Annotated in this window: 47 protein-coding genes; 15 read left to right on the top strand and 32 right to left on the bottom strand. The window is 71.4% G+C overall.

Annotated features, from left to right (window positions below):
* Positions 1–187 precede the first annotated feature (187 nt).
* The 3 genes from ACFV2J_RS33730 to ACFV2J_RS33720 all read right to left on the bottom strand — a co-directional run bounded on the left by ACFV2J_RS33730 (position 188) and on the right by ACFV2J_RS33720 (position 3,941).
* Complete coding sequence (locus tag ACFV2J_RS33730; protein WP_385092127.1) at positions 188–988, bottom strand: prepilin peptidase; 801 nt, start codon at positions 986–988, stop codon at positions 188–190.
* 142 nt (positions 989–1,130) lie between these two features.
* Positions 1,131–2,927: a protein kinase gene (locus ACFV2J_RS33725; protein ID WP_385092145.1), complete on the bottom strand. Its 1,797-nt coding sequence runs from the start codon at positions 2,925–2,927 to the stop codon at positions 1,131–1,133.
* Positions 2,928–3,092: 165 nt separating this feature from the next.
* Positions 3,093–3,941 (bottom strand): menaquinone biosynthetic enzyme MqnA/MqnD family protein, encoded by an 849-nt coding sequence (locus ACFV2J_RS33720; protein ID WP_385092130.1) that lies wholly within the window; start codon positions 3,939–3,941, stop codon positions 3,093–3,095.
* A 344-nt stretch (positions 3,942–4,285) separates the two neighbouring features.
* Between ACFV2J_RS33720 and ACFV2J_RS33715 the strand changes: the two genes are divergently transcribed.
* Positions 4,286–4,489: a cold-shock protein gene (locus ACFV2J_RS33715; protein WP_010986243.1), complete on the top strand. Its 204-nt coding sequence runs from the start codon at positions 4,286–4,288 to the stop codon at positions 4,487–4,489.
* A gap of 152 nt (positions 4,490–4,641) precedes the next feature.
* Here ACFV2J_RS33715 and ACFV2J_RS33710 read toward each other — a convergent pair whose 3' ends face one another.
* Positions 4,642–6,540, bottom strand: coding sequence for an AMP-dependent synthetase/ligase (locus ACFV2J_RS33710; RefSeq protein WP_385092133.1), 1,899 nt, complete (start codon positions 6,538–6,540; stop codon positions 4,642–4,644).
* A gap of 426 nt (positions 6,541–6,966) precedes the next feature.
* On the opposite strand from ACFV2J_RS33710, the gene ACFV2J_RS33705 reads away from it, so the two are divergent.
* On the top strand, positions 6,967–7,869 hold the full coding sequence (locus tag ACFV2J_RS33705) for a MaoC/PaaZ C-terminal domain-containing protein (RefSeq protein ID WP_385092136.1): 903 nt from the start codon (positions 6,967–6,969) through the stop codon (positions 7,867–7,869).
* Here ACFV2J_RS33705 and ACFV2J_RS33700 read toward each other — a convergent pair.
* From ACFV2J_RS33700 to ACFV2J_RS33675, 6 genes are all read right to left on the bottom strand, one after another.
* Entirely contained in the window at positions 7,820–8,602 is a 783-nt protein-coding gene (locus tag ACFV2J_RS33700; protein ID WP_385092139.1) for a TetR/AcrR family transcriptional regulator, read from the bottom strand. The genes ACFV2J_RS33705 and ACFV2J_RS33700 overlap by 50 nt on opposite strands.
* Before the next feature lie 85 nt (positions 8,603–8,687).
* Positions 8,688–8,990, bottom strand: coding sequence for a DUF4229 domain-containing protein (locus ACFV2J_RS33695; protein WP_385092142.1), 303 nt, complete (start codon positions 8,988–8,990; stop codon positions 8,688–8,690).
* 94 nt (positions 8,991–9,084) lie between these two features.
* On the bottom strand, positions 9,085–9,624 hold the full coding sequence (locus tag ACFV2J_RS33690; RefSeq protein ID WP_385092148.1) for a GNAT family N-acetyltransferase: 540 nt from the start codon (positions 9,622–9,624) through the stop codon (positions 9,085–9,087).
* Between the two features lie 86 nt (positions 9,625–9,710).
* The gene (gene mqnE / locus ACFV2J_RS33685) at positions 9,711–10,874 is read right to left on the bottom strand and encodes an aminofutalosine synthase MqnE (RefSeq protein WP_385442226.1); all 1,164 of its coding nucleotides are present in this window, start codon (positions 10,872–10,874) and stop codon (positions 9,711–9,713) included.
* Between the two features lie 198 nt (positions 10,875–11,072).
* Positions 11,073–12,242 carry a hypothetical protein gene (locus ACFV2J_RS33680; protein ID WP_385083589.1) on the bottom strand — a complete coding sequence of 390 codons (1,170 nt, stop codon included), beginning with the start codon at positions 12,240–12,242 and terminating at the stop codon, positions 11,073–11,075.
* Between the two features lie 93 nt (positions 12,243–12,335).
* Complete coding sequence (locus ACFV2J_RS33675; protein ID WP_385083590.1) at positions 12,336–12,875, bottom strand: RICIN domain-containing protein; 540 nt, start codon at positions 12,873–12,875, stop codon at positions 12,336–12,338.
* On the opposite strand from ACFV2J_RS33675, the gene ACFV2J_RS33670 reads away from it, so the two are divergent.
* Positions 12,862–13,401, top strand: coding sequence for a DUF3515 family protein (locus tag ACFV2J_RS33670; protein ID WP_385442221.1), 540 nt, complete (start codon positions 12,862–12,864; stop codon positions 13,399–13,401). The two genes, ACFV2J_RS33675 and ACFV2J_RS33670, sit on opposite strands and share 14 nt — an antisense overlap.
* Before the next feature lie 163 nt (positions 13,402–13,564).
* On the opposite strand, the gene ACFV2J_RS33665 is transcribed toward ACFV2J_RS33670, so the two are convergent.
* The gene (locus ACFV2J_RS33665; RefSeq protein WP_385083591.1) at positions 13,565–14,128 is read right to left on the bottom strand and encodes a TlpA family protein disulfide reductase; all 564 of its coding nucleotides are present in this window, start codon (positions 14,126–14,128) and stop codon (positions 13,565–13,567) included.
* 407 nt (positions 14,129–14,535) lie between these two features.
* Here ACFV2J_RS33665 and ACFV2J_RS33660 point away from each other — a divergent pair, with 407 nt between their 5' ends.
* Entirely contained in the window at positions 14,536–14,898 is a 363-nt protein-coding gene (locus tag ACFV2J_RS33660) for a response regulator transcription factor (protein WP_385083592.1), read from the top strand.
* A gap of 233 nt (positions 14,899–15,131) precedes the next feature.
* On the opposite strand, the gene ACFV2J_RS33655 is transcribed toward ACFV2J_RS33660, so the two are convergent.
* The 5 genes from ACFV2J_RS33655 to ACFV2J_RS33635 form a co-directional block, all read right to left on the bottom strand.
* Positions 15,132–15,404: a hypothetical protein gene (locus tag ACFV2J_RS33655; RefSeq protein ID WP_385083593.1), complete on the bottom strand. Its 273-nt coding sequence runs from the start codon at positions 15,402–15,404 to the stop codon at positions 15,132–15,134.
* A gap of 302 nt (positions 15,405–15,706) precedes the next feature.
* A complete protein-coding gene (locus tag ACFV2J_RS33650; protein ID WP_148009934.1) occupies positions 15,707–16,162 on the bottom strand; it encodes an Lrp/AsnC family transcriptional regulator in 456 nt (151 codons plus the stop codon).
* Between the two features lie 148 nt (positions 16,163–16,310).
* Complete coding sequence (locus ACFV2J_RS33645) at positions 16,311–16,994, bottom strand: UbiX family flavin prenyltransferase (protein WP_385083594.1); 684 nt, start codon at positions 16,992–16,994, stop codon at positions 16,311–16,313.
* A gap of 31 nt (positions 16,995–17,025) precedes the next feature.
* Positions 17,026–17,928: a menaquinone biosynthesis prenyltransferase MqnP gene (mqnP, locus tag ACFV2J_RS33640; RefSeq protein ID WP_385083595.1), complete on the bottom strand. Its 903-nt coding sequence runs from the start codon at positions 17,926–17,928 to the stop codon at positions 17,026–17,028.
* Complete coding sequence (locus tag ACFV2J_RS33635) at positions 17,925–19,376, bottom strand: menaquinone biosynthesis decarboxylase (protein WP_153289209.1); 1,452 nt, start codon at positions 19,374–19,376, stop codon at positions 17,925–17,927. Before ACFV2J_RS33635 ends, mqnP begins: the two co-directional genes overlap by 4 nt.
* 156 nt (positions 19,377–19,532) lie before the next feature.
* On the opposite strand from ACFV2J_RS33635, the gene ACFV2J_RS33630 reads away from it, so the two are divergent.
* From ACFV2J_RS33630 to ACFV2J_RS33600, 7 genes are all read left to right on the top strand, one after another.
* Positions 19,533–19,943 carry a PLD nuclease N-terminal domain-containing protein gene (locus ACFV2J_RS33630; RefSeq protein WP_385083596.1) on the top strand — a complete coding sequence of 137 codons (411 nt, stop codon included), beginning with the start codon at positions 19,533–19,535 and terminating at the stop codon, positions 19,941–19,943.
* Positions 19,944–20,016: 73 nt separating this feature from the next.
* The gene (locus ACFV2J_RS33625) at positions 20,017–20,676 is read left to right on the top strand and encodes a class I SAM-dependent DNA methyltransferase (RefSeq protein ID WP_385083597.1); all 660 of its coding nucleotides are present in this window, start codon (positions 20,017–20,019) and stop codon (positions 20,674–20,676) included.
* A gap of 172 nt (positions 20,677–20,848) precedes the next feature.
* A complete protein-coding gene (locus tag ACFV2J_RS33620) occupies positions 20,849–21,961 on the top strand; it encodes an abortive phage infection protein (protein WP_385442212.1) in 1,113 nt (370 codons plus the stop codon).
* 82 nt (positions 21,962–22,043) lie between these two features.
* The gene (locus ACFV2J_RS33615; protein ID WP_385083598.1) at positions 22,044–22,514 is read left to right on the top strand and encodes a nucleoside deaminase; all 471 of its coding nucleotides are present in this window, start codon (positions 22,044–22,046) and stop codon (positions 22,512–22,514) included.
* Positions 22,507–23,517 carry an isopenicillin N synthase family dioxygenase gene (locus ACFV2J_RS33610; protein WP_385083599.1) on the top strand — a complete coding sequence of 337 codons (1,011 nt, stop codon included), beginning with the start codon at positions 22,507–22,509 and terminating at the stop codon, positions 23,515–23,517. The genes ACFV2J_RS33615 and ACFV2J_RS33610 overlap by 8 nt, the downstream gene beginning before the upstream one ends.
* A 141-nt stretch (positions 23,518–23,658) precedes the next feature.
* Complete coding sequence (locus ACFV2J_RS33605) at positions 23,659–25,764, top strand: hypothetical protein (protein ID WP_385083600.1); 2,106 nt, start codon at positions 23,659–23,661, stop codon at positions 25,762–25,764.
* Between the two features lie 22 nt (positions 25,765–25,786).
* Positions 25,787–27,331 (top strand): ABC transporter substrate-binding protein, encoded by a 1,545-nt coding sequence (locus ACFV2J_RS33600; RefSeq protein WP_385083611.1) that lies wholly within the window; start codon positions 25,787–25,789, stop codon positions 27,329–27,331.
* A 22-nt stretch (positions 27,332–27,353) separates the two neighbouring features.
* Here ACFV2J_RS33600 and ACFV2J_RS33595 read toward each other — a convergent pair whose 3' ends face one another.
* From ACFV2J_RS33595 to hemL, 8 genes are all read right to left on the bottom strand, one after another.
* A complete protein-coding gene (locus ACFV2J_RS33595) occupies positions 27,354–27,761 on the bottom strand; it encodes a hypothetical protein (RefSeq protein WP_385083601.1) in 408 nt (135 codons plus the stop codon).
* A 58-nt stretch (positions 27,762–27,819) separates the two neighbouring features.
* Complete coding sequence (ccsB, locus tag ACFV2J_RS33590; protein ID WP_385083602.1) at positions 27,820–28,896, bottom strand: c-type cytochrome biogenesis protein CcsB; 1,077 nt, start codon at positions 28,894–28,896, stop codon at positions 27,820–27,822.
* Complete coding sequence (locus ACFV2J_RS33585) at positions 28,893–30,767, bottom strand: cytochrome c biogenesis protein ResB (RefSeq protein ID WP_385083603.1); 1,875 nt, start codon at positions 30,765–30,767, stop codon at positions 28,893–28,895. The genes ccsB and ACFV2J_RS33585 overlap by 4 nt, the downstream gene beginning before the upstream one ends.
* Before the next feature lie 3 nt (positions 30,768–30,770).
* A complete protein-coding gene (locus ACFV2J_RS33580) occupies positions 30,771–31,538 on the bottom strand; it encodes a cytochrome c biogenesis CcdA family protein (protein ID WP_385083612.1) in 768 nt (255 codons plus the stop codon).
* Between the two features lie 51 nt (positions 31,539–31,589).
* Positions 31,590–32,213: a TlpA family protein disulfide reductase gene (locus tag ACFV2J_RS33575; RefSeq protein ID WP_385083604.1), complete on the bottom strand. Its 624-nt coding sequence runs from the start codon at positions 32,211–32,213 to the stop codon at positions 31,590–31,592.
* 66 nt (positions 32,214–32,279) lie between these two features.
* Positions 32,280–33,599, bottom strand: coding sequence for a hypothetical protein (locus ACFV2J_RS33570; protein WP_385083605.1), 1,320 nt, complete (start codon positions 33,597–33,599; stop codon positions 32,280–32,282).
* A 172-nt stretch (positions 33,600–33,771) separates the two neighbouring features.
* Positions 33,772–34,479: a histidine phosphatase family protein gene (locus tag ACFV2J_RS33565; RefSeq protein ID WP_385083606.1), complete on the bottom strand. Its 708-nt coding sequence runs from the start codon at positions 34,477–34,479 to the stop codon at positions 33,772–33,774.
* A complete protein-coding gene (gene hemL, locus ACFV2J_RS33560; RefSeq protein ID WP_385442204.1) occupies positions 34,476–35,792 on the bottom strand; it encodes a glutamate-1-semialdehyde 2,1-aminomutase in 1,317 nt (438 codons plus the stop codon). The genes ACFV2J_RS33565 and hemL overlap by 4 nt, the downstream gene beginning before the upstream one ends.
* A 139-nt stretch (positions 35,793–35,931) precedes the next feature.
* On the opposite strand from hemL, the gene ACFV2J_RS33555 reads away from it, so the two are divergent.
* Entirely contained in the window at positions 35,932–36,618 is a 687-nt protein-coding gene (locus tag ACFV2J_RS33555) for a hypothetical protein (protein WP_194280607.1), read from the top strand.
* 374 nt (positions 36,619–36,992) lie between these two features.
* The gene (locus tag ACFV2J_RS33550) at positions 36,993–37,859 is read left to right on the top strand and encodes a hypothetical protein (protein WP_385083608.1); all 867 of its coding nucleotides are present in this window, start codon (positions 36,993–36,995) and stop codon (positions 37,857–37,859) included.
* Positions 37,860–37,964: 105 nt separating this feature from the next.
* Here the strand turns inward: ACFV2J_RS33550 and ACFV2J_RS33545 are convergent, their stop codons facing one another.
* The 7 genes from ACFV2J_RS33545 to ACFV2J_RS33515 form a co-directional block, all read right to left on the bottom strand.
* Positions 37,965–39,779 (bottom strand): APC family permease, encoded by a 1,815-nt coding sequence (locus ACFV2J_RS33545; protein WP_385083609.1) that lies wholly within the window; start codon positions 39,777–39,779, stop codon positions 37,965–37,967.
* A 182-nt stretch (positions 39,780–39,961) separates the two neighbouring features.
* Positions 39,962–40,651 carry a response regulator gene (locus tag ACFV2J_RS33540; protein WP_385442200.1) on the bottom strand — a complete coding sequence of 230 codons (690 nt, stop codon included), beginning with the start codon at positions 40,649–40,651 and terminating at the stop codon, positions 39,962–39,964.
* Between the two features lie 21 nt (positions 40,652–40,672).
* Positions 40,673–41,338, bottom strand: coding sequence for a potassium-transporting ATPase subunit C (locus ACFV2J_RS33535; RefSeq protein ID WP_385091062.1), 666 nt, complete (start codon positions 41,336–41,338; stop codon positions 40,673–40,675).
* Positions 41,339–41,343: 5 nt separating this feature from the next.
* Positions 41,344–43,476: a potassium-transporting ATPase subunit KdpB gene (gene kdpB, locus ACFV2J_RS33530; protein WP_385091065.1), complete on the bottom strand. Its 2,133-nt coding sequence runs from the start codon at positions 43,474–43,476 to the stop codon at positions 41,344–41,346.
* The gene (kdpA, locus tag ACFV2J_RS33525; protein WP_385091068.1) at positions 43,473–45,137 is read right to left on the bottom strand and encodes a potassium-transporting ATPase subunit KdpA; all 1,665 of its coding nucleotides are present in this window, start codon (positions 45,135–45,137) and stop codon (positions 43,473–43,475) included. Before kdpA ends, kdpB begins: the two co-directional genes overlap by 4 nt.
* An 8-nt stretch (positions 45,138–45,145) precedes the next feature.
* On the bottom strand, positions 45,146–45,235 hold the full coding sequence (kdpF, locus tag ACFV2J_RS33520) for a K(+)-transporting ATPase subunit F (protein WP_055544543.1): 90 nt from the start codon (positions 45,233–45,235) through the stop codon (positions 45,146–45,148).
* Positions 45,232–45,465, bottom strand: a complete 234-nt coding sequence (locus ACFV2J_RS33515; protein ID WP_385091072.1) for a hypothetical protein — start codon at positions 45,463–45,465, stop codon at positions 45,232–45,234. Before ACFV2J_RS33515 ends, kdpF begins: the two co-directional genes overlap by 4 nt.
* A gap of 123 nt (positions 45,466–45,588) precedes the next feature.
* On the opposite strand from ACFV2J_RS33515, the gene ACFV2J_RS33510 reads away from it, so the two are divergent.
* Together ACFV2J_RS33510 and ACFV2J_RS33505 are read left to right on the top strand one after the other, a co-directional pair.
* On the top strand, positions 45,589–46,146 hold the full coding sequence (locus ACFV2J_RS33510; protein WP_385091075.1) for a hypothetical protein: 558 nt from the start codon (positions 45,589–45,591) through the stop codon (positions 46,144–46,146).
* 213 nt (positions 46,147–46,359) lie between these two features.
* Complete coding sequence (locus ACFV2J_RS33505; protein ID WP_385442234.1) at positions 46,360–48,336, top strand: APC family permease; 1,977 nt, start codon at positions 46,360–46,362, stop codon at positions 48,334–48,336.
* Here ACFV2J_RS33505 and ACFV2J_RS33500 read toward each other — a convergent pair.
* Complete coding sequence (locus tag ACFV2J_RS33500) at positions 48,319–50,883, bottom strand: ATP-binding protein (RefSeq protein WP_385091078.1); 2,565 nt, start codon at positions 50,881–50,883, stop codon at positions 48,319–48,321. The two genes, ACFV2J_RS33505 and ACFV2J_RS33500, sit on opposite strands and share 18 nt — an antisense overlap.
* Positions 50,884–51,224: the final 341 nt, after the last annotated feature.

The raw sequence follows: 51,224 nt of genomic DNA, 5'->3' as shown, positions 1-51,224 counted from the left end.
GCGCCCAGCGCGTGCAGCGGGGCGTCACGGTAGAGGTCGAGGGCCTCTTCCGGGGTGATGCGCCCACCCTCGGCGGCACGGTCGAGGACGGACTGAAGGTCGGCCTTCTCGGTCACCGGGAGCGTCCCTTTCATAAGGGTGTGGACGGACCTGGCCAGCCTACGCCAGCCCTGCGAGGAGCCCGACGTCAGGCCGCGTACGCCCCCATCAGGAGCCCGAGGTACGCCCCCGCGATCAGGAACGGCCCGAACGGGATCGACGTCCGGCGCCCGGCGCGGCGCGCCAGGACGAGGCCCAGTCCGTACAGCCCCCCGAACAGGAACCCGGCGAAGGTCCCGAGGACGACGGTCCCCCAGCCGTACCAGCCGAGCACCGCCCCGAGCCCGAGCGCGAGCTTCACGTCCCCGAACCCCATGCCGTTCGGATTGACGAGGAAGAGGAGGAAGTAGGCGCAGCCGAGCGCGAGGGCACCGAACAGCGCGGTCGGCCAGTTCCCGGCGTGTTCGGGCAGGCCGGCGGCGGCGCCCAGCAGTACGAGCGCGAGGCCGGCGAGCGGCAGGGTGAGCACGTCCGGGAGCCGCTGCACCCCGAAGTCCACGACCGCGAGCAGCACGCCGAGCGGTGCGAGCAGCAGCCAGGCGCCCAGTTCGGGGCGGGTTCCGGTGGCGAGGGCGAGGCCGGCGCAGACGAGGGCGGTGGCGAGGGCCACGAGGGGCGTGCGCGGTCCGTACGACGCCGCGGCGGCGAGCCGTGCCGGGCGCCCCGCGGCACCGGACGCCGCCGGCACCGTACGGCCGGCGCACTCGGCGCAGCGGGCGGGTCCGAGCCAGCCGCCCGCGACACCGGTGATGGCGTGCCCGCCGGGACACCGGTCCCGCCACGCCTCGTCCGGCTCGACGGAGAAGCGGTGGGCGGCCCGTGGCACGAGCACACCCGCCGCCGCGCCCCAGGCGGCGGCGAGGGCGGTCAGCCAGAGAACGGGGTCCACGCGCCCACCCTACGCAGCCGGCCGCGGTCCGGGCAGGGCGTGCTTCCCCCGGTCCGTCGTCTCCAGCGGTCCGCCGTCTCCACGGGTCCGTCGTCTCCAGCGGTCCGTCGCCTCCAGCGGGCCACATGGCCCGTGCGCGGGGCTAGTTGGGCAGTTTCGACATCCGTGCGATCGGATCGCCCGCGTCCGGGTTGTCGGTCTCGTACTTGAGGTCGCCCTTGGCGGGGGTCAGCCGCACCTCGTGGCTGCCCGTCGTGCAGGTGCCGGGGTTGGACTTCCTGGCGACGCTCGTCGCGGTGAGCCGCTGGTCCGTGACCTTCTTCAGGACGAGTACGTCCTCGCAGACGCCGCCGAGCAGGTCGGTCGACCGGAACGTGCCCAGTTCCTTGCCCACGGCGGCCCGGCGCAGGGTGACGCGGAAGGTGCCCGCGGGCAGCTTCCCGTCCAGCGCGTAGCCGTCGCCCTCCCAGGTGCCGAGGTACTTCGCGGGCACCGAACCGGGTTCCCTGGCCGCCGGGCCTGACGTGCCCGACGACGCGGCCGGACGGCTCGCCGCCGAGTCGCCCCCGGAGTCCGAGGAACGATCGCCGCCCGGCAGCAGGTCGAAGAGGAACGCCGAGCCGACCGTCACCGCCGCCAGCGCGCCGGCGACCGCCAGGGCGACCGTGCAACTGACCCTGCGTCCACGGCCGTCCGGGCCGGGGACCGAGGTCGTGGCCAGACTGACGGAGAGCTTGCCGGGGTCGTGGCCCGGATCGGGGCGGGCGGAGGGGTCGGCGCGGGCGGAGTGGTCGGCGCGGGCCTCGACCGCGTCCCGCGGTTCGCGCCGGTCCGGTACGTACGTGGGGTGCGCGGGCCGTACGGGGTAGGGAGGCATCGCGGGTGGCGGCCCGAAGACCCCGCCGGTCGCGGGCGTCCCGGCGCCCGGCGTCCCTGCCTCCGAGGTCCCGGCGTCCGACGCCCCGGCGTCCGACGCCCCGGCGCCCGGGCGCGTGCCCACCGAGGGGCTGTCGAAGCCCACCGGTCCCGACGGCGCGGCCCCCGCCGCCTCCAGGTTCAGCAACTGCACCGCGCTGCGGCTGACCTGCTCGACCAGTTGCCCCGGCAGCCATCCCGCCGTCACCGAGCGGGCCGCCCCGCCGGGGGCCAGCCGCGCGGCCACCTCGGCGGGCGCCGGCCGGCCGTCCGGGTTCTTCGCCAGACAGGCCGCCGCCAGGTCGCGCAACTCGCCTTCCAGGGAGCCGAGCCGGGGTTCCTCGTGCACCACCTTGTAGAGGAGGGCGGCCGAGGAGTCACCGGGGAAGGGGGACTCCCCCGTCGCCGCGTACACCAGCACCGCGCCGAGCGAGAAGACGTCGGCCGCCCCCGTGACCGCCTTGCCGAGGATCTGCTCCGGCGACATGTAGCCGGGAGAGCCGACGGAGACGCCCGTCGAGGTGAGCGAGGCCGTGCCGTCGGTCGCACGGGCGATGCCGAAGTCGATGAGGAGGGGGCCGTCGAGGGTCAGCAGGACGTTGGAGGGCTTGACGTCGCGGTGGACGAGGCCGAGCACGTGCACCGCCCCGAGCGCCTCGGCGAGGCCCGCGCCCAGCACCCGCACGGACGCGACCGGCAGGGGGCCCGTGTCCGCCACGGCGGCCGCGAGCGAGGGACCCGCCGCGTACCCCGTCGCCACCCAGGGCACCGGTGCCTCCGGGTCCGCGTCCAGGACCGGGGCCGTCCACGCGCCGCCCACCCGTCGCGCGGCCTCGACCTCGCGACGGAACCGGGCGCGGAACTCCTCGTCCAGCGCGAAGTGCGGGTGCACGATCTTGACCGCGACCGTACGCCCGCCCGCGCTGCGGCCCAGGTACACGCGCCCCATGCCGCCGGAGCCGAGCCGGCCGAGCAGCCGGTAGGGCCCCACGACCGTGGGTTCGTCGACTCCGAGCGGCTGCATGACACTCACAGCTCATCCCTCCCCCGTACGCACAGGACGCACTGCCCAGCAGGGTAGTTCCGTACGCCTCCGAGCGTGCGGGACCCCCGGGCTTCAGGACCTCAGTACCTCAGGGCCTCGGAGCTTCAGCACCTCAGGGCTTCAGGGCTTCAGCACCTCGGGGCTTCAGGGCTTCAGCAGCTCCACCCGTACGTCCGTGGGGAACCCGGTGGTCGAGCCGACCCGCCGGGCGAACTCCCGCACGGCCGCCAGCTGCGGGGCCCCGAAGCGGAAGTCGAGCGTGGTGAAGTAGCGCTCCAGGACCCGCTCGTCGAAGGCCTCCCAGCGGGCTGCCTGCTCGGCGACCTTGGAGACCTCGTCGAGGGAGAGGTCCCGGGAGGAGAGGAACGCCTCGTGCACCTTGCGGGTGACGAGCGGTTCGCGCTCCAGGTAGTCGCGGCGGGCGGCCCACACGGCGAAGACGAACGGCAGTCCCGTCCACTCCTTCCACAGGGTCCCGAGGTCGTGCACCTGCAGACCGAACTTCGGCCCGTCGAGCAGGTTGGCCCGCAGCGCCGCGTCCCCGATGAGTACGGCGGCGTCGGCCTCCTGCATCATCAGGCTGAGGTCGGGCGGGCAGGTGTAGTAGGACGGCTGGACCCCCACGCTCTCCGCCAGCAGCAACTGCGCCAGGCGCACAGACGTACGAGAGGTCGAGCCGAGGGCGACCCTGGCGCCGTCCAGCCGGTCCAGCGGGACCTGCGAGACGATCACACAGGACATCACCGGACCGTCGCAGCCGACCGCGATGTCGGGGAAGGCCACCAGCTCGTCGGCGTGCTTGAGGAACTCGACGAGCGTGATGGGCCCGATGTCGAGATCGCCCTGCACCAGCTTCTCGCTGAGCTTCTCCGGGGTGTCCTTGGTGAGCTCGAAGTCGAGGAGCGTGCCCGTTCTCGCGAGCCCCCAGTAGAGGGGCAGGCAGTTCAGGAACTGGATGTGGCCGACGCGCGGCCGGGTGCGAGAATTGTCCACATCGCGAGGCTAGACCCCATGCGGTACGGTGCAGTCCTCAGGGTCCCCGCGAGGCTTCGCCGACCGCCCCGACCTGCTGCGGCCACCCTCACGACGGTGGGCCGACACCACGACGTCAACGCATACGCCGGACGGGTCAGACATCCGGGTGACGTGATCTTTTCCCCCTATTGCTTTCGGCTGCCTGCGTGCTAGGCTCGCCGCAAGTTGCAGTTTGGTTTCCCTTGCAGTACAGAGCCTGCGGAGCATGTGACCGCGGGCTCTCGTCGTTTTCAGACGTATGCAGTTGTTTACACAATCGCAGGTTCTGGAGCAGGGCAACCCTTTGGGCCCAAGGAGGGCTTATGGCTACCGGAACCGTGAAGTGGTTCAACGCCGAAAAGGGCTTTGGTTTCATCGCCCAGGAAGGCGGCGGCCCGGACGTCTTCGTCCACTACTCCGCGATCAACGCGAGCGGATTCCGCTCTCTCGAAGAGAACCAGTCGGTTTCCTTCGACGTCACGCAGGGTCCGAAGGGCCCGCAGGCGGAGAACGTCACCCCGCTCTAAGCCTTCGGCTCCATGAGCCCAATGCTTTGATCCGGAACGGATAGCAGTACCCAAGGAGCCCCGCGCCAGCCGGTCGCGGGGCTCCTGCCTTTTCCACCGTTCACCACCCCGCCGGATTCCCGCCGGCGTCACGGCGTCACGGCGTCACGGCGTCACGGCGTCAGGTACAGGCTCTCGATCTCCTTGCCGAAGTCACGTTCGATCGCCGCCCTCTTGAGCTTCAGGGTGGGGGTCACATGGCCGGCCTCCTCCGTGAAGTCCACCGGAAGGACGGCGAAGCGGCGGATGGACTCGGGACGGGAGACGAGCTTGTTGGCCTCGTCGATCGCGCGCTGGATGATGACGTTCAGCTCGGGGTCGTCGACCAGCAGCTCCGGCGGCACCGGGTGCTTGCCGATCATCTGGCGCCAGTGGGTGATGCCGTCGAGGTCGAGGGTGACGAGGGCGGTGACGTAGGGCCGGCGGTCGCCGAGGACGATGCACTGGGAGATCAGGGGGTGCGAGCGGAGCCAGTTCTCCAGCGGCGCCGGGGCCACGCTCTTGCCGCCCGCGGTGATCAGGATCTCCTTCTTGCGGCCGGTGATGGACAGATAGCCCCCGTCGTCCAGCTCGCCGATGTCGCCGGTGGCGAACCAGCCGTCGGGTGCCGCGTCGACCACCCCGCCCGCGTGCGGATCCCAGTACCCGCGGAAGATCTGTTCGCCGCTCAGCAGGACCTCGCCGTCGCCCGCGATCCGTACCCGGGTGCCCGGCAGCGGCCAGCCCACCGTTCCCAGCCGGGGTTTGACCGGAGGCGTGACCGTGGCGGCCGCGGTGGCCTCCGTCAGGCCGTACCCCTCGTAGATCTCGATACCGGCGCCCGCGTAGAACGCGGCGAGCCGGCGGCCCAGCGGGGAGCCGCCGCAGATCGCGTAACGGACCTTGCCGCCGAGCGCGTTGCGGATGCGCCGGTAGACCAGCGGGTCGTAGAGGGCGCGGGCCGCGCGCAGGGAGCGGGAGGGGCCCGGGCCGGTGCCGTGCTGCCGGGCCTCGACCGCCTCGCCGTAGCCGCACGCGATGCGCGCCGCCCGGTCGAAGGACGCGCCGCGGCCCATCTTCTCGGCCGTCGCCCGGCCGGTGTTGAACACCTTCTCCAGGACGTACGGGATGGCCAGCAGGAAGGTGGGCCGGAAGCTCGCCAGGTCGGCGAGCAGGTCCTCGGTGCGCAGGCTCGGCGCGTGCCCGAGCCGTACCCGGGCGCGCAGGCAGGCCACCGCGACCATCCGTCCGAAGACGTGCGAGAGAGGCAGGAAGAGGAGCATCGACGCGGCGTCCGACGTCTTGCTCCTGAAGATCGGGTAGAGCAGTTCGATCGCGTTGTCGATCTCGGCGAAGAAGTTGCCGTGGGTGAGCGCGCAGCCCTTGGGGCGGCCGGTGGTGCCCGAGGTGTAGATGAGGGTGGCGAGGGTGTCGGGTCCCAGGACGCCCCGGCGTACGGCGACTTCCTGGTCCGGTACGTCCCGGCCCCGCTCGGCCAGCCGCTCCACGTGCCCCTTCTCGAAGACCCACATGTGCCGCAGGTCGGGGATCCGGTCGCGCTCCGGGCCGAGCGCGGACGCCTGGGCCACGGTCTCCGTGGCGAGCGCGACGGCTCCCGAGTCCTGGAGGATCCAGCGGACCTGGAAGACGGAGGAGGTGGGGTAGACGGGCACGGTGACGAGCCCGGCGGCCCAGGCGGCGAAGTCCAGGAGCGTCCACTCGTACGTCGTCCGGGCCATGATCGCGATGCGGTCGCCCGGCGCCAGGCCCTCGGCGATCAGCCCCTTCGCGACCGCCAGCACCTGGGCGGCGAACTCGGCCGCCGTCACGTCCTGCCAGTCGCCGTCGGGGCCCTTGCGGCTGAGGACCGGTTCCCCGGGGGCCTCGGTGGCGTTGTCGAACGGGATGTCGGCGAGGGAACCGTGGGTCACCCGGGCGGCCAGGGGCGGCACGGACACCTCGCGCACGACACCGTCCAACCGCCTGATCTCGGGCTCCACGAGGGAGGGCGGGGAGTGGTACGGGCTGGGCACGGGGCGACTCCTTTGTCTGCCGGGACCAGGGCGGCTCGAGGGGGCCGAAGCCTCATACGGGCCTGGCGGGTGGGGGGTTCACGCGAGACAGGGGTGAGCGGGATCGTACGGGGCCGGAGTGTGGGGTTTGTGGGCGTTTGGGGCGGGCGCGGTGCGAGTTACCCGAGGTAGCCCTCTTCTTCGCCCCCGCCGCCCTGCCCGTCCCATCCACGGGGGCTCCGCCCCGGACCCCACCAAGGGGCCGCCGCCCCCTGGGCCCCCGCCCGCCCGAAGGGCTCGCCCCCAAACGCCGGACGGGCTGGAACGCGGGTCCGTGACATCGAGCCCGGCCGGCGATTCAGGAGACCTGCCATCGCGCCGCCACATAGGATTACCCAGGGTAACTTACTCTGGAGTAAATCTACGTCTCCGCTGGGAGTTCGGACAATGGCCGACCGCCACCTGCCCTCCATGACCCCTCACCTCGTCCGCGGCGCCCTCCTCTCCCCCTTCAAGCACCCCCGCCCGGACGCCCCCGTCCCCCGGGACCACCTCGTCCTCCGGGACCTCCGCATCGACCTCGCCCACCTGGCCCGCTACGAACGCATCTGCGGCTTCGCCACGGGTTCGGACGCGCTACCGGTCACGTACCCGCACGTCCTCGGGTTCCCGCTCGCCATGCGGGTCATGGCGAGCCGTCCGTTCCCGCTGCCGCTGCTCGGGCTGGTGCACACGTCGATCGAGATCAGTCAGCGGCGGGCACCGGCCGCCACCGGGACGTACGAACTCACCGTGTACGCCGAGGGACTGGCACCGCACCGCCGCGGGACCGAGGCCCGCGTCGTGACCGAGGCGAGAGCGGGCGGCGAGCTCGTGTGGGCGTCGACGAGCACGTATCTGGCACGGCACCGGACGGACGGGAGCGCCTCCTCGGCACCCCGGGAGCAGGCGGCGGCAGTCGTCGCGGGCGTGGAGCCGGCGGCGCGTCCGCTGCCCGCCCGCGCCGAGTGGCGTCTCGGCGGCGACGTGGGGCGCCGCTACGGCGCCGTGTCGGGGGACCGCAACCCCATCCACCTCCACCCGCTCACCGCCCGCCTCTTCGGCTTCCCCCGGGCCGTCGCGCACGGCATGTGGTCCGTCGCCCGCTGCCTCGCGCAACAGGGACCGCTGGGACCGGTCCACGTGCGCGCGGACTTCAAGGCCCCCGTCCTCCTGCCGGGCACCGTCGTCTACGCCGCCGACGGCCCGGCCTTCGCGCTCCGTGCCCCGGGGAAGGCCGGAGAGACGGGCCGTCCGCATCTCATCGGGGCGGTGCACCCCCGGCCCGATCCGGGTCCGGCTCCGGCCTGAGGGCTGTCCCGTGAGCCGGGTCCGGCTCACGGTGAGGGTGTCCCCGGTCTTCGAGCGGAAGCGGCAGCGACGACGGTGACGAAGGCGGTGGCGGTGACGGTGGCGACCAGGGGCGGTTCTCGATGAGGCCGCCCAGGCCCGCCCAGGCGAAGTTCATCAGGGTCGCCGCGGCCTGCTTCGCGGAGACGCCCGGCGTGGCGTTGGCCCAGGCCGCGAGGGACTCGGCCGCGCCGACGAGGGCCTCGGCGAGCCCGGCGACCTCACGTGCGGGCAGGGACGGGTCGCGGTGCGCCTCGCGCGCGGCGACCACGATCAACTGGGTGACGAACGCGACGAGTTCCTCGCGCATCGCGGCGACCTCGGCCGCGAACGGCTCGCCGTGCGTGCGCGCCTGACGGTGCAGCACCGACCAGCCGTCGGGGTTCTGCGCCGTGTGGGTGAAGAACGCCCGCAGGCCTTCCCACAGTTGGCGGTCGGCGGTCAGGCCCGGCCCGACGCCCGCGCGCACCGCCGCGGTCAGTGCCACGGCCTCACGCCGGATGCAGGCGGTGAACAGGTCTTCCTTCGAGTTCAGGTACAGGTACACCAACGGCTTGGACACGCCCGCCAGATCGGCGATCTCGTCCATCGACGCGGACCGGTAGCCCCGCTGCCCGAAGGTCCGCACGGCGGCGTCCAGCATCTGCTGTTCGCGCACCGCACGCGGCATCCGCTTGTTCTTCACAGCACCCATACGGGCAAGCGTACGATCGGCCGCCGACGGAGCGGCACCGAGCGCGCCGGGGTCCGGGGCCGTGCGGGTGGCGGTGCCGGGGGGGTCAGGAGGGCTGGCTCTGCGTGCCGCGGGCCGCGTCGTCCGCGTGGTCCTCCTGGCGGCGGTTCTGCTCCAGGTTGGCCCTGGCGCGGTCCACGCGCGCGACGACCTGGGCGGAGGCCCGGTCGCGCTCCTTGCGCAGCACGACGAAACTGATCGGCGCGGAGATCACCAGGGCGAGCAGGACCACCCACATGTAGTTGGAGTCGCCCAGGCCGCGCGGAGCGATGCCCGAGTAGACGAGGCCCCAGACGACCACGAGGCAGCCTGCGAAGATACCGAGGCGCATCAGCGTGTAGCGGCCCATGTCAATCCACTCTTCCGTTCCGAACCGTTTCGAACGTTCCCAAAGGGCACCGTCCAGTGAAGCACGCCGGAAGTGCGGATCACTCGGGGGGGCCTCACTCGACGCGCGGCAGAGGGAGCAGCATGACGATGTCGTCCCGGTCGTCGCCCGGCGCGACACGTATCGCCTCGGGCACCCGGCCGACCTCCTTGTAGCCGCAGGAGGCGTAGAAGCGCTCCAGTCCCTCCCCGCCCCGGCAGGTGAGCCGGAGCGCGTCGAGGCCGAGTTCGCGGGCCCGCCGCTCGGCCTCGTGGAGCAGCTCGGCGCCGTAGCCGCGGCCCTGGAGCGCGGGGTCGACCATGACGGTGTAGAGCCAGGCCCAGTGGCGCATCAGCGGGTGGTCGTTGAAGGAGAGGAAGGCGGTGGCGGCGAGCCGGCCGTCGGGGGTGAAGGCGGCGAGGAGCCGGGTGCGGCCCTCGGCCATGGCGTCGAGGTGGGCCTCGGCGCGGGGGCGTATGTCGGCGGGGGTCACCGGTGGCACGAATCCGACCGCGCCGCCCGCGTTGGTGACATCCGTCCAGAGCGCGAGCAGCTGGTCGGGCAGGGCCGGGGTCGGCTTCGTGTCCTCGGTGAAGAGGGTGAACGTCAGTGGCACGGTCACCCAGGCTAGAACATGGAGGTCAGAGCTCCCTCAACCGCAGAGGGCGCTCCGTTGAACAGCGGCCGGCGCGCGCCGGTACGTCAGACGCGCATCGGCTGCGGCTCGTCGCGGCGGGCCGGGTCCGCGCCGTCGTACTCGCGGATGATCTCGTAGCGGGTGTTGCGCTCCACGGGACGGAAGCCGGCGTCGCGGATCAGGTCGAGCAGGTCCTCACGGGTCAGCTTGTTCGGCGTGCCGTAGTTGTCCGCGTCGTGCGTGATCTTGTACTCGACGACCGAGCCGTCCATGTCGTCGGCGCCGTGCTGGAGGGCCAGCTGCGCGGTCTGGACGCCGTGCATGACCCAGAAGACCTTGACGTGCGGGACGTTGTCGAACAGAAGCCGGGAGACCGCGAAGGTCTTCAGCGCCTCGGTGCCGGTCGCCATCTGGGTGCGGGCCTGGAGCTTGTTGCGGACCTTGCCGTCCTTCATGTCCACGAAGTCGTGCTGGTAGCGCAGCGGGATGAAGACCTGGAAGCCGCCGGTCTCGTCCTGGAGCTCACGGAGCCTGAGCACGTGGTCGACGCGGTGGCGGGGTTCCTCGATGTGCCCGTACAGCATGGTGCACGGCGTCTTGAGGCCCTTGGAGTGCGCCAGGCGGTGGATGCGCGACCAGTCCTCCCAGTGGGTGCGGTGGTCGACGATGTGCTGGCGCACCTCCCAGTCGAAGATCTCCGCGCCACCACCGGTCAGCGACTCCAGGCCGGCCTCGATCAGCTCGTCCAGGATGTCGGAGGCCGACATGCCGGAGATCGTCTCGAAGTGGTGGATCTCCGTCGCCGTGAACGCCTTCAGCGAGACGTTCGGGAGGGCCTTCTTCAGCTCGCTGAGGGAGCGCGGGTAGTAGCGCCACGGAAGGCTCGGGTGCAGGCCGTTGACGATGTGCAGCTCGGTGAGGTTGTCGTTCTCCATCGCCTTGGCGAGGCGGACGGCCTCCTCGATGCGCATCGTGTACGCGTCCTTCTCGCCCGGCTTGCGCTGGAACGAGCAGTAGGCGCACGACGCCGTGCACACGTTCGTCATGTTGAGGTGGCGGTTGACGTTGAAGTGGACGACGTCGCCGTTCTTCCGCGTGCGCACCTCGTGGGCGAGCCCGCCCAGCCAGGCCAGGTCGTCCGACTCGTAGAGCGCGATGCCGTCCTCACGGGTCAGCCGCTCACCGGCCCGGACCTTGTCCTCCAGCTCGCGCTTGAGCCCGACATCCATGCTCACACCTTTCTCCGACAGACCCCCCAACCGTACGCCCAGCCAGGTCGCCGACGGTTCACGGGCCCGCCGGAGGGGGCAGGCGGGGGTGCGGGAGGGGGGACGCGCGCGGGATGAAGACGTGCCGGCGTCACTCCCGGTGAGCGGGGGCCGACCCGGTTCTGTCCCCGGGTGGCCCCTGCTCACCTCACGGCGGGGTCAGAACCTGCCGTAGTAGCCGGTCAGGTCGGCCTCCGGGCAGGCGACCGAACCGATCAGGCACGCGGTGCTGGCGTACCTCCGCGTGACGACGTCGGTGACCCTCCCGCCGTCGTAGATGTAGATGTAGGTGTTCGGGTACAGCCGGTGCTTGCCGGAGCGGATGGCGTAGTTGCCGCTCGTGGCCAGGTTCATCGTCAGGGCCCCGTCCGCGGCGCCCTTGACTCCGCCCAGGCCCCTGCAGAACGGGTTCGTGGCGTGCACGACCATCCGCACGTCCACGCTCCTGCTGCTCGACCCCAGCTTCTTGGCGTAGGTGTCCCGGGCGCTGGCGGTCTTCTGGGCGACGAGCCTGCCGGTCCTCTTCAGGTACACGTGGCTGGCCTGTATGTGCTTGTTCGCGACGACCTTCTTGGTGTTCCACGTGACGGTCGCGTTCAGGGCGAAGCGGTACTTGTCCGACTTCCAGTTGAAGTCGGAGTGCCCGTCGCCGCCGAACTGGTAGTTCGTGCCGTAGTCACAGCCCGCCGGAGGAGCGTCGACCTTCTTCTGCGGAATGAAGCCCACCCAGGTCACCGTGGACGTCCTGGCCACGGCCGCGGCCGTCGCCCGCTCGGCCGCCTGCGCGCGCAGCCCCGTCAGCGAGCCGGAGGCCGGCACGGACACCCGCACGCCGTACAGCCGGGCCTGCGGGGCGCCGCCCTCGGGCAGCACCGGCACGACCTGGTAGTGGTACCCGGCGCCCGGCTTCACGTTCGTGTCGCGGAAAGAGGTGACGCCCGCGGCCAGGGCGGCCACGTTCTTGCCGTCCCGGGTGATGACGTAGCGGGCACCCTTCTCATAGCCCTTCCAGGACAGTGTCACGAAGTCCTTGCCGGCCGCCGAGGTGATGCCCTCGCGGGCGAGAGAGGTGTCGACGACCGCCGTCTCTCCCGAGGCGTCCCGCAGGACACCGAAGCCCTGTGCCTGAAGCGTCCGGCCCACCGCGCTCTTCGCGCTGACGCCGGACACGTCGCTCAGCGAGTCGGAGGACAGCGCGGACAGGGAGAACGCCGTAGCGCCCGGCCGTGGGTCCTGGCCGGCGGAGGCGGACGCGTCGAACCCGGTGGCGACCAGCATGAGGGGGGCCACCGTCAGCATGGCCGTCTTCACGGAACGCGAGAGATACATCAGCTTTTCCCTTTCGTCATTTTCTGTGCCGCCGACCGCGGCCACCTCGCCCTGCTGACGGGCCCACGAGGGCGGCGCCCGACGCCTTCACGGTCAGGACAGGCCCCACTCCTGCTGCTTGCGCTTCGCGGAGCTGTACTTGTCGATGACGGGGTAGGTGTTGGCGTCGCTGCTCTTGGCAGTGATCACCTTGTTCGCCTGCTTGCTGATGATCCGGCTGCTGCCCAGGACCCACTGCTGGCTCTTGGCGGAGGCGTTGCAGGGGTGCTGGGTGACGCGCGTGCCGGCCGCGCTGCTCCTGATGCCGAGGCACTTGCCGGACTTCTTGTTCTTGATGGTGTAGACGCCGCTGGAATTGCCCTTCAGGGTCCACTTCTGCGTGGAGTCGGCATTGCACTTCTGAAGGGTGAGTTGGGCACCGGTCCCGGTGCTCCCCTTCATGGAGAGGCAGCGGCCGGTGGGACCCCAGACCTTTTCGAGGCGGACGTTGGTGTAGGTCGCGGCGGACCTCACGGCCGCAGGTTTCGCGCTGGTCGCCGCCGCGGCCGTGGCGGCGGTGGCGGGAGCTACGGTGGCTGCGGCGGCGGCTACGGCCGCTCCGGCGACGACAAGGCCGCGAATGGCTTCACGCATGATGCTTTCTCCTTTTACGAAAGGGTTGTTGGTGTTGAACGGTTGGTCCCGTAGGTCCTGGGCTTCTGCTGGTCTGGCCCTCGCAGCGCTGGTGACAGGGGGAGTTCTGGTCGCACGTGAGGTGACTTCGCCGGTGTTCGCCCTTGAACAGGGCCCGTTGGCGGACACGCCGGAGTGCGCGCGGATCGCCGGGAACTATCCGTCGAGCCTGGCCGGCAACGAGCGCGACCGGGTCTCGTACGAGGGACTCGCCGCCTGGGGCCGAGGGGCGGTGGAGTTGCGGTGCGGCCTGTATCCGCCGGCGCCGACCACTGACATGTGTGTGACCGTCGACGGTGTGGACTGGGTGCTGGAAGAGGCTCAGTCCCGGGACGGACGGAAGTACTTGGTCACCTACGGAAGGCGGCCGGCGGTGGAGGTGTCGATCTCCGACGACGTACCGGAGACCGACGTCGTACTGGTCGAGATGAGTCGCCTCGTCGCCCCGGTGAAGCAGCGCGCAAGGTGCATCGCTCCGGACGCCTGATGGGTCGCACGCCGTCCCCCTCTCGCCGTCGACTCACCTTGTCCGGAGGCCCGTTCGGCTTCCGGTGTGATCGAAATTAGCGCTGTCCGGGCGGTGCGCGCGACGTCCGTAAGGGAGGTGTCCCAGAGGGAACTGCCCCTCCGGGAGGTGGCCTTCCGTGAGGTCAGCGCGCCGATTCGCGCAACAGCGGAGCAGTGACGCGGCGCACGTCGGCTTCCGTGAGGGTGCTGACATAGGTGGCGGCGATCCTGCCCCGGCGGTCGATGAAGAGCGTGAACGGCAGGGCTTGGTACAGATAGCCCTTGGGCAACCGGGACAACTGCCGATGACCGGGATCGTGGAGGCTGGGATAGCTGAGATGGTGCGCGCGCTGGAAGTCGCGGCCGGCACCCCTGTCCGCGTCGGTGCTGACCCCCAGCACCTGGACCCCCCGCACTTTCAAGTGCTCCTGTGCTCGCGAGAGTTCGGGTGACTCGGCGCGACAGGGGCCGCACCAGGAGGCCCAGACGTTGAGCACGACGACCTTGCCCCGGTAATCGGCGAGGTGAACAGGCGGGCCGTCGAGGGTGGCACCACTGAGATCGGGCGCGGAGCGGCGATCGGCCGCCGGAATGCTGTCGAGCATGGAGGCCGGGGAGCCGCCGGACTGGCGCTGGGGGGCGCAGGCCGTGAGGGCGAGCAGGACCAAGGCCAGAACCATCGATCGGCGGGGGTACTCCATGGTCATGAGTATTCCAACGCCTCCTGACAGGGCAGCGCTTGGGTCGCCGACGCGCGTGGCACCGTTCCCTCGCAGCACCCCCACGCCCGGGCCCGTCGCGCTCGAACGCCTCAACCGAACCCCGCTCGGCGAAATGGGCCCACGCCGGCCCTGCCCGAGCGCCGCGAGGCGTTTCCGGCAGGCCGCACCACTACTTCCGTCATGGCCGCTCGGAAACTCCGAATACGCACAACAAGTTTATGAATCAAAGAAGTTGGCGGAAATGATTTCTCCGGACAGTCCCCTTGAGGCGCCCGAAGGAGTCACCATTTTCTGACGTGCCCGTGTCAGTGCCCGGTGCTACGTTGACAGAGATCACCGCAGCAACCAGGGCACGGGGCTCTGCTGGAAACGCGGGATCAGGAAGGACCGAAATGTTCGAGCGGTCCTACGCGCACCACACGAATGACCCGTCATGTCCTTACCAGTGGTCCGAGAGCGATCCGGCCTCCGGCTCGTGGGCAGCGAGGCTGGAGAGGCTGACGGGGCGGGAGAAGGAAGTCCTGCTGATGCTCGGCACGGGGCTGGGCAACCGGCAGCTGGCGCGCGAGCTGAGCATCGCCGAGCGGACGGTGAAGGCACACGTCGCCCGGATCATAGAGAAGCTGGAACAGGAGACGCGGTTGCAGGCGGCCGTGCTGTCGGTGCTCGCCCATGGCCTGCTGTGCTCCCATCCGGGCTGCGCGCAGGACGATGGCATGACGCCGCGGAGACGACGCGAGACCTGTGTCGCCTAGGGCTCGATGGCTGGTTCGTCCGATGCCGGGTGTCCGGTAGCCGGCCGGAGAACTCCCCGGGAAAGCCCGGGAACGCGCAACGGACAGGTTCCGCCGCGCACCGACTCGGTGTCGCGGGTCGACTCGGACCCTGTCGCTTCGCCCCGCTGTCCTGACGGTCGGCGGGGCGAAGCGCTGCGCGCCCACACTACGGGCCATGTCGAGGCCGGCGGCTCCCCACCGTACGCAGGCGGTCAGGAAGCGAAGGCGATGACGGCGAGGACCGGGTAGAGCACGCCCACGGAGCCGGTGGCGAGCCCGATGAGGCTCCGGCCCCGGTGGGAACCGCGTGTCAGGCCGAGGATGCCGAAGGTGACGGCGAGGCTGCCGGCCAGCAGGGGAATCGCGATGCCGATGAAGCCGGAGAGCGCCACGGCGATCAGTGCGGCGATGCCGAGACCGAGCGACACCGGCCCGTAAAGAGCCGCGGGGCTGTCGGCAGAGGTGGTTCCGGTTCCAGTGGCCATGTCGGCTTCCTTGCTGTCGGGCGCCGGAGTCTCCGACGCGCAGGTACGAAGATCCTGCACGCCCCATCATGGCACTCCCGGAAATCCGGCAGGCCGAAACCCCGAACGCCCGCGCGATCCGACGGGCTCGCCAGGAACCGGTACGGGCGCGGGAAGCGATACGCGGGCGCGATCATCCGGCAGACGCCCGTCCCGGGGAACCCGGGGGCCACGACGTACCACCGGCGGGCGCGAGGACCACGGACGGCACGGGCACCACCGGGTCGGCCACGAGGCGTCCCCGGCGGCAGCGGAACCGCGTCCTACTCCTCCTCGGGCAGCTCCCCCACCCGGTTCTCCCACTTCGTGGAGAGCACGATCGTCGTGCGGGTCCTGGAGACGCCCTTCGTTCCCGACAGCCGCCGGATGGTCTTCTCCAGGCCGTCCACGTCGCTCGCCCGCACCTTGAGCATGAACGAGTCGTCGCCCGCGATGAACCAGCAGTCCTCGATCTCGCCGAGGTCCCGCATGCGGTGGGCGACGTCCTCGTGGTCGGCCGCGTCGGACAGCGAGATGCCGATCAGGGCGGTGACGCCGAGACCGAGCGAGGCCGAGTCGACGGTGGCGCGGTACCCGGTGATGACCCCGGCCGCCTCCAGCCGGTTGATGCGGTCGGTGACGCTGGGCCCCGACAGACCGACGAGGCGCCCCAGCTCGGCGTAGGAGGCTCTGCCGTTCTCTCTCAGGGCCTGGATGAGCTGCCTGTCCACCGCGTCCATGCGATCGCTAGCCTTCCGCTGAAGTGTGTGGGTCCTGAAGTGTGTGAAGTCCGCTGAGTCGTGCGATGTCGTTCGGGTCGTGTCGAGGTGGTGCTGACGCGGTACCGGGGCGGTACCGGGTGCTGCCGGGAGATGCCGCCGCCGGTGCTCAGGTCGGGCGGGAGCCACCGCCGAGTTCGCCCTCCCACCGGCGGTACAGCCGGTGTTCGACGCCCGCCGCGTCCAGCACCCGTCCGGCGACGAAGTCCACCAGGTCCTGGATGTGGGTGGCGCCCGCGTAGAAGGCCGGCGAGGCCGGCAGTACGGTCGCGCCCGCGTCGTCGAGGGAGACCAGGTGACGCAGTGTCTGCCCGCTCAGCGGGGTCTCGCGTACCGAGACGACCAGCCGGCGTCCCTCCTTCAGGGTCACGCTCGCGGCGCGCTGGAGCAGGTCCTTGGACAGGCCGAGGGCGACCCCGGCCACACAGGCCGTCGAGGCGGGCACGATGAGCATGCCCTTGGCGGGGTACGAACCCGAGGACGGTCCCGCCGCCAGGTCGCCCGCGCTCCAGTGCCGTACGGCGTCGAGGTGCGCCTCGAAGGCGTCGAAGGTGCCGGGCTTGCCGTCCGCGCCCCGCGCCAGCCATTCCCGCAGGTCGTCCCGCCAGTGGGCGTCGCGGAAGGAGAGCCCGGTCTCGTCGAGGAGCGTGAGTCGCGAGGCCCTGCTGACGACCAGGTCCACGCTCTCGCCGGCCGCCAGCAGCGCACGCAGCACGGCGGCGGCGTACGGCGTACCCGACGCGCCGGACACCCCCACGATCCAAGGCCGGCGCTGCGTCTGTCCTGGCTTCATGGTGTCGAGGGTATCCGGCGACCGGCGGGATTCAGACCGTGAGCCCGCGGACCAGCAGATCGAGCAGGGCACAGACGAACAGAGCGATGCCGATGAATCCGTTGACGCTGAAGAACGCGCGGTTCAGCCGGGACAGGTCGTGCGGCTTGACGATGCTGTGCTCGTAGAGGAAGGCGCCCGCGACGATCACCAGGCCGAACCAGAAGAAGGCACCGGCGCCGGTGGCGAGGGCGTACCAGACGAAGAGCGCCGTGGTGACGGCGTGACAGACCCGGGCCCCCCGGACGGCGGCGGGAATGCCGAAGCGCGCGGGTACGGACATGACGCCGACCTCGCGGTCCGTCTCGACGTCCTGGCAGGCGTAGATCAGGTCGAAGCCGCCGATCCAGACGCCGACCGCGAGCCCCAGGATCACCGCGTTCCAGGACCACTCGCCGCTGATCGCGAGCCAGCCGCCGACCGGCCCCATCGCCTGCGCGAGACCCAGGATGGCCTGCGGGAAGTTCGTGAACCGCTTGCCGTAGGGGTACACCACCATCGGGATCACGGCGATGGGCGCGAGCGCCAGACAGAGCGGGTTCAGCAGGGCCGCCGCGCCCAGGAAGAAGACCAGGGCGACCAGCGCGCCGGTCCAGGCGTGCTTCACGCTCATCGCGCCGGTGACCAGCTCGCGGTGGGCGGTGCGGGGGTTGCGGGCGTCGATCTCGCGGTCGATGATCCGGTTCGCCGCCATCGCGAAGGTGCGCAGCCCGACCATCGCGACGGTCACCAGGAACAGCCGTCCCCAGTGGATGTTCTCGTCCAGCTCGTACATCGCGGTCAGCGCGGCGATGTACGCGAAGGGCAGCGCGAACACCGAGTGCTCGATCATGACGAGGCGCAGGAACGCCTTGGTGCGGCCCGGCTGCGGGAGCGCCGCGGAAGCTGAACTCACAGCCCGTACTCCTTCCAGCGGCGGTCGACCGTCGCTGCCGTCTGTGGGTCGGACAGCACCATCTCGGGCCAGCCGCCGTCCCGGGTGTAGCCCTCCTCGGGCCATTTCCTCGTCGCGTCGATACCCGCCTTGCCGCCCCAGAACTGCTGGTAGGAGGCGTGGTCGAGGTGATCGACGGGACCCTCCACGACCGTGAGGTCACGGGAGTAGTCGGTGTTGCCCAGGGCCCGCCACGCGACCTCGTGCAGATCGTGGACGTCGCAGTCCGAGTCGACGACCACGATGAGTTTCGTGAGGGACATCATGTGGGCGCCCCAGACGGCGTGCATCACCTTCTGGGCGTGTTTGGGGTACTTCTTGTCGATCGCGACGATCGCGCAGTTGTGGAAGCCGCCCGCCTCGGGCAGGTGGTAGTCCACGATGTCCGGCACGATGATCTTCAGCAGGGGCAGGAAGAAGCGCTCGGTGGCCCGGCCCAGCGGGCCGTCCTCGGTCGGCGGCCGGCCCACCACGATGGACTGGAGCAGCGGCCGCTTCCGCATGGTCACGCAGTCGATGGTCAGCGCGGGGAAGGGCTCCTGCGGCGTGTAAAACCCGGTGTGGTCGCCGAACGGCCCCTCGGGCAGCGTCTCGCCCGGCTCCAGCCATCCCTCCAGCACCACCTCGGCCTGCGCGGGAACCTGGAGCGGGACGGTCTTGCAGTCCACCATCTCGATCCGCTTGCCCTGGATGAACCCGGCGAAGAGGTACTCGTCGATGTCACCGGGCAGCGGGGCGGTGGAGGCGTACGTCACCGCGGGGGGACAGCCGAAGGCGATCGCGACGGGCAGCCGCTCCCCCCTGCGCGCCGCGACCTGGTAGTGGTTGCGGCTGTCCTTGTGGATCTGCCAGTGCATGCCGATGGTGCGCTTGTCGTGGCGCTGGAGGCGGTAGAGCCCGAGGTTGCGGATGCCGCTCTCGGGGTCCTTGGTGTGGGTCAGCCCCAGGTTGAAGAAGGAGCCGCCGTCCTGGGGCCAGGTGAAGAGGGCGGGCAGCGCGTCGAGATCGACGTCGTCGCCGCGCAGGACGACCTCCTGCACCGGCGCTTCCTTGACCTTCTTCGGCGGGACGTGGGCCATCGCGCCGAGTTTCCCGAAGGCCTCGCGCACACCGACGAATCCGTGCGGCAGTTCGGGCCTGAGCAGTCCGCCGATCTTCTCGGAGATCTCGCCGTAGGACTTCAGGCCGAGGGCCTTCAGCAGGCGCCGGTCGGTCCCGAAGACGTTCATGGCGAGCGGCATGGCGGAGCCGCGCACGTTCTCGAAGAGCAGCGCGGGACCACCCGCCTTCTGCACCCGGTCGACGATCTCCCCCACCTCCAGGTACGGGTCCACCTCGGCCTTGATGCGCTTGAGGTCGCCCTCGCGCTCCAGTGCCCGCAGCAGGGAGCGAAGATCGTCGTAAGCCATGCGTTCCAGTATCGCCGAGGCCCTCCCGGCGGCTGCGTGCGCCCCACCGTCGCCGGGCGGGCGGGGGCCGCGCACCGGTGCGGCCACCCGCTACCCTGGCCGCGTCACCGGGGCCCTGTGCCGCCCCGCCGTCGCTCACTGGGGGACCGTTCGGCCATGCTCAGGTATCTGCCCTTCCTGCTGGTCCTGGCGCTGTGGATCTACGCCTTCATCGACTGTCTGAACACCCCCGAGGAAGAGGTCCGCGGACTGCCGAAGGTGGTGTGGGTGATCATCATCCTGCTCTTCGGCGAGGTGCTGGTCGGACCGGTCGCCTGGCTCGTCGCGGGCCGGACGCGCCGCGGGAGCCCGGCGGGTGCCGCCGCGGCCGGATGGCGCCGCGACCAGGGCGCGCCGTACGTCGCCCCCGACGACAACCCGGAGTTCCTCGACTCGCTCCGGACCGGGAAGGCCGAGCGGCCGGACCGCGACGAGGCGCTCCTGAAGGACTGGGAGGCCGACCTCCAGCGCCGCGAGGAGGAGCTGCGGCGCAGGGAGCAGCAGAGCAAGTCCGACGACGAGTCCTGAGCCGGGCGAACGTCCCTGCGGGAGCCCGCCGTCGGGGACGCGTTGTCGGTGCCGGGGGCTAAGGTCCGCCGCCATGACCTCTCGCCCGGACGCCATCAGGGTGTCGTACGACACCGTCGCCGACGACTACGCCGAGCTGCTCGGGACGGAGTTGGCGGACAAGCCGTTCGACCGGGCCGTGCTCGGGGCCTTCGCGGAGAAGGTGAAGGGCGGCGGGGGCGGGGTGGTCGCGGATCTCGGGTGCGGGCCGGGGCGGGTGACCACGTATCTGGACGGGCTCGGGCTGCACGCGTACGGGATCGATCTGTCGCCGGGGATGGTGGCCGTGGCCCGCCGCAGCCATCCGGAGCTGCGGTTCGAGGTGGGGACCATGGCCGCCCTCGACATCGCGGACGGCGCACTCGCCGGAGCACTGGCCTGGTACTCCACCGTGCACACGCCGCTGGAGGAACTCCCCGTGCTGTTCCGGGAGTTCCACCGCGTACTGGCTCCCGGCGGCCATCTCCTCCTCGCCTACAAGGTGGGGGACGAGCGGGTGCACCTGGACCACGCGTACGGGCACGACCTCGACCTCGACGTCCACCGCTTCCCGCCCGAGCGTGTCGCGGAACTGCTGCGCGCCGCCGGGCTGGTCGAGGTCGCGCGTCTCGTCCGCGAGGCCGACGCGCGGGAGAACACGCCCCAGGCGTTCGTACTGGCCCGCAGCGAGCGTGAGGTGAGAGGGCGGGTGTAGCCGGTGCGCCCCGGCGCGCCGTCCGCGTTGTGCGCCGTCCGCGTTGTGCGCAGATCGTCCGCGCGCCCCGCTGCGGCTCATCCCTTCGGCCATCGTCCGTAGACCATCGGCGGACGGCGCGGTGGCGGGTCTCTTCCCAGACTGGGGCGGGACGACGACACGGGGAGGCGCGATGCGGGAGATCAGCCGGGCACGGTTCCTGGGGATGGCCGCGGCGGGGACGGCGGCGGCGGTGCTGCCCGCGGGGCGGGCCGGGGCGACGGCCGGCCGGCGTGGGCTGACCTGTCGGGGCGCGGTGTACGAGGTGGCGGACGGGGAGACACCCGGCACCGGGTGGAGCGCCCGGCGTATGCGCGGCGATGTGCGCGCCCTCGCGCACGACCTGCACGCCAACTCCGTGAAGGTCACCGGCGACGGTGTCGAACGGCTCGCCGCCACGGCCGCCGAGGCGGCGGAGCGGGGCCTGCACGTCTGGCTCGAACCGACCCTGGGCGACGTGCCCGAGCGGGACATCCTCGACCATCTCGCGGAGACGGGCCGGTGCGCGGAGCGGCTGCGGCGGCAGGGGGCCGGGGTGCACCTCAGCGTGGGGTGCGAGTTCATGCTGTACGTGCCCGGGATCGTGCCCGGCGCCAACGCCCAGGAGCGCGTCCAGAACCTCCTCGACGGCACCTTCGACCCCGTGACGACGGCGCGCCGCCTGCACCGCTTCACGGCGCGGGCGGCGGGCGTGGGCCGCTCCGTCTTCCGCGGGCGGCTGACGTACGCCGCCGCCCAGGACGAGGACGTCGACTGGGGGCTCTTCGATCTCGTCGGCATCGACTACTACGGGTTCTTCCGGCACCGGGACGCCTACGTCCGCGATCTCGCCCGGTACACCCGGTTCGGGAAGCCGGTCGCCGTCATGGAGTTCGGCTGCTGCACCTTCGAGGGCGCCCCGGAGCGCGGCGGCATGGGCTGGGACGTCGTCGACTACGGCAAGGAGCCGCCGGAGATCAAGGAGGGCATCGTCCGCAGCGAGCGCGCGCAGGCCGCGTATCTGACGGAGGTGCTGTCGGTGTTCGAGTCGATGGGCCTGTACTCGGCGATGGCGTACACCTTCGTCACCCCGGACGCCCCGCACCGCCCCCGCGACCCGCGCCACGACCTCGACACGGCGAGCTACTCCCTCGTCAAGACGGTCGAGGACCGGCGGCCCGGTGCTCCGGGGCCGGCCGGCCGGTACTGGGAGCCGAAGGAGTCCTTCCGCGCGCTGGCCCGGCAGTACGCGCGCCCCTGCCGCTGACGGTCCGTCCGGGGCGGGGGCCCGGCCGCCGGAGGAGCCTTCGCGCGTTGCCCTCGCGCTCCGCCCACAGGAGAGTGGGGCCATGGAGCGCATCGATCAGGCAGTCGACCCGGCACGGGCCCGCGCATGGCTCGCCACCGCCGTCGAGGAGGCCCGCGCGGGGCTCGCGGAGGGCGGTATCCCCATCGGCGCCGCGCTGTACGGCGCCGACGGCACCGTCCTCGGCCGCGGCCACAACCGGCGCGTCCAGGACGGCGACCCGTCCATGCACGCGGAGACCGCGGCCTTCCGTGCCGCCGGGCGGCAGCGGACCTACCGCGGTACGACCATGGTGACCACCCTCTCGCCGTGCTGGTACTGCAGCGGTCTGGTCCGCCAGTTCGGCATCTCCCGGGTCGTGATCGGGGAGGCCGGGACCTTCCACGGCGGCCACGACTGGCTGGCCGAGCACGGTGTGGAGATCGTCCGGCTGGACGATCCCGGGTGCGCGGCGATGATGCGCGACTTCGTCGCGGAGAACCCGGCCCTGTGGAACGAGGACATCGGTGAGTGAGGTGAGCGGTCCCCGCGCCGGCCGCCGGGCGGAGCCGCCGGCCCACCCCGGCATCCCGACCGTCGATCTGCGCCCGTGGCTGTCCGGCGACCGGGCGACCCGCGCGCGGATCGCCCGTACCGTCGACGACGCCCTGCGGACCGCCGGCTTCCTCCTCGTCACCGGCCACGGTGTCGACCCGTCCCTGCGCGCCCGGATCAGGGCGGCGGCGCGCGCCTTCTTCGTCCTGCCCGTGGAGACGAAACAGCCGTACGCCGCCCGGGTCGGCGGGCGGGGCTGGCTCGGTCCGGGCGCCGAGGCCAACGGGTACTCCGAGGGCACCGCGACCCCGCCCGACCTCAAGGAGTCGCTGACCTTCGCGACGCACGAGCCGTTCGAGGACCCGCGGACCAACGCGGAGTGGTACGCGCCCAACGTGTGGCCGGCGGAGGCCCCCGGGCTGCGGGAACTGTGTGAGGAGTACCTGGCCCGGATGGCCGAGCTGGAGAACCACCTGCTCGCCCTCCTCGGCGGGGCGCTGGGACTGGAGCCGGACTTCTTCACCCGCCACATGGACCACCCGACGTACGGCTTCAACATCAACTGGTATCCGGGGACGGAGGTCGTGGGCGCGCCCGAGCCGGGCCAGTTCCGGATCGGCCCGCACACCGACTTCGGCACCGTCACCCTCCTCGACCGGCAGGCGGGCAAGGGCGGGCTCCAGGTCTTCACGGACGAGGGCGGCTGGCGGGACGCGCCCTTCGATCCCGCGGCGTTCACCGTCAACATCGGTGATCTGATGGCCCGTTGGACGGGGGACCGGTGGCGTTCGGGACGGCACCGGGTACTGCCGCCGCCCGCGGACGCGCCCGCCGAGGAGCTGATGTCGCTGGTCTACTTCGGGGAGTGCACGCCGGGAACGGTGGTGGAGTCCGTGCCGGCCCCGGTGGGGCGCGTCGCGTACCCGCCGGTGGACTCCCACGCGTATCTGCGGGACAAGCTCGATTCGATCACTGTGGGCTAGCCGCCGGAACGGATGCGGACGAATTCCGTAACCAAACGGACATCACGCACCCTAGTCCGAAGCAACTCCCCCTTTTTACACTGGTATTGATACACCTCACAGCAGAACAGGCAGGACCGGACCGCGCCAGGGGGAGATGCGGTGCACAGAGGGCTGCACGGACGCGGGGCGTTGTTCGACACCGACCCGCCCGGTCTCGCTTCACGTCTCGTCGGGCTGCGCCCGTACCAGCTGCGCTCGACCCCGGTCGAACACCCGAAGGAACTGCCCTTCGTGGTGTTCACCGGCGGCCGGGGCCTGGGCAGGAGCGCGGTACTGCGCGAACTGCGGGACGCCTACCGCGGCCATACACCGGTCGCGCTCGTCGACGGCGAGGACCACCAGTTCACCGCTCCGCCGCCCGAGCGGCCCGCGGAGTCCTGGTCACCGGTCGGACAGGCGCTCACCACGATCGCCGAGCAGCTCGCCGAGCCGGTGACCGGCGCCGGGCGGATCGGCTTCCCGCGACTGGCCTCGGGGCTGCTCGCGGTGGCCGCCGGCGGCTGGAGCGACCGCGACGTGCCGCGCATCCGGCAGGAGGCCGAGCGCATCCTGCTCCTGAACGAGACGGGTTCACGCCTGTCGGGCTTCGCGGGCCGCTGGGTGAGCAAGGTCGTCGCCAAGCTCATCGCCTCGATGAGCAGCACGGGCCCGGTGGTGGAGCCGATCATCGAGGCGACCCTGGAGGCCTTCGCCGAGGGGATCGCCCCCACCCACCGCAGACTGCGCAGAGCCGCCACCTGGTACCGCGACTATCCGAACGCGGGTGGCAACGCCAAGCTCGGACTGATCCTGCTCTCCGCGCACTTCCGCGCCGGCGGCGACTCCCGCGCCCACGCCGAACGCCATCTCGTACGAGCCCTGCTGGCCGATCTCGACGACGCGTACGCGGGGGTCGTGCAACGCTCCCACCGGCTGGGCCGCCCGGTCGTGCTGATCGACAACGTGCGGGAGCCGGCCGGCCTCGGCCTGCTGGAACCCGTGCTCCGCGACCGTGCCGACGGCATCCCCGACCAGGTCGTCTTCTTCGCCGCGCTGCGCGGGGACACTCACCCGGCGCTGCGCAACGCGGGCCGGCGCGCCCTCCCCGAAGTCGTCCGGCACACCGGCTGGGAGCCCGGCACCTCGCCGTCCTCACGGGCGCTGCTCCTCTCGCTGCCGCCGCTGACCCCGGACGACACCCTGCACCTGCTCGGCGGCGCCGCGCAGGGCCTGGACGTGCCGCCGCACCTGCCGCACGCGGCCCACCGGCTGACCGGCGGCAGCCCGCTCGGCGTGACCCTGCTCGCGGAGTCCGCCCGGCAGAACCTGCCCCGCGCAGCCGCCTCGCTGGGCCCGCTGCTCACCGCGGACGTCGTCGTCCACGAGGACCGCGACGGCCGCCCCACGTATCTGGAACTGCTGGACCGGCTGGTGCCCGGCGGCCGGCTCGACGAGCTGACCGTGCTCGCCGCCGCCCACGACCGCGACTCGGCGTGCGCCCTCGCGCAGGCCCGGCTCCCGGACGACTTCGGCGCCTCGGGCGTCCTCGACCTGGAGGAGCGGCTCGCGCGGGAGGGCCTGCCCGCGGCCGCCGGGCAGTTCGTGGGCGATCCGTTCCTGCGCGCGCTGCTCCTGCTGCGCCTGCACCACGGCGACCCGGACCACGAGCGGTGGCGGGACGCGCACCGCACCCTCGTCGACCACTACGGCGACGAGGACCTGCCCGACCGGCACCGTTACCGGCTGCATCACGAACTCGCCCTGGGCAAGGCCGATCCGGCGGTGGCGCATCTGCGTGACACCTTCCCGCGCGCCGACCCCGGGAACTGGCTCGCGACCCTGCTGTTCATCGCGTCCGCGCCGTACTTCCACGCGCACGGCCCGGACGGCCGGGACGCCGACAGCCCCGCCGGCCACGACGACCGGGCGTCGATCGCGCTCGGCCGCACGGACGCGGCCCAGCGGCCGCCGGACAGCGTGGACGCCGTACTGCATCTGCGGGTACGACGGCTGCTGCACGCCGTGTGGCAGCTCACCGATCCGCTGGTGCTGCCGGACCCGAAGGTGGGCGACCGGCTCCGCTTCGAACTGGAGCAGCTGTCGAACCTGCGGCCCGCGGGCAACCCGCTGCTGTGGCGGGCGTCGCGGGAGTGGCCGTCGGACGCGCTGGCCGGACGCCCGCTGCGCGTCCCGGACGACGACGAGAACGGGACCGGGGGGTACTGATGACGGCGGACGGGGACCGATGATGGCGCGTTGGTGGCGGTGGCTGCGCGAGGACGTCTGGGAGATCCGCTTCCGCCGGTACGCGGCGCTGACGCTGGCCGCGGTCCTCGTGGGGCTCGGCGTCTGGGGCGGTATGACGGCCACCAAGGAGAATCGGTCCTGCGCCCCGGGCGTCGTCCAGCCCGAGGGCGGTCACGAGTGCGTGGGCGTCTCGTGGTCCACGTACGCCTTCGGCCGGCCGCAGTTCGCCGACACCGTACGGGCGATCCACCGGGAGAACGCCCGGCTGAAGGCGGGCGGTTACGTCACCGTGGCCCTGCTGGAGCCCTTCACCGCGACCGACGCCGACATCCTGGCCGACGTGCTGCACGAGCTCCAGGGCGCCTATCTGGCCCAGTACCAGGCCAACCACGACACCACCGGGCTGAAGCCGAAGATCCGCCTGGTGCTGGCCAACCCCGGGTCCACCGGCACGTACTGGCGGTACACGGTCGACCGGCTGGAGCGCATGACGAGGGGACCCGACCGGCTGCGGGCGGTGACCGGCGTCGGGCAGAGCACCGACAACAACAAGAAGGCGGTCGCGGCGCTGACCGCACGGGGGGTCCCGGTGATAGGGAGTTCGATCACCGCCGACGACCTCGCCAACGGACAGCGGGGCAAGGACCCGTTCCCCGGCCTCGCCCGCGTCTCCCCCACCAACACCGACGAGGCCCGCGCCCTCGCCTCGTTCGCCAAGGTCTCGGCCGTCAACGCCTTCCTGGTCTACGACCGGACGGGCGACCCGTACACGCGCACGCTCCAGGGGTCCTTCGAGAAGATGCTCAAGGGCTCGCGCTACGAGGCGCAGCCCTTCACACCGCCCGCCGACCGCAGCGAGGAGGGCAGCACCTCCAACGTCTTCGCGCAGATCACCAACATCCTGTGCAACACCCCGGCGGGTACCGACACCATCCTCTTCGCGGGGCGCCACACCCAGCTGCGCCAGTTCATCAACACGCTGGGCCAGCGCGGCTGCCACGACCGCCGGTTCACCGTGCTCACCGGCGACGAGGGTTCGTACCTCGCCGGCGACAAGGACCTCGACCCGGCCGCCCTCAAGGACCCGCTGCTGACCGTGCGGTACACGGCGCTCGCCCACCCGGACGCCTGGCTGAAGGACTCGGCGAGGACCGGGGGCGGCGCGGCGGACGCGAGGACGCTCCGGGCCCTGCTGGCCGACGCCGCGAAGGAGCCGGTCGGTCCGGTCGGCCCGATCGCCCTGGACGACGGCCAGCTGATCACCGCCTACGACGCCATGCGGCTCGCCGTGCGAGGCATCCGCGGGGCGTCACCGACCGGGCGGATCCCGGCCCTGGCGGACGTCGGGCTCCAGTGGCCGCAGGTCAAGGGCAGGGAGCTGCGGGTGAACGGGGCCGGCGGGTGGATCTGCCTGGACGCCCACGGCAATCCGTACGACAAGGCCGTACCGATCGTGCAGCTGACCCCCGAGTCCCGCGCCCGCTTCGTGAAGATCGCCTGGCCGGAGGGAGAACCGCCGGCGAAGGAGTGCCTGCCGCCGTCGTAGGCGGGCCCGGACGCCTGTCCCGCTAGGGCGTCAGCAGGGTCAGCAGCCGTTCGAAGCGGATCCGCCACGGTCCGGGCTCGTACTCGCCCTCGTACTCGTGGGTGAACCGGACGGTGGTGCGGGGGCCGGTGTCGTCCGGCGCCGCGGGCTCCAGGTGGAACCGGACCCGGCCCCGGCTCTCCATCGTGTACTCGGCGACCCGCTCGACGTCCCAGGCGGTGATCCGGCCGGCGCCCAGCCCGCGCAGGTCGACCGCCCCGCCGAGCCGCGGCTCGAACACCTCCGCCCGCGCCAGCCACCCCACGATTCCCTCGGGGGTGGCCATCGCCGCCCAGACCTTGTCCACAGGCTGGGGAAGACGCAGCAGCCAGTGCCGCACACGCGTGTCCCCCCGGGTCTCGACGGCTCCCTCTTCGATGGTTCCGGTCATGACACCAGCGTGGCCCGGGGCGGAGGGTTCCGCACCCGTGGTCACGGCGGTGGGGCCGTCAGACGCCGGCGTAGGAGTGCTTGCCGGAGACGAAGATGTTGACGCCGTAGTAGTTGAAGAGGAAACACGCGAAGGCGATCAGCGCGATGTACGCGGCCTTGCGACCCTTCCAGCCGGCCGTGGCCCGGGCGTGCAGGTAGCAGGCGTAGGCGACCCAGGTGATGAACGCCCAGGTCTCCTTCGGGTCCCAGCCCCAGTAGCGGCCCCACGCGTCGCCGGCCCAGATCGCGCCCGCGATGATCGTGAAGGTCCACAGCGGGAAGACGGCGGCGTTGACCCGGTAGGAGAACTTGTCGAGGGAGGCCGAGGAGGGCAGCCGCTCCATGACGGAGGTGGCGAAACGCCCCGGCCGGCCGCCGCCGGCCAGCTTGTTCTCGTAGGAGTCCTTGAAGAGGTACAGCAGGGTGCCGACCGCGCCCACGTAGAAGATCGCGCCGCAGAGGATGGCGGTCGAGACGTGGATGTAGAGCCAGTACGAGTGGAGTGCGGGGACCAACTGGTCGCTGGCGGTGTACAGCACGGTGACGGCGAGACCGAGGTCGAGCAGGACCGTGGTGACCAGCGGCAGACCCAGCCAGCGGATGTCCTTCCTCGCCAGCAGGAACGCCAGGTACACGGCCACGGCGACGGTCGAGAAGGTGATGCTGAACTCGTACATGTTGCCCCACGGCGCACGCTGCACCGACAGGGCGCGGGCCACCACGCCGGCCGTCTCGACGGCCCAGGCGACGACGGTGAGGGACACCGCGATACGGCCGTACAGGTCGCCCTGTTCGTCCCCGCCGTGCGCCCCGGGCCCGTCGGGCACGTTCCGGGCGCCGGCCGCGGACCGGGTGACGACCTGCGGCCGCTCCAGGACCGCGGTACCGCCCGCCGACTTCACGGTGACCGCGGGGGCCGCCGTCCCGGCGCCGGAGGTGAGCGCGGCCGCCGTACGGGCGACCTTGCTGCGGCTGCCGAAGATCCACTCGGCGATGTACGCGAAGAAGGCCAGGGTGTAGACGGCCATCGCGGAGTAGATCAGCGTGTTGCTGATGTTGGCGAGGTGTTCGTTGGTTGCGGTGGCGAGAGTCACTGCTTCTCAGCCCCTTCGGCGGCAGGTACGGCGTGAGGGTCGGGGTCGGTGGTGTCCGAATCGGCGTCCGGCTCGGCTTCCGGGTCCGTCCCGGCGTCGGGGTCCGTCCCCGCGTCGGGATCGTCGGTCTTGCTGGGTGCCTGTTCGTGCACGAGCGCGGCCAGGTCGCCGAGCTCCTCGGGAAGCTTCGCGGACTCGCTGCGGCCCAGGCCGGCCATCTCCACGACGGTCACGCCGTCGGCGCCCGTGGTGGCGCGCACCCAGACCCGGCGGCGCTGGATGAAGAGGGAACCGGCGAGACCGAAGATCGCCGTGAAGGCACCGGCGAGCGCCCAGTCACTGCCGGGCTGCTGGGTGACCTGGAAGTTCGCCCACTGCTTGATGCCCTTGTCGAAGGTGATCGAGCCGGCGCCGTCGGGCAGCTTCATGGTCTCGCCGGGCAGCAGACGCGCCTTGAGGATGTTGCCCTTCGCGTCCTTGAACTGCTTCATCTTGGACGTGTCGAGCTGGTACACGTTCTGCGGGATGCCCGCGTCGACCCCCAGGCTGCCGTGGTACCCGGACAGCGCGAGGACGGGGAAGTCGAGCGCGGGGAACTGCGAGAACATCGTGCCCTTGCCCGCACCCGCGAAGGTCGGCACGAAGAAGGCGGAGAAGCCCAGCTGTTCGGGCCGCCCCTGCCCGTTCCGGTAGCCGTCCATCACCTTGATCGCGCCCTGCGAGGTGACGTTCGAGTCGAGCGGCAGCATCGGCACGGCGTCGTGGAAGACGACCTCGCCCTTGCCGTTGCGGACCGTGACGACGGGCGCGTAGCCGTGGGCGGTGAGGTAGACCTTCGAGTCACCGACCTTCAGCGGCTCGTTGACCTTGACGAGGGTCTTCCGCTCCTTGCCGTAGGCGCCCACGCTGTAGGTGACGGCCGCCTGGTACGTCCGCGGGGTGCCCTTGTTGGGACCGGTCCGCTCGTAGGTGCCCGTGAACTTCCTCAGGTCGAAGCTGAACGGCGTGAGGTCGTCGCTGCCGAAGAGATTGCCCGACTTGAAGTCGTCGTACTGCGAGAGCGTGTTGGAGAAGCCGTCGCCCTCGACGATCAGCTTGTTGCCCTCGGACTTGAGCAGCTGGCCCCAGGCGAAGGCGACGAGCATCACGACGAGCGCGATGTGGAAGAGCAGGTTGCCGGTCTCGCGCAGGTAGCCCTTCTCGGCGGCGACGGCGTCCTTCTCCACGTGCGCCCGGAAGCGGCGCCGCCCGAGCACCTGGAGCGCGGCCGCGCGGACCTGCTCCGGTTCGGCGGCGGTGCGCCAGGTCGCGTACGCGGGCAGCCGGTCCAGCCGCTTCGGCGCGCCCGGCGGACGGCCGCGCAGCTGTCCGACGAACTGCCAGGTGCGGGGCACGATGCAGCCGATGAGCGAGACGAACAGCAGGATGTAGATCGCCGAGAACCACACCGAGCTGTAGACGTGGAAGAGTCCCAGCCGGTCGTAGAGCGGACCGAGGATCGAGTGCGCGTCCTTGAAGTCCGCCACCTTCTGCGCGTCGGTCCCGGACTGCGGGATCAGCGACCCGGGGATCGCGCCGAGCGACAGCAGGAAGAGCAGGATCAGCGCGACCCGCATGGAGGTCAGCTGCCGCCAGAACCAGCGCGCCCAGCCCACGGCCTCACGGCCGGTCCAGGCCAGCGCCCCGGCGGCTCCGGGCGCCCGCATCCCGCCGAACGAACCGGGCACGGCCGTGTCGACGGGCGCCGTGGACAGCTGGGATCCGGCCTCGCCGAGTTCGCCGTCGGCGCTCACCCCGATGTGCCGCTTGGCGGCCGCCGGTTCCGCCGTCCTACCGGTGCCGTCGTCGGTATCGGTGTCGGTCGTGCTCATCGATCAGATCCCTACCGTGAAGCCGTTGGACCACGTCTGCATCTGCTGCACCAGACTGTCCCAGGCACCCGTCAGCAGGAGCACACCGGTCACGATCATCATGGTGCCGCCGATGCGCATGACCCAGACGTAATGGCGCTTGACCCAGCCGAAGGCGCCGAGCGCCTTGCGGAAGGCGACCGCGGCGAGCACGAAGGGCACGCCGAGACCGAGGCAGTACGCGACGGTCAGTATGGCCCCGCGGCCCGCGCTCGCCTCGTTGGAGGAGAGCGCCAGCACGGAGGCGAGGGTCGGGCCGATGCAGGGCGTCCAGCCGATCCCGAACAGCGCGCCGAGGAGGGGCGCCCCGACCAGACCCGCCACCGGCCGCCGGTGGAAGCGGAACTCGCGCTGGGTCAGCCAGGGCATCATCCCCATGAAGAAGACGCCCATCAGGATCATGAGCACGCCGAGCACCTTGGACAGAGCGCCCTGCTGCTCGTACAGCGTCGACCCGAAGTACCCGAACAGTGCCCCGCCGGAGACGAACACGGCGGTGAAACCGAGCACGAACAGGCTGGCGCCCGCGACCATCCGCCCCCGTCTGGCCTCCGCCAGATCGGTACCGGTGACCCCGGTGACGTACGACAGATAGCCCGGTACGAGCGGCAGCACGCACGGCGAGAAGAAGGAGACGAGCCCGCCGAGCAGGGCGACGGGCACAGCGAGCAGCAGGGCTCCGCTGTAGACCGTCTCGTTGCGGCCCCCCACCTCGGCGAGGGTGGTCGTCAGGTGCGCGGACGTCGTGAGGTCGGCGGAGGCGGCGAGGAGGGACACGTCAGGTCACTTCTCCGCGATGATCGGGTCGAGCATCTCGCGCAGCTTGTCCTCGCTGAGCGCCTGCAGCGTCCGGGCCGCGACCTTCCCGTCCCGGTCGATGACGAGCGTGGAGGGAATGGTCTGCGGGTTGAGCGTGCCCTTCTTGAAGCGGAGCATCAGCTTGGCCGTCGGGTCGTACAGGCTGGGGTACGGGACCCCGTACTGCTTCTCGAACGCGCGGGCGAGCGAGGTCTCGGGGTCACGGGTGTTGATGCCGACGAACTGCACGCCCTTCGCCTCGGTGTCCTTGGCGACCTTGACGAAGTTCGGTGCCTCGGCCCGGCACGGCGGGCACCAGGAACCCCACATGTTCAGGACGACGACCTTGCCCTTGTAGTCCGCGACGTCGAGCTTCCTGCCGTCGACGGTCGCGCCGGAGAGGTCGGGGGCGTCGACCCGTGACCCCTTCGCGACGGTGGAGATGCCGTCCTTGCCCGCGACGAAGTTGGTCCTGCCCGATCCCCCGGAGGTCCCCCCGGATCCGCACGCGGACAGGACGAGCAGGGCCACGGCGGCCCCGGCGGTGACCAGGGCGGCACGGCTACGGGTGCGGTTCGAGCGTGGTTCGGCGCGACAGGCGGCACTCATGTGAAAAGTTTCGCATGCCCGTTTCGGGGATCTTCCGCACCCCCCTCGCGGGCGGAAAACACCATTTCAGGTGGCGCTCCCCGACGCGCCGGCCGAGGCCGTGGCGGTGGCGCCGCCGGCCCCCTTGCCGGTGTCGCCCAGAAACGTCTTCCAGCCGCCGTCCGGGCGCTGGCCCACGTCCAGGGTCTGCAGCTTGGCCACGATCTCCGGCGGCTGTACGTCCAGCCAGTCCACGAACTGCCGGAAGGAGACGAGCCGTACGTCCTCGCCCTTCTCCTTCTCCCGCGCGATGTACTTGAAGGCCTGCTCGACGGCGTCCATGTAGATGCCGCCGTTCCACTCCTCGAAGTGGTTGCCGATGAAGAAGGGCGCCCGGTTCGACTCGTACGCCCGCCGGAATCCGGCGATGTAGGCCTCGGCCGCCTGCTTGCGCCAGCCCGGGTAGTTGTACGACGGCGCCTTCGTCGAGTTGACCGACTGGTTGGCGAGCATGTTGTAGTCCATGGAGAGGACTTCGAAGCTGTGGCCCGGGAACGGGACGGCCTGGAGCGGGAGATCCCACACGCCCTGGTTCTTCTGCGGCCAGCGCTGGCGTCCGCCGGGCGAGGAGGCGTCGTAGCGCCAGCCGAGTTCCTTGGCGGTGGGCAGCAGGTTGTTCTGCCCGAGCAGACACGGGGTCCGGCCGCCTATGAGTTCCTTGTCGTAGTCGAACGGCAGCGAGGGCAGATCGCTCCAGCCCGTGTTGGTCCGCCACTCCTTGACGAAGGACTTGGCCTGGTCTATCTCGCTGCGCCACTGGGTCGGCGTCCAGTTGGCGACGGTGCCGTGGCCGGAGCAGAAGTGGCCGTTGAAGTGCGTGCCGATCTCGTGGCCGTCGAGCCAGGCCTGCCGGACGCCGCCGAGGGTCGCCTTGACGTGCTCGTCGGTGAGGTACCCGATGTCCGAGGCGCCGCGGGGGTTGTTCGGCGGCAGGTAGAGGCGCTTCTTCGACTCGGGCAGCAGATAGAGCCCGGAGAGGAAGAAGGTCATGTGCGCGTCGTGCTCCTCGGCGAGCCGCAGGAACCGCGAGAAGAGCCCGGTCCCGACCTCCCCCGCGCCGTCCCAGGAGAAGATCACGAACTGCGGAGGGGTCTCGCCGGCCTCCAGGGGCACGGGGGCCTTGGGCTGCTTCGGCTGCTTGCCGGTGAAGGAGGTGGAGCCGTCGCCTATCGGGCGCGCGGTGGGCTTGGGGGTGCCGGACCGGGACGGCTGACCGGACTTGCCGGGCCGTGAACCGTTCTTGCCGCTCGAAGCGTCGTGTTCCGCGGTGCCGCACGCCGCGAGTCCGAGCGCCGCCGCGGCGCCCGCCCCGAGGCCGATCATTCCCCTGCGGCTGATGTCCCGCATGCGGTCCCCATCTCCTTCGCGCCCTCTCAGCTGTTTCTCAGCAGACACATAATGAGAGGGCACGAAGTGCAGATAGGTTCCGCCAACTAGCGCATATTGATCATATTTTACGAAGATCGATCCGAGTGGCACACTTCACAGTCACCGGAAATTCACATGGCGGGATCGCCGACTAAGCGCCGAACGCTTTGCTCTTCCCCTTCACCGGCTTGGCGCCCGCGAGGAGATGGGCCGGGACGAGATCCCGGGCGGGCTCGCTGTAGCCGACGGAGACGATCTTGTCGCCGCGGTAGGTGAAGCTCGTGAGGGAGGCGAGGGTGCACTGCCGCTTGCGCGGGTCGTGCCACAACCGCCGCCGCTCGACGTAGGAACGCACGATCCAGATCGGCAACTGGTGGCTGACCAGCACCGCTTCGTGACCGCGGGCCGCGTCCTTGGCGGCGTCCAGCGCCCCCATCATCCGGACGACCTGCTCCACGTACGGCTCGCCCCAGGACGGCTTGAACGGGTTGACGAGGTACTTCCAGTTCTCGGGCCTGCGCAGGGCGCCGTCGCCCACCCCGAAGGTCTTGCCCTGGAAGACGTTCTCGGCCTCGATCAGCCGCCCGTCGGTGCCGAGGTCGAGCCCGTGCGCCTTGGCGATGGGCGTCGCGGTCTCCTGCGCCCGCTCCAGCGGCGAGGCGATCACCTGCGTGACGTCACGCGACGCCAGGTGCTCGGCGACCCGGTCGGCCATCTGCCGCCCGAGCTCGGAGAGGTGGTACCCGGGCAGCCGCCCGTAGAGCACCCCGTCCGGGTTGGCGACCTCGCCGTGCCGCATGACGTGGACGACCGTGATGTCCTGCTCCCGGCTCTCGCCCATGCTCCCGCTCCCGCTCATGCCGTGGCCTCCGCCGCTGCCCGTGCCGCCGCCGGAAGGGCGTCGGCGATCCGCTGGATGGCCCGCTCGTCGTGGGCCGTGGACACGAACCACGACTCGAAGGACGACGGCGGCAGGTAGACGCCCTGCGCCAGCATCGCGTGGAAGAACGCGGTGAACCGGAAGGACTCCTGCGCCTTCGCGTCCTCGTAGTCGCGCACCTCACGTCCGGTGAAGAAGACCGAGAACATGTTGGAGGCGTTCTGCAATCGGTGCGACACGCCCTCCTTGCTGAGCGCCTCCGTGACGAGCGCGCGGATCTGCGCGGAGACGGCGTCGACCGTCTCGTACGCGGCGTCGTCGAGCAGCCGCAGCTGCGCGAGTCCGGCGGCGGTCGCGACGGGGTTCCCCGAGAGCGTGCCGGCCTGGTAGACGGGCCCGGCGGGGGCCAGGTGCCCCATGACGTCCTTACGGCCGCCGAAGGCCGCGGCCGGGAAGCCGCCGCCCATGACCTTGCCGAAGGTCATCAGGTCGGGCTTGACCCCGTCGATGCCGTACCAGCCGGACCTGCTGGTACGGAAGCCGGTCATGACCTCGTCGGAGATGAACAGGGCGCCGTTCTTCGCGCAGGCGTCCTTGAGGCCCTGGTTGAAGCCGGGGCGCGGCGGCACGACACCCATGTTGCCGGGAGAGGCCTCGGTGATCACACAGGCGATCTCGCCCGGGTGCGCGTGGAAGGCGGCGTTCACGGCTTCGAGGTCGTTGTAGGGGAGGACGATGGTGTCGCCGGCCTGGGCGCCGGTGACGCCGGGGGTGTCGGGCAGGGCGAAGGTCGCGAGGCCGCTGCCGGCCGCGGCGAGCAGGGCGTCCACGTGACCGTGGTAACACCCGGCGAACTTGATGACCTTGGGCCGCCCGGTGAACCCGCGCGCGAGGCGGATGGCGGACATCGTCGCCTCGGTCCCGCTGGAGACGAGCCGGACCTGCTCGACCGGCTCGACGCGGGCGACGATCTCCTCCGCGAGCGCGACCTCGCCCTCGCCCGGCGTACCGAAGGACGTACCGCGGGCGACGGCCTCCTGCACGGCGGCGACGACCTCGGGCCGGGAGTGACCGAGGATCATCGGCCCCCAGGAACAAACGAGGTCGACGTATTCCCTCCCGTCGGCATCGGTCAGGTATGGACCGTTTCCGGACACCATGAAGCGGGGCGTACCGCCCACGGCGCGGAAGGCGCGCACCGGAGAGTTCACGCCGCCCGGCGTGACGGCAGCCGCACGGTCGAAAAGAGTCTGCGAAACTGGGGCTTCGTACGGATAGCTCACACGGACCATGGTGTCAGAGGCTGCGAAGATCCTCCGGACAGGTGTTTCGGCGTACGTTTCGGCGTGCGGCCGTGGGGGAGGTCACTGTCACGATGATCGGGTTGCGTGGCGGGGGTCGCGCGCCTTAGAAAAGCAGTCGGGTGGAGATATGCATCGCGGTGGCGGACTGGGCGAGGGGACCGATGACCTCGGTCCTCGGCGTGCCCGGCGGGGGAAGCACCGGCGCGAGGCAGAGGAAGCCGAGGCACGGCAGGCACAGGGCACGCCGGGATCGCAAGGGTCACAAGGATCACAGGGCGATCCTGAGCGGATCGACTCGTCGGCCCGTATGGACGGTATGGACTACACGGACCGCGGGGCAGACCGGCTCAGGGCAGGAAGCGGGAATGGTGGCCGGGTGGGGGTGACGTACAAATACTTCGGCGCACCGGACGGCGCGACCGCGGCCCGGGTGCCGATCTCCATGCGCCCCGAGGAACTCGGTGGTGACGAGCTCGGCATGAACGGCATGTTCACCAAGATCAAGCCGGAGACGATGGCCGCTATGGTCCTCACCGGTATCGAGGGCGTCCCGCTGCACAAGGTGCCCCCGCTGGAACTCGTCGTCCTCCACCCCGACTACGCCGTCGTGAAGCTCCCCATGACCGTCGTCGACCCCCTCCGCGGCATCGGCGAGGAGGCGGTGGGCGCGGCGGCGTTCATCTGGTCGACGGTGCCGGACCGGGGCGGGCCCCGGGACGCGTTCAACGTGTACCAGCTTCTCCATGAATGGCAGGATTTCAGCCATCGTCTGCACGAGGCGGGGCATCAGCCGTACTGCCTGGTGTGGCCCTGAGTCCCGTTCCCGGGTGACACGGGCGGCACTTCCGGAGTGACGGACGGGCGGGACCTCCGGGTCCCGCCCTCACTGCTGCCGCCACCCGGCCGGCGGGTCCCCGGCCGGCCGGGCGCCGGTTCCGGTCCCCGGCCCGGCTCCGCCGAACCCTCGCCCACGGGGGCCCGGTCGTCCACGGCCCTCCCCCAAGAACCGGGTGGAAAGAACCAACCCCCCACCTCCTCCCGCCCGTTCACCCTCAGGAGTGACCCGGTTGCGGTGAGTGGTCATGGACGGTTACGTTCCCGGCGACAACCCCACACAGACGACGGCCCCCGGCCAGGACTGCAATCCTGATCGAGGGCCTGACCGTTCAGGAAGCAAGCACCTTCCCAATGGCTGAACCGCAGTCTAACGCGCCCGTGCGCCCCGCCGCCGGAGCTCCGACCGCCGGCGTGATCCACGTCCGCACCCGTCTCACCGCCGAGTTCACCGTGCTCGCCAACGCCCTCGCGCAGCGGCGCGGCAGCGCGGTCACCATCGGGGTCGCGGCCTACATCGCCTCCCTGCCGGACGGCACCCCCGTCAGCATCACCGCGCTGTGCGCCCACTTCAGCGAGGGCGAGATCCTGATCTCACGCGCGCTGCGGGAGTTGGAGGCCGCCGGTTACCTGGAAAGGCGCCGCGAGCGCGGTCCCGACGGCCAGGTCCGCACCCGGACCTTCTTCCACGACGTACCGCGCGCCCCCGCCCGAACCACGCCGCTGTCACCCCTGCCGCGGCGTTCCACCACGCCCTCCGCGCCCGGGACCGCCACCCCACCCGAGCCCACGCGCCTGCCGCCCGCTCCCCCGTTCCGGCCGGAGGACGCCGCCGACCGCGCCGACGCGGACGCCGACCCCCGGAGTGTCCTCGTCCTCACCACCCTCCGGAACGTCGACCGCAGGCTGATCCTGTCCCGCCGGGAGGTCCGCGAACTGGCCCCGGCCGTCGCCCGGTGGCTCGCGCTGGGGCTCGGCCCCGAGGAGATCACCGGTCAGCTCACCGCCGGGCTCCCCGCGCACTTCCGGGCCCGTCCGGCCCGCGTCCTCGCCCACCGCCTCCGCGAGGTCCCGCTCCCCCCGCTGCCCCCGGCCCCACCGTCCGCCGGACCCACCGCCCCCGCCGTACACCCCTGGCAGACCTGCGACGGCTGCGAACGCGCCTTCCGTGCCCCGGGGCCCGCCGCCTGCCGGGACTGCCGGGGCGGGCAGGCGGCCTGATGCGCCGGGGGGCCCGGACGAACACGGGACGGCACCCGCCGGAGCCGGACGGCCGGGGACCGCGGCCCGCACGCCGGGTGTGCGGGCGTCACGAAGCCCCCGCTCTCACACGCTCAGCCGGTACGGCACCACGCAGACGACCACGTCCGTGCGGGCCCGCAGGACCGTGGCGAGCAGCAGGCCGCGCTGGTTCTGGAGGATCTGGTAGCGGCGGTGGAGCGGTTCGACCTCGGGGATGAGGACGGCGATCTGCCGGCCTCCCTCCGCCGCCCGCCGGACGTACTCGACGATGGGTTCCACCAGCGAGCGCTGCGGGCTGTCGATGACGTCGAGCCGTACACCTGGGTTCCAGCGGTCCCAACTCTCCCTGAGTGCAGAGGACTTGGCAGGATCGGAGTACACGGCGACCGCGACGACCTCGTGGCCGAGGGCGAGGGCGGCCTGAAGCCCGTGCCGGGTGAGGCGGCTGACCTGGCTGACCGGGACGATGACCAGCGAGTCGGCGACGTCCAGCGGTGGCGGGGTCTCGCCGAGCCCGAGTTCCCGGCCGGCCTCCGTGTAGTAGCGCTGGATGCGGGAGAACAGCAGCATCAGCAGCGGGATGGTGACGACCACGACCCAGGCGCCCTCCAGGAACTTGGTGGCCAGCAGGACGATCCCCGCCACGACGGTCAGCACGGCTCCGATCCCGTTGAGCGTCGCGCGCCGCAGCCAGCCGCGCGGCCGCTCCCCCGCCCAGTGCCGCACCAGCCCGATCTGGCTGACGCTGAATCCGATGAACACCCCGATCGCGAAGAGCGGGATCATGCGGTGGGTGTCGGCGTCCACGGCGATCAGCAGCACCGCCGCGAGCAGCGCGAGGGCGACCACGCCCCAGCGGTACACCGGGCGCTCGGCGCGTAGCCCGAAGAAGTGCGGCAGCCGGTGGTCCCTGGCGAGCAGGCTCATCAGGACGGGCAGTCCGCCGAAGCTGGTGTTGGCCGCGAAGGCGAGCGCCAGGGTGACGATGAGGTTCGTGGCGTAGTAGGGCCATCCCGTGCCGTACGCGCCCGCCGTGAGCTGCGCCAGTACGGTCACGCCGCCGCGCGGGGCCACCTGGTCGCGGCGGATCAGCAGGGCCATGCCGATGAGCATCAGGCCGAGCAGCGCGCCGAGCATCAGTTCGGTGCGCTGGGCGCGCTTGACGCGCGGATCGCGGAAGGAGGGCACTCCGTTGGCGATGGCCTCGACCCCGGTGAGCGCGGAGCAGCCGGAGGAGAACGCCTTGAGGAGCAGCAGGACGCCCAGTGCCTCGGTGGCGTGGACGGGGTGCGCGGTGCCCACGACGGCGACGGGGTGGCCGCGCAGCAGTCCGAGCACGACGATGCCGAGGATGCTCACGACGAACAGCGCGGTGGGCAGCATCAGCACCCGGGCGCTCTCGGCCACGCCCCGCAGGTTCACGGCCGTGAGGAGGGCGAGACCGATCAGGCAGATCGCGAGCAGGTGCGAGCCGAGGGAGGGGAAGGCGGAGGCGAGGCTCGCGGCGCCCGCCGCCAGACTGACGGTCACGGTGAGGACGTAGTCGACGACGAGGCTGGCCGCCGCGAGCAGGCTGACGGTCGGTCCGAGGTCCTTCTTCGCCACCGCGTACGCGCCGCCCCCGTCGGGGTGGACGGCGATCACCTGCCCGTACGACACGACGAGCACCGCCAGCAGCGCGGCGATGACCAGGGTCACCGGCAGCGTGGCGGTCAGCGCGCCCGTCCCGGCGGCGACCAGCACGAGCACGATCGCCTCGGGTCCGTACGCCACCGAGCTGAGCGCGTCCAGGGACAGCGCGGCGAGTCCCTCGATGCTGGTCAGGCGGTACTTGTCACCCTCCCCGTGCCGCAGGGGAACTCTCGGCCGCAGTTCGCGGCGGGCCAGTCCGTACGCCATCGAGGACCTCGCGATACAGGGTGGTTTCGACTGTTTCGTCCTGTCCGGAGTCAGTGTGGCGGGTCCACCTGGCCGCGAGCCGCCAAGGACGCGCCAGGCGGCCCGCGCCCGACGCGCCCTGCGGCCCCCACCGGGCCGCCGTGGCTCACGGGCTCCCCTCCCGTCCGTGAGCCACGGCGGTCTCAGTCGCCGGCCTCGAAGCGGTACCCCATGCCCGGCTCCGTGATGAAGTGCCGGGGATGGGACGGGTCGGCTTCGAGCTTGCGCCGGAGCTGGGCCATGTAGACCCGCAGGTAGTTGGTCTTGGTGCTCCGGGAGGCGCCCCACACCTCCTGGAGCAGCCGGCGCTGCGGGACCAGGCGGCCGGGGTTGCTGACCAGGATCTCCAGCAGGTGCCACTCCGTGGGGGTGAGGCGTACGTCCCGGCCCGCGCGTCTCGCCTTCTTGGCCACCAGGTCGACGGTGAATTCGGCGGTGGTGACCACGTCGGCGCCGGGCAGGAGTGCCGGGGTCTCCGTGCGGCGGACGGCGGCGCGCAGCCGGGCCAGGAGTTCGTCCATGCTGAACGGCTTGGTGATGTAGTCGTCGGCGCCCGCGTCGAGCGCGGCGACCTTCTCGCCGGAGGCCCGGCGCGCGGACAGCACCAGGATCGGTACGCGGGTCCAGCCGCGCAGTGCCCTGATGACGTCCACGCCGTCCATGTCGGGCAGCCCGAGGTCGAGCACGACGGCATCGGGCTGCCGTGCGGCCGCCAGCCGGAGGGCCGTGGTGCCGTCGGGCGCCGCGTCCACTCCGTACTGGCGGACCTGCAGGTTGATCACGAGCGCTCGTACGAGCTGGGGGTCGTCTTCCACGACCAGCACCCGGGTCATCGCTGAGTCACTGGCTCCCGGTCATTTCCCGGTCAGTGCCTTGAGCCCGATGTTGAGTTCGAGGACGTTGACGCGGGGTTCGCCGATGAAGCCGAGGGTGCGGCTGTCGGTGTGCTCGTCGACCAGCTTGCGCACCTGGGCGACGGACAGTCCGTTCTTCTCCGCGATCCGGTGCACCTGGATGTCGGCGTACTGGGGGGAGATGTCCGGGTCCAGGCCGGAGCCGGAGGACGTCACCGCGTCGGCGGGCACGTCGGAGGGCTTGACCGTGTAGCCGTTGACCGAGTTGTCCTTGACGACGGCCTTCTTGGCGGCGGTCACCCAGTCGATCAGGTCCTTGTTGTCGCCCGACCGGTTGGTGGCGCCGGACAGGATCAGCTTGTACTGCGTGTTGACCGAGTTCGTCCCCAGACCGTTGGCGGGGCGGCCCTGGAACCACTTCAGGTCGGGCTCCGGGGTCTCCTGGCCCTTCTTCAGCGGCAGGTTGTAGGACTGGCCGATCAGCGAGGAGCCGACGACCTTCCCGCCGGCGCTGATCTCCGAGCCGTTGGCCTTGTCGTGGAACAGGGCCTGGCCGACGCCGGTGACGGCGAGCGGGTAGATCACCCCGCAGACGACGGTGAGGACCAGCAGGGCCCGCAGGCCGGCCCAGAGCAACCGGGCCGTGTTCGTAACCGAGTTGTTCATGGCGATCAGCCGATTCCGGGGATGAGGGAGATGAGCAGGTCAATGATCTTGATGCCGACGAACGGGGCGATGAGGCCGCCGATGCCGTAGATCCCGAGGTTGCGCCGCAGCATCCGGTCGGCGCTCATCGGCCGGTACCGCACACCCCGCAGGGCCAGCGGCACCAGCGCGATGATGATCAGCGCGTTGAAGATGACCGCCGACAGGATCGCGGAGTCGGGCGAGGACAGGTGCATGACGTTCAGCTTGTCCAGGCCCGGGTAGACCGCCGCGAACAGTGCCGGGATGATCGCGAAGTACTTCGCGACGTCGTTGGCGATGGAGAACGTCGTCAGCGCGCCCCGGGTGATCAGCAGCTGCTTGCCGATCTCGACGATCTCGATGAGCTTGGTCGGGTTCGAGTCGAGGTCGACCATGTTGCCGGCCTCCTTGGCGGCCGACGTACCCGTGTTCATCGCCACGCCGACGTCCGCCTGGGCCAGCGCCGGCGCGTCGTTGGTGCCGTCACCGGTCATCGCGACCAGCTTGCCGCCGGCCTGCTCGCGCTTGATGAGCGCCATCTTGTCCTCGGGAGTGGCCTCCGCGAGGAAGTCGTCGACGCCGGCCTCGTCCGCGATCGCCTTGGCCGTCAGCGGGTTGTCACCCGTGATCATGACGGTCCTGATGCCCATGCGCCGCAGTTCGTCGAACCGCTCGCGCATGCCCTCCTTGACGACGTCCTTGAGGTGGATCACCCCGAGGACGCGCGCGCCCTCGGTGTCCTCGACGGCCACCAGCAGCGGGGTACCGCCCGCCTGGGAGATGCGGTCGGAGAGGGTGGAGGCGTCCGCGGACACCTCGCCGCCCCGCTCCGTGACCCAGGCCACGACCGAACCGGCCGCGCCCTTGCGGATCCTGCGCCCGTCGACGTCCACACCCGACATACGGGTCTGGGCGGTGAAGGCGATCCACTCGGCGCCCGCGAGTTCGCCCTGGTGACGCTCGCGCAGACCGTACTTCTCCTTCGCCAGGACGACGATGGAGCGGCCCTCGGGTGTCTCGTCGGCCAGCGAGGAGAGCTGGGCGGCGTCCGCGACCTCGGCCTCGGTGGTGCCGGTGACCGGTACGAACTCGGCGGCCTGGCGGTTGCCGAGGGTGATGGTGCCGGTCTTGTCCAGGAGGAGGGTCGACACGTCGCCCGCCGCCTCGACCGCGCGGCCGGACATGGCCAGCACGTTGCGCTGCACCAGCCGGTCCATGCCCGCGATGCCGATCGCGGAGAGCAGGGCGCCGATCGTGGTCGGGATCAGACAGACGAGGAGGGCCACCAGCACGACCATGGTGAGGTGCGTGCCCGCGTAGTCGGCGAACGGCGGCAGCGTGGCGCAGGCCAGCAGGAAGACGATCGTGAGGGACGCGAGAAGGATGTTCAGCGCGATCTCGTTCGGGGTCTTCTGCCGGGACGCGCCCTCGACCAGCGCGATCATCCGGTCGATGAAGGTCTCGCCGGGCTTCGTCGTGATCTTGACGACGATCCGGTCGGAGAGGACCTTCGTCCCGCCGGTGACGGCCGAGCGGTCGCCGCCGGACTCGCGGATGACCGGGGCCGACTCACCCGTGATGGCCGACTCGTCGACGGACGCGACGCCCTCGACGACGTCACCGTCGCCGGGGATGATGTCGCCCGCCTCGCAGACCACCAGGTCACCGACGCGCAGTTCGGTGCCGGGCACCTGCTCCTCGGCGGAGCCGGTCAGACGGCGCGCGACGGTGTCCGTCTTCGCCTTCCTGAGGGTGTCCGCCTGGGCCTTGCCGCGGCCCTCGGCCACCGCCTCCGCCAGGTTGGCGAAGATCACGGTCAGCCACAGCCAGGCGCTGATCGCCCAGCCGAACCAGTCGCCCGGGTCCTTGAAGGAGAAGACCGTCGTCAGGACCGAGCCGACCAGCACCACGAACATGACGGGCGACTTGACCATCACCCGCGGGTCGAGCTTGCGGAAGGCGTCCGGCAGCGACCTCAGCAGCTGCTGCGGGTCGAACAGACCCGCGCCGACACGCCCTTCGTCGGACTTGTGGCCGGTCGGCACATCGCTGTGCGGCGCCCGGGTCGGAGTGGCTGTGGACATCTCGTCCTCTTGGTTCGTTACGTCGGTGGTCATGACGCCAGCCCCTCGGCCAGCGGGCCCAGCGCGAGGGCCGGGAAGTAGGTCAGACCGGTGATGATCAGGATCGCGCCCACCAGCAGACCGGTGAAGAGCGGCTTCTCGGTGCGCAGGGTGCCCGCGGTGACGGGGACCGGCTTCTGCTCGGCGAGCGAGCCCGCCAGCGCGAGGACGAACACCATCGGCAGGAACCGGCCCAGCAGCATCGCGAGACCGATCGTGCTGTTGAACCACTGCGTGTCCGCGTTCAGCCCCGCGAAGGCCGAACCGTTGTTGTTGGCACCCGAGGAGTAGGCGTACAGGATCTCGGAGAATCCGTGCGCCCCGCTGTTGGTCATCGAGTTGCCGGGAGTGGGCAGCGCCATCGCCGCGGCGGTGAAGACGAGCACCAGCGCCGGGGTGATGAGGATGTAGCAGGCCGCGAACTTCATCTCGCGGGTGCCGATCTTCTTGCCCAGGTACTCGGGGGTGCGGCCGACCATCAGACCGGCGATGAACACCGCGATGACCGCCATGATCAGAATGCCGTAAAGGCCGGACCCGGTACCGCCGGGCGCGATCTCGCCGAGCTGCATGCCCAGGATCGTGATGCCGCCGCCGAGACCGGTGAACGACGAGTGGAAGGAGTCCACCGCACCGGTCGAGGTCAGGGTCGTGGACACCGCGAAGATCGAGGACGCGCCGACGCCGAAGCGCTGCTCCTTGCCCTCCATCGCCCCGCCGGCGATCTGGAACGCCGGGCCGTGGTGGGCGAACTCGGTCCACATCATCAGGGCGACGAAACCGACCCAGATGGTGGCCATGGTGGCGAGGATCGCGTAGCCCTGCTTGAGCGAGCCGACCATCCGGCCGAACGTGCGGGTCAGCGCGAACGGGATGACCAGCAGCAGGAAGATCTCGAAGATGTTGCTGAACGGGGTGGGGTTCTCGAAGGGGTGCGCGGAGTTGGCGTTGAAGTAACCGCCGCCGTTCGTGCCCAGCTCCTTGATGGCCTCCTGCGAGGCGACCGCCCCGCCGTTCCACTGCTGCGAGCCGCCCATGAACTGGCCGACCTCGTGGATGCCGGCGAAGTTCTGGATCGCCCCGCACGCCACCAGGACGATCGCGCCGACCACCGAGAGCGGGATCAGGATGCGCACGGTGCCGCGCACCAGGTCCGACCAGAAGTTGCCCAGCTCACCGGTGCGGGAGCGCGCGAACCCTCGTACGAGGGCCACGGCGACCGCGATGCCGACGGCCGCGGAGACGAAGTTCTGGACGGCGAGACCGGCGGTCTGCACGACGTGGCCCATGGCCTGCTCGCCGTAGTACGACTGCCAGTTGGTGTTCGAGACGAACGACGCGGCCGTGTTGAACGCCTGGTCCGGGTCGATCGCGGCGAAGCCGAGCGAACCGGGCAGGTGGCCCTGGAGCCGCTGGAGCAGGTAGAGGAAGAGGACGCCGACGGCGGAGAAGGCGAGGACACCGCGCAGGTACGCGGGCCACCGCATCTCCGTGTTCGGATTGGCGCCGATGCCCTTGTAGATCCACTTCTCGACACGCCAGTGCTTGTCGGAGGAGTAGACCTTGGCCATGTAGTCGCCAAGCGGGATGTAGGCGAGAGCCAGCGCCGCGATGAGGGCGATCAGCTGGAGCACGCCGGCGAGGACGGGACTCATGTCGAGACTCAGAACCTCTCCGGGAAGACGAGAGCGAGGACGAGATAGCCCAGCAGGGCGACGGCCACGATCAGGCCGACGATGTTTTCGGCGGTCACAGCTTCGTCACCCCCTTGGCGACGAGCGCCACCAGCGCGAACACCGCGATCGTGGTGACGACGAAGGCCAGATCGGCCATCGTGAGCTCCTGGATGAGGTTCGGAAAAACGACTCGGACGCTTAGAGCAAAACCCCTCGATGGCTGGAATCGAGCGCCGTTGACGTCTCCCTTACGGCGGCCCGTACCGCCTTGACGCAACCCATACGCCGGCCTCCAGGAGGGCGGCACCGGGGCGATGATCGCCTCGTCACCGCCTGCCCCCGGCCCTTGTCGCAACCCTGACGCCCCGGCCCGTCAGAGGGCCGTCAAGGCGGGGTGACCACGGCTTTCACGGTCTCTACCGTCGGTGCCATGGACCGCCGCGACCCCACCCGTGACGCCCCCGCACCGGTACCGCACAGGGAACCGGCCGAGGTGGCGTACGACCGCCTCTGGGAAAGGGACCTGCGCAGCTCGCTCCGCTGCGCGGGCGCCCTGTTCGCCCTCCTGCTGCTCATCGACGCGGCCGCCGGCAGCCTCACCCCGCTGCGCGCCGCCCTGTGGACCGGGCTCGCGGCGCTGCTGTTCCTGGTGCTGTACCCGTCCCGGGTCGCCGCCGGCGAGGGCTGGCTGAGCACCCGCGGACCGCTGCGCGGGCACCGGGTGCGCACCGACCACCTGGTGTCGGTGCGGTGCCTGGACGGGGTCGGCCAGCGCCTCGTCCTGCGGGACGCCTTCGGCGCCCGGGCCGAGATCGACCCGCGCGTCCTGGTCGCCAATCCCCCGCTGTGGCGCCGCCTCGACGAGGACGCCCGCCGCTCCGCCCGCCGCGGCTCGCTGACCTGCGGGGAGACCGCCCTGCGCCGCGTCTCGGAACGGATCGACCGCGAGACGGCGCGGACCGTCTTCCGGATGTCTGGCCTGGAGTGACGCGGGCCCCGGACAGAGGCCGCCCCCTCCCGGAGCGCCGGCTGGGACCGGCCCGCCGCCCTTGCTCCATCTGCACGCGCGCCGCGCGACCCTAACGGTCCCTTAAAGGCCCCCCGGCCGTTCGCCCTCCCCCTCCCCGGCGCTCATCCGGCTTAGTCTCCGGCCGTGTTCAACGTGACGGGGATCCTCAAACGGCTGGTGATCGGCCGGGCCATGCGGAGCGAAGAGCTGCACGAGACGCTCCTGCCCAAGCGGCTCGCGCTGCCCGTCTTCGCCTCGGACCCGCTGTCCTCGGTGGCGTACGCGACACAGGAGATCCTGCTCGTCCTCACCCTCGGCGGGCTGGCGTATCTGCACTTCGCCCCCTGGATCGCGGTCGCCGTCGTCGCCCTGATGACGGTCGTGGTGCTGTCGTACCGCCAGGTGGTGCACGCCTACCCGAGCGGCGGCGGCTCCTACGAGGTGGTGTCGACCAACCTCGGCCCCTCCGCCGGCCTCGTGGTCGCCGCCTCCCTGCTCGTCGACTACGTCATGACGGTGGCCGTCTCGGTCGCCTCCGGCGTGGACAACATCATCTCGGCCCTCCCCCAGCTGGCCGCCCACCGCGTCCTGCTCGCCATCGGCTTCGTCGCGGCCCTGACCGCGACGAACCTGCGGGGCGTGCGCGAGTCCGGACGGGCCTTCGCCGCCCCCACCTACCTCTTCGTCGGCGGCGTGCTCATCATGGTGATCACGGGCCTGGTCCGCTGCGCCCTCGGGGACGCGCCGGTCGCCGAGAGCGCCGGGTACGGCATCACCCCCGCACCCTCCGACGCGAACCTCACGGGCCTGGCCCTGCTGATGCTGGTGCTGCGCGCCTTCTCCTCCGGGTGCACGGCGCTGACGGGGGTGGAGGCCATCTCCAACGGCGTACCGGCGTTCCGCAAGCCCAAGTCGGCGAACGCGGCCGCCACCCTGGCCGCGATGGGCATCACCGCGGTCGTCATGTTCGCGGGCGTCACCGCGCTCGCGCTGATCACCAAGGTCCGCATCACGGGCGACCCCTGCCGCCTGACGGGCCTGACCGGCCCCTGCTCCGCCTACACCCAGCGCACGGTCATCGCCCAGATCGCGGCGGCGGTCTTCGGCGGCGAGCACAGCCCCGGCTTCTACCTCATCCAGACCGTGACCGCGCTCGTCCTGATCCTGGCGGCGAACACCGCCTTCAACGGCTTCCCGCTGCTCGCCTCGATCCTGGCCCAGCACCGCTTCCTGCCGCACCAGTTGCACAACCGCGGCGACCGGCTGGCCTTCTCCAACGGCATCCTGGCGCTGGCGATCGTCGCCTGCCTCCTGCTGTGGGGCTTCAGGGCGAACGTCACCAGCCTCATCCACCTCTACATCCTCGGCGTGTTCACCTCCTTCACGCTCTCCCAGCTCGGCATGGTCCGGCACTGGAACGGCGCGCTGCGCGCCGAACGCGACCCCGCACGGCGCCGCCACCATCACACCGCCCGGGTGATCAACACGATCGGCGCGGTCGTCACCGGCCTGGTCCTGGTGATCGTGCTGGCCACCAAGTTCACCCAGGGCGCGTGGCTCGCCGTCCTCGCGGCCGTCGTGCTGTGGGTGATGATGCGCGGAATCCGGCGCCACTACGACACCACCGCGGCGGAACTGGCGGTGACCGACCCGAAGACCGAACTCACCTTCCCGTCCCGGGTGCTGGCCATCGTCCTGGTGTCCACCCTGCACAAGCCCACACTGCGCGCCCTCGCCTACGCGCGGGCCCTGCACCCCGACCGTCTGGAGGCGCTGACGGTCTCCGTGGACCGCGACGAGGCGGCGGCGCTGCGCCGGCACTGGGAGGAGTACGGCATCGAGGTCCCGCTGAAGGTCATCGACTCGCCCTACCGCGAGGTGACCCGGCCGGTCGTGGAGTACGTCCGCTCGGTGCGCCGGGAGAGCCCCCGCGACATCGTCGCCGTCTTCGTCCCCGAGTACGTCGTCGGCCGCTGGTGGGAGAACCTCCTCCACAACCAGTCGGCCCTGTGGCTGAAGCAGCGGCTGCTGTTCACGCCGGGTGTCATGGTCACGAGTGTCCCGTGGCAGCTGACCTCGGCGGCGCACGCCGACCGGCCGGCCGCCCGCGCGCCCGGATCGGTGCGCCGGGGCGAGCCGCGCGGCACCGCGCTACGACGCCACCGCTGACGGCACACCGTTCCGGGCGTCCTGCGCGCACGGCAGTGACAGCACCATCGTGAGCCCGCCGCCCGGCGTGTCCTCCGGGACGAGGGTCCCGTTCATCGCCTCGGTCAGGCCCCGGGACAGGGCGAGGCCCAGGCCCAGACCGGTCGAGTTGTCGGTGTCGCCCAGCCGCTGGAAGGGCTCGAAGATCCGGTCGCGGTCGGAGGCCGGGACACCGGGACCGCGGTCCACGATCCGTATCTCGACCCGGCCCGCGTGGGCGCTGGCGGTCAGCAACACCGGGCGCCCCGCGGCGGTGTGCCGGGCGGCGTTGCCGGCCAGGTTGGCGATCACCCGTTCCAGCAGCGGCGGGTCGGCGAGCACCGCGGGGAGCCTCTCCAGGTCACGGACCTCGACCCCGGGAACGTCCGCGAGCGCCGCCGGGAGCACCTCCTCCAGGGCGGTGGCCCGCAGGTTCAGACAGAGCACGCCGGCCTGCAGCCGGCTGAGGTCGAGCAGGTTCTCCACCAGCCGGTTCAGCTTGGCCATCGACTCGTCGGCGGTGGCGAGCAGTTCGTCGCGGTCCTCGGCGGAGAACTCGACGTCACGGCTGCGCAGCGAGGCGACGGCGGCCCAGCCGGCGGCGAGCGGGGTCCGCAGGTCGTGACCGACGGCCCGCAGCAGCGCCGTACGCATCCGGTCGGCGGCCCGGACCGGCTCCACCTCGGCGGCGGCCTCCGCGAGCCTGGCCCGCTCGACGGCGGACCCGACGTGCGCGGCGAAGGCGGCCAGCACCCGCCGCTCGGAGGAGGCGAGGGTGCGCCCGCGCAGGACCAGGTGGGAGCCCGGCCCCGCGGGCACGACCACGACCGCCCCGGTGTCCGTGCCCGGCGGGGGCGGCCGGTCCACCAGTTCCGCCGAGTCCGTCCCGAACGTCTCCCGGGTACGTTCCAGCAGGGCGGGTATCGTCTCGCCGCCCCGCACGATGGTGCCCGCGAGCGACGACATGGTCTCCGCCTCGGCGGTGGCGCGGGCGGCACGCCGGGACAGCCGCAGCGACCGGTCGACGACGGCCGCGACCGTGGCGGCGACGACCGTGAAGACGCCCACGGCGAGCACGGCGTTGGGATCGGCGAGCGTGAACGAGCCGACCGGCGGGATGAACCAGTAGTTGAGCAGCAGCGACGCCGTCACCGAGGCGATGACGGCCGAGGCGACACCGCCGATGCAGGCCACCCCCACCACGGTGAGCAGGAACAGCAGCGCCTCGCTGGTGAGGTTGACGGGGCCGCGCACCTGGGCGAGGAGAAGGGTCAGCAGGACCGGCAGGACGAGACCGGCGACCGGCCCCGCGACCAGCCGCGCGGTGGGCAGCGTACGGCGCCTCGACGGCAGCAGGGTGCCCCGGCCCGCCCGCTCGTGCGTGACCATGTGGACGTCGAGGTCGGCGGAGTGCTCGACCACCGTCTCCCCGGTGCCGCGTCCGGTGACGAAGCGTTCGAGACGGCCGCGGCGGCTGGTGCCGAGGACGAGCTGGGTGGCGTTCTCGGCCCGCGCGAACTCCACCAGCGCGGTGGCGACGTCGTCACCGACGACCGAGTGGTAGCTGCCGCCGAGGCTCTCGACGAGCTTGCGCTGCCGGGCGAGGGAGGCGTGCGAGGCGCCCGCGGCGAGGGAGTCGCTGCGCGTCACGTGCACGGCGAGCAGCTCACCGGCGACCCGCGGCATCGCCCCCGCGCCGACGGGGTCGACGGCGTCGAGAGCGCGCGGGAGGCCCGCGATGCGGGCGGCGCGCCGGATGAGGGTGTCGCCCTCGCGGCCGCCGGTGAGCGCGACCACGACCCGCTCGCGGGGCTCCTGTCCGCCGCCGTCCGCCCGCTCCGGGCGGTACGACCGCAGCGCCTCGTCGACGCGGTCGGCCATCCACAGCAGGGCGAGCCGGCGCAGCGCGGTCAGGTTGGCGGGGCGGAAGTGGTCGGCGAGGGCCGCGTCGATCCGTTCGGGCGGGTAGATGGTGCCGTGCGCCATCCGGCGCCGCAGGTCCCGCGGGTCCATGTCCACCAGTTCGATCCGGTCGGCGCGGCGGACGGCCTCGTCGGGGACCGTCTCGCGCTGCGGTACCCGCGTGATCCGCTCGACGACGTCGCCGAGCGACTGAAGGTGCTGGATGTCCAGCGCCGTGATGACGTCGATCCCGGCGGCCAGCAGTTCGTCGATGTCCTGCCGGCGCCGCGGGTTGCGGCCGCCGCCGGGCACGTTGGTGTGGGCGAACTCGTCGACGATCACGACCTCCGGGCGGCGCGCGAGGACCGCGGCGAGGTCCATCTCCTCGCACTCCTCGCCCCGGTGGCGGAAACGGGCCGGTGGCACCAGCTCCAGGCCGTCGAGCATCGCCTCGGTGTGCGGGCGTCCGTGACACCGCGCGAACCCGACCACCACGTCGGCGCCGCGCGCCGCCCGGCGGTGGCCCTCGTCGAGCATGCGGTAGGTCTTGCCGACGCCCGGGGCAGCCCCGAGGTAGACCTTCAGCCGTCCGGGCCGCACCTCACGCGTCGGCCGTACATCGTTCATCACCCCTCAGCCAAGCCCCGGCGGCCCCGCCGCGCAGCGGTCTTGACGCTTCCCTGGCGCCCCTCACGGGGAAGTTGACACCACCTTGACGGGCGGGCACCCCGGCCCGCGACGGTGCGGATCGGCGCAGGCCCGCACCCTCAGCCCGTCCGGCGTTTGAGGACGAGCCCTTCGGGCGACGGCGGGCATTCGGCCCAGGCCCGCATCTCCAGCCCGTCCGGCATCCGAGGACGACCCCCTCGGGCGACGGCGGAGATTCAGCGCAGGCCCGCATCTCCAGCCCGTCCGGCGCTTGAGGACGAGCCCTTCGGGCGAAGCGGGGGTCCAGGGGGGCTGTCTCT

This window comes from Streptomyces sp. NPDC059668, from assembly GCF_042734135.1.
Lineage (GTDB): Bacteria > Actinomycetota > Actinomycetes > Streptomycetales > Streptomycetaceae > Streptomyces.
Note: the sequence above shows the minus strand (reverse complement) of the source record. Positions and strands in the feature narration are given on the sequence as shown.

Coding starts and splice junctions, on each gene's coding strand:
- ACFV2J_RS33725 (WP_385092145.1), bottom strand. CDS start 2,927: ATGCAGCCGCTCGGAGTCGACGAACCCACGGTCGTGGGGCCCTACCGG.
- ACFV2J_RS33715 (WP_010986243.1), top strand. CDS start 4,286: ATGGCTACCGGAACCGTGAAGTGGTTCAACGCCGAAAAGGGCTTTGGT.
- ACFV2J_RS33705 (WP_385092136.1), top strand. CDS start 6,967: ATGGCCGACCGCCACCTGCCCTCCATGACCCCTCACCTCGTCCGCGGC.
- ACFV2J_RS33700 (WP_385092139.1), bottom strand. CDS start 8,602: ATGGGTGCTGTGAAGAACAAGCGGATGCCGCGTGCGGTGCGCGAACAG.
- ACFV2J_RS33695 (WP_385092142.1), bottom strand. CDS start 8,990: ATGGGCCGCTACACGCTGATGCGCCTCGGTATCTTCGCAGGCTGCCTC.
- mqnE (WP_385442226.1), bottom strand. CDS start 10,874: ATGGATGTCGGGCTCAAGCGCGAGCTGGAGGACAAGGTCCGGGCCGGT.
- ACFV2J_RS33680 (WP_385083589.1), bottom strand. CDS start 12,242: ATGTATCTCTCGCGTTCCGTGAAGACGGCCATGCTGACGGTGGCCCCC.
- ACFV2J_RS33670 (WP_385442221.1), top strand. CDS start 12,862: ATGGCTTCACGCATGATGCTTTCTCCTTTTACGAAAGGGTTGTTGGTG.
- ACFV2J_RS33675 (WP_385083590.1), bottom strand. CDS start 12,875: ATGCGTGAAGCCATTCGCGGCCTTGTCGTCGCCGGAGCGGCCGTAGCC.
- ACFV2J_RS33665 (WP_385083591.1), bottom strand. CDS start 14,128: ATGACCATGGAGTACCCCCGCCGATCGATGGTTCTGGCCTTGGTCCTG.
- ACFV2J_RS33660 (WP_385083592.1), top strand. CDS start 14,536: ATGTTCGAGCGGTCCTACGCGCACCACACGAATGACCCGTCATGTCCT.
- ACFV2J_RS33655 (WP_385083593.1), bottom strand. CDS start 15,404: ATGGCCACTGGAACCGGAACCACCTCTGCCGACAGCCCCGCGGCTCTT.
- ACFV2J_RS33650 (WP_148009934.1), bottom strand. CDS start 16,162: ATGGACGCGGTGGACAGGCAGCTCATCCAGGCCCTGAGAGAGAACGGC.
- ACFV2J_RS33645 (WP_385083594.1), bottom strand. CDS start 16,994: ATGAAGCCAGGACAGACGCAGCGCCGGCCTTGGATCGTGGGGGTGTCC.
- ACFV2J_RS33635 (WP_153289209.1), bottom strand. CDS start 19,376: ATGGCTTACGACGATCTTCGCTCCCTGCTGCGGGCACTGGAGCGCGAG.
- ACFV2J_RS33630 (WP_385083596.1), top strand. CDS start 19,533: ATGCTCAGGTATCTGCCCTTCCTGCTGGTCCTGGCGCTGTGGATCTAC.
- ACFV2J_RS33625 (WP_385083597.1), top strand. CDS start 20,017: ATGACCTCTCGCCCGGACGCCATCAGGGTGTCGTACGACACCGTCGCC.
- ACFV2J_RS33620 (WP_385442212.1), top strand. CDS start 20,849: ATGCGGGAGATCAGCCGGGCACGGTTCCTGGGGATGGCCGCGGCGGGG.
- ACFV2J_RS33615 (WP_385083598.1), top strand. CDS start 22,044: ATGGAGCGCATCGATCAGGCAGTCGACCCGGCACGGGCCCGCGCATGG.
- ACFV2J_RS33600 (WP_385083611.1), top strand. CDS start 25,787: ATGGCGCGTTGGTGGCGGTGGCTGCGCGAGGACGTCTGGGAGATCCGC.
- ACFV2J_RS33595 (WP_385083601.1), bottom strand. CDS start 27,761: ATGACCGGAACCATCGAAGAGGGAGCCGTCGAGACCCGGGGGGACACG.
- ACFV2J_RS33585 (WP_385083603.1), bottom strand. CDS start 30,767: ATGAGCACGACCGACACCGATACCGACGACGGCACCGGTAGGACGGCG.
- ACFV2J_RS33575 (WP_385083604.1), bottom strand. CDS start 32,213: ATGAGTGCCGCCTGTCGCGCCGAACCACGCTCGAACCGCACCCGTAGC.
- ACFV2J_RS33570 (WP_385083605.1), bottom strand. CDS start 33,599: ATGCGGGACATCAGCCGCAGGGGAATGATCGGCCTCGGGGCGGGCGCC.
- ACFV2J_RS33565 (WP_385083606.1), bottom strand. CDS start 34,479: ATGAGCGGGAGCGGGAGCATGGGCGAGAGCCGGGAGCAGGACATCACG.
- hemL (WP_385442204.1), bottom strand. CDS start 35,792: ATGGTCCGTGTGAGCTATCCGTACGAAGCCCCAGTTTCGCAGACTCTT.
- ACFV2J_RS33555 (WP_194280607.1), top strand. CDS start 35,932: ATGCATCGCGGTGGCGGACTGGGCGAGGGGACCGATGACCTCGGTCCT.
- ACFV2J_RS33550 (WP_385083608.1), top strand. CDS start 36,993: ATGGCTGAACCGCAGTCTAACGCGCCCGTGCGCCCCGCCGCCGGAGCT.
- ACFV2J_RS33545 (WP_385083609.1), bottom strand. CDS start 39,779: ATGGCGTACGGACTGGCCCGCCGCGAACTGCGGCCGAGAGTTCCCCTG.
- ACFV2J_RS33540 (WP_385442200.1), bottom strand. CDS start 40,651: ATGACCCGGGTGCTGGTCGTGGAAGACGACCCCCAGCTCGTACGAGCG.
- ACFV2J_RS33535 (WP_385091062.1), bottom strand. CDS start 41,338: ATGAACAACTCGGTTACGAACACGGCCCGGTTGCTCTGGGCCGGCCTG.
- kdpB (WP_385091065.1), bottom strand. CDS start 43,476: ATGACCACCGACGTAACGAACCAAGAGGACGAGATGTCCACAGCCACT.
- kdpA (WP_385091068.1), bottom strand. CDS start 45,137: ATGAGTCCCGTCCTCGCCGGCGTGCTCCAGCTGATCGCCCTCATCGCG.
- ACFV2J_RS33510 (WP_385091075.1), top strand. CDS start 45,589: ATGGACCGCCGCGACCCCACCCGTGACGCCCCCGCACCGGTACCGCAC.
- ACFV2J_RS33505 (WP_385442234.1), top strand. CDS start 46,360: ATGCGGAGCGAAGAGCTGCACGAGACGCTCCTGCCCAAGCGGCTCGCG.
- ACFV2J_RS33500 (WP_385091078.1), bottom strand. CDS start 50,883: ATGAACGATGTACGGCCGACGCGTGAGGTGCGGCCCGGACGGCTGAAG.